The organism is Alicycliphilus denitrificans K601 (assembly GCF_000204645.1).
GTDB classification, from domain to species: domain Bacteria; phylum Pseudomonadota; class Gammaproteobacteria; order Burkholderiales; family Burkholderiaceae_C; genus Alicycliphilus; species Alicycliphilus denitrificans.
The window spans coordinates 3,999,498-4,055,971 of record NC_015422.1 but is presented as its reverse complement, the minus strand read 5'-3'; the positions used below and the strand labels follow the sequence as shown (position 1 = coordinate 4,055,971).

The 56,474-nt window shown below is 67.4% G+C and carries 48 protein-coding genes, 1 tRNA gene and 4 pseudogenes (1 of these 53 only partly in view); 23 read left to right on the top strand and 30 right to left on the bottom strand.

Annotated elements, in window-relative coordinates; translation table 11 throughout:
* Positions 1-319 carry the end of an ABC transporter ATP-binding protein gene (locus ALIDE2_RS19310; protein WP_013520419.1) on the top strand. 746 nt of this gene lie to the left of the window's left edge, so only the last 319 of its 1,065 coding nucleotides appear in the window; the start codon falls outside the window, past its left edge; it ends in the stop codon at positions 317-319.
* Positions 320-321: 2 nt separating this feature from the next.
* Here the strand turns inward: ALIDE2_RS19310 and ALIDE2_RS19305 are convergent, their stop codons facing one another.
* The 12 genes from ALIDE2_RS19305 to ALIDE2_RS24690 all read right to left on the bottom strand — a co-directional run bounded on the left by ALIDE2_RS19305 (position 322) and on the right by ALIDE2_RS24690 (position 14,781).
* Entirely contained in the window at positions 322-1,062 is a 741-nt protein-coding gene (locus tag ALIDE2_RS19305) for a lysophospholipid acyltransferase family protein (protein WP_013722953.1), read from the bottom strand.
* Positions 1,063-1,072: 10 nt separating this feature from the next.
* On the bottom strand, positions 1,073-2,368 hold the full coding sequence (locus ALIDE2_RS19300; protein WP_013722952.1) for a dihydroorotase: 1,296 nt from the start codon (positions 2,366-2,368) through the stop codon (positions 1,073-1,075).
* Between the two features lie 67 nt (positions 2,369-2,435).
* On the bottom strand, positions 2,436-3,398 hold the full coding sequence (locus ALIDE2_RS19295; protein WP_013520422.1) for an aspartate carbamoyltransferase catalytic subunit: 963 nt from the start codon (positions 3,396-3,398) through the stop codon (positions 2,436-2,438).
* A gap of 2 nt (positions 3,399-3,400) precedes the next feature.
* Positions 3,401-3,937: a bifunctional pyr operon transcriptional regulator/uracil phosphoribosyltransferase PyrR gene (gene pyrR / locus ALIDE2_RS19290; RefSeq protein WP_013520423.1), complete on the bottom strand. Its 537-nt coding sequence runs from the start codon at positions 3,935-3,937 to the stop codon at positions 3,401-3,403.
* A complete protein-coding gene (ruvX, locus tag ALIDE2_RS19285; protein ID WP_013722951.1) occupies positions 3,934-4,353 on the bottom strand; it encodes a Holliday junction resolvase RuvX in 420 nt (139 codons plus the stop codon). Before ruvX ends, pyrR begins: the two co-directional genes overlap by 4 nt.
* Entirely contained in the window at positions 4,350-4,982 is a 633-nt protein-coding gene (locus ALIDE2_RS19280; protein WP_013722950.1) for a YqgE/AlgH family protein, read from the bottom strand. The genes ruvX and ALIDE2_RS19280 overlap by 4 nt, the downstream gene beginning before the upstream one ends.
* Positions 4,983-5,070: 88 nt before the next feature.
* Complete coding sequence (locus tag ALIDE2_RS19275) at positions 5,071-10,914, bottom strand: hybrid sensor histidine kinase/response regulator (protein WP_013722949.1); 5,844 nt, start codon at positions 10,912-10,914, stop codon at positions 5,071-5,073.
* Between the two features lie 43 nt (positions 10,915-10,957).
* A complete protein-coding gene (locus ALIDE2_RS19270; protein WP_013520427.1) occupies positions 10,958-13,222 on the bottom strand; it encodes a methyl-accepting chemotaxis protein in 2,265 nt (754 codons plus the stop codon).
* Positions 13,223-13,242: 20 nt separating this feature from the next.
* Positions 13,243-13,770, bottom strand: a complete 528-nt coding sequence (locus tag ALIDE2_RS19265) for a chemotaxis protein CheW (RefSeq protein ID WP_013520428.1) — start codon at positions 13,768-13,770, stop codon at positions 13,243-13,245.
* Positions 13,771-13,786: 16 nt separating this feature from the next.
* Positions 13,787-14,152, bottom strand: coding sequence for a response regulator (locus ALIDE2_RS19260; protein ID WP_013520429.1), 366 nt, complete (start codon positions 14,150-14,152; stop codon positions 13,787-13,789).
* Positions 14,152-14,556 carry a response regulator gene (locus ALIDE2_RS19255; RefSeq protein ID WP_013520430.1) on the bottom strand — a complete coding sequence of 135 codons (405 nt, stop codon included), beginning with the start codon at positions 14,554-14,556 and terminating at the stop codon, positions 14,152-14,154. Before ALIDE2_RS19255 ends, ALIDE2_RS19260 begins: the two co-directional genes overlap by 1 nt.
* A gap of 51 nt (positions 14,557-14,607) precedes the next feature.
* Complete coding sequence (locus ALIDE2_RS24690) at positions 14,608-14,781, bottom strand: rubredoxin (protein ID WP_013722948.1); 174 nt, start codon at positions 14,779-14,781, stop codon at positions 14,608-14,610.
* A 139-nt stretch (positions 14,782-14,920) separates the two neighbouring features.
* On the opposite strand from ALIDE2_RS24690, the gene thiD reads away from it, so the two are divergent.
* Both thiD and hemL read left to right on the top strand, forming a co-directional pair.
* Positions 14,921-15,823 carry a bifunctional hydroxymethylpyrimidine kinase/phosphomethylpyrimidine kinase gene (thiD, locus tag ALIDE2_RS19250; RefSeq protein WP_013722947.1) on the top strand — a complete coding sequence of 301 codons (903 nt, stop codon included), beginning with the start codon at positions 14,921-14,923 and terminating at the stop codon, positions 15,821-15,823.
* A complete protein-coding gene (gene hemL, locus ALIDE2_RS19245) occupies positions 15,807-17,111 on the top strand; it encodes a glutamate-1-semialdehyde 2,1-aminomutase (RefSeq protein ID WP_013722946.1) in 1,305 nt (434 codons plus the stop codon). The genes thiD and hemL overlap by 17 nt, the downstream gene beginning before the upstream one ends.
* 103 nt (positions 17,112-17,214) lie before the next feature.
* On the opposite strand, the gene purH is transcribed toward hemL, so the two are convergent.
* The 3 genes from purH to dusB all read right to left on the bottom strand — a co-directional run bounded on the left by purH (position 17,215) and on the right by dusB (position 20,167).
* Entirely contained in the window at positions 17,215-18,819 is a 1,605-nt protein-coding gene (purH, locus tag ALIDE2_RS19240; protein WP_193353149.1) for a bifunctional phosphoribosylaminoimidazolecarboxamide formyltransferase/IMP cyclohydrolase, read from the bottom strand.
* Between the two features lie 75 nt (positions 18,820-18,894).
* Positions 18,895-19,131: a Fis family transcriptional regulator gene (locus tag ALIDE2_RS19235; RefSeq protein WP_013520435.1), complete on the bottom strand. Its 237-nt coding sequence runs from the start codon at positions 19,129-19,131 to the stop codon at positions 18,895-18,897.
* Positions 19,109-20,167, bottom strand: a complete 1,059-nt coding sequence (gene dusB / locus ALIDE2_RS19230; protein WP_013722944.1) for a tRNA dihydrouridine synthase DusB — start codon at positions 20,165-20,167, stop codon at positions 19,109-19,111. The genes ALIDE2_RS19235 and dusB overlap by 23 nt, the downstream gene beginning before the upstream one ends.
* A 148-nt stretch (positions 20,168-20,315) precedes the next feature.
* On the opposite strand from dusB, the gene ALIDE2_RS19225 reads away from it, so the two are divergent.
* Positions 20,316-20,825 (top strand): YqaA family protein, encoded by a 510-nt coding sequence (locus tag ALIDE2_RS19225; protein ID WP_013722943.1) that lies wholly within the window; start codon positions 20,316-20,318, stop codon positions 20,823-20,825.
* Here ALIDE2_RS19225 and ALIDE2_RS25300 read toward each other — a convergent pair.
* On the bottom strand, positions 20,791-21,027 hold the full coding sequence (locus ALIDE2_RS25300; RefSeq protein ID WP_081471103.1) for a hypothetical protein: 237 nt from the start codon (positions 21,025-21,027) through the stop codon (positions 20,791-20,793). The genes ALIDE2_RS19225 and ALIDE2_RS25300 overlap by 35 nt on opposite strands.
* On the opposite strand from ALIDE2_RS25300, the pseudogene ALIDE2_RS25505 reads away from it, so the two are divergent.
* Positions 20,956-21,127: pseudogene (locus ALIDE2_RS25505) on the top strand (amidohydrolase); the annotation flags it as partial. The gene ALIDE2_RS25300 and the pseudogene ALIDE2_RS25505 overlap by 72 nt on opposite strands.
* Before the next feature lie 51 nt (positions 21,128-21,178).
* Here ALIDE2_RS25505 and ALIDE2_RS19215 read toward each other — a convergent pair.
* From ALIDE2_RS19215 to ALIDE2_RS19190, 6 genes are all read right to left on the bottom strand, one after another.
* On the bottom strand, positions 21,179-22,189 hold the full coding sequence (locus ALIDE2_RS19215; protein ID WP_013722942.1) for a YeiH family protein: 1,011 nt from the start codon (positions 22,187-22,189) through the stop codon (positions 21,179-21,181).
* A 45-nt stretch (positions 22,190-22,234) separates the two neighbouring features.
* Positions 22,235-24,715 carry an efflux RND transporter permease subunit gene (locus ALIDE2_RS19210; RefSeq protein ID WP_013722941.1) on the bottom strand — a complete coding sequence of 827 codons (2,481 nt, stop codon included), beginning with the start codon at positions 24,713-24,715 and terminating at the stop codon, positions 22,235-22,237.
* A 25-nt stretch (positions 24,716-24,740) separates the two neighbouring features.
* Positions 24,741-25,814: a WD40/YVTN/BNR-like repeat-containing protein gene (locus ALIDE2_RS19205; RefSeq protein WP_013722940.1), complete on the bottom strand. Its 1,074-nt coding sequence runs from the start codon at positions 25,812-25,814 to the stop codon at positions 24,741-24,743.
* A 226-nt stretch (positions 25,815-26,040) separates the two neighbouring features.
* Positions 26,041-27,390, bottom strand: coding sequence for a DUF1329 domain-containing protein (locus ALIDE2_RS19200; protein ID WP_013722939.1), 1,350 nt, complete (start codon positions 27,388-27,390; stop codon positions 26,041-26,043).
* 11 nt (positions 27,391-27,401) lie between these two features.
* The gene (locus tag ALIDE2_RS19195) at positions 27,402-29,138 is read right to left on the bottom strand and encodes a DUF1302 domain-containing protein (protein WP_013722938.1); all 1,737 of its coding nucleotides are present in this window, start codon (positions 29,136-29,138) and stop codon (positions 27,402-27,404) included.
* Between the two features lie 222 nt (positions 29,139-29,360).
* Complete coding sequence (locus tag ALIDE2_RS19190; protein ID WP_013722937.1) at positions 29,361-32,096, bottom strand: helix-turn-helix transcriptional regulator; 2,736 nt, start codon at positions 32,094-32,096, stop codon at positions 29,361-29,363.
* Positions 32,097-32,256: 160 nt separating this feature from the next.
* On the opposite strand from ALIDE2_RS19190, the gene ALIDE2_RS19185 reads away from it, so the two are divergent.
* The 9 genes from ALIDE2_RS19185 (at position 32,257) to ALIDE2_RS19145 (ending at position 40,516) form a co-directional block, all read left to right on the top strand.
* Positions 32,257-32,565 (top strand): Rieske (2Fe-2S) protein, encoded by a 309-nt coding sequence (locus ALIDE2_RS19185; protein ID WP_013722936.1) that lies wholly within the window; start codon positions 32,257-32,259, stop codon positions 32,563-32,565.
* Positions 32,566-32,601: 36 nt separating this feature from the next.
* Complete coding sequence (locus ALIDE2_RS19180) at positions 32,602-33,621, top strand: universal stress protein (RefSeq protein WP_013722935.1); 1,020 nt, start codon at positions 32,602-32,604, stop codon at positions 33,619-33,621.
* Between the two features lie 26 nt (positions 33,622-33,647).
* Entirely contained in the window at positions 33,648-34,628 is a 981-nt protein-coding gene (locus ALIDE2_RS19175; RefSeq protein WP_013722934.1) for a quinone oxidoreductase family protein, read from the top strand.
* A gap of 13 nt (positions 34,629-34,641) precedes the next feature.
* Positions 34,642-35,499, top strand: coding sequence for a TauD/TfdA dioxygenase family protein (locus ALIDE2_RS19170; protein ID WP_013722933.1), 858 nt, complete (start codon positions 34,642-34,644; stop codon positions 35,497-35,499).
* Between the two features lie 82 nt (positions 35,500-35,581).
* Positions 35,582-36,643, top strand: coding sequence for a beta-keto acid cleavage family enzyme (locus tag ALIDE2_RS19165; RefSeq protein ID WP_013722932.1), 1,062 nt, complete (start codon positions 35,582-35,584; stop codon positions 36,641-36,643).
* A 104-nt stretch (positions 36,644-36,747) separates the two neighbouring features.
* Entirely contained in the window at positions 36,748-38,052 is a 1,305-nt protein-coding gene (locus tag ALIDE2_RS19160; RefSeq protein WP_013722931.1) for an MFS transporter, read from the top strand.
* Positions 38,053-38,076: 24 nt separating this feature from the next.
* A complete protein-coding gene (locus ALIDE2_RS19155; protein WP_013722930.1) occupies positions 38,077-38,631 on the top strand; it encodes an RBBP9/YdeN family alpha/beta hydrolase in 555 nt (184 codons plus the stop codon).
* A complete protein-coding gene (locus ALIDE2_RS19150; RefSeq protein WP_013722929.1) occupies positions 38,631-39,884 on the top strand; it encodes an MFS transporter in 1,254 nt (417 codons plus the stop codon). Before ALIDE2_RS19155 ends, ALIDE2_RS19150 begins: the two co-directional genes overlap by 1 nt.
* 8 nt (positions 39,885-39,892) lie before the next feature.
* Positions 39,893-40,516 carry a DsbA family oxidoreductase gene (locus tag ALIDE2_RS19145; protein ID WP_158307697.1) on the top strand — a complete coding sequence of 208 codons (624 nt, stop codon included), beginning with the start codon at positions 39,893-39,895 and terminating at the stop codon, positions 40,514-40,516.
* A gap of 290 nt (positions 40,517-40,806) precedes the next feature.
* Here ALIDE2_RS19145 and ALIDE2_RS19140 read toward each other — a convergent pair whose 3' ends face one another.
* On the bottom strand, positions 40,807-42,606 hold the full coding sequence (locus tag ALIDE2_RS19140; RefSeq protein WP_013722927.1) for an acyl-CoA dehydrogenase: 1,800 nt from the start codon (positions 42,604-42,606) through the stop codon (positions 40,807-40,809).
* A 24-nt stretch (positions 42,607-42,630) separates the two neighbouring features.
* Entirely contained in the window at positions 42,631-42,849 is a 219-nt protein-coding gene (locus tag ALIDE2_RS19135; protein WP_081471101.1) for an AMP-binding enzyme, read from the bottom strand.
* A gap of 104 nt (positions 42,850-42,953) precedes the next feature.
* Between ALIDE2_RS19135 and istA the strand changes: the two genes are divergently transcribed.
* Both istA and istB read left to right on the top strand, forming a co-directional pair.
* Entirely contained in the window at positions 42,954-44,480 is a 1,527-nt protein-coding gene (gene istA, locus ALIDE2_RS19130; protein ID WP_013722479.1) for an IS21 family transposase, read from the top strand.
* A pseudogene (istB, locus tag ALIDE2_RS19125) lies at positions 44,473-45,066 on the top strand (IS21-like element helper ATPase IstB); the annotation flags it as partial. The gene istA and the pseudogene istB, both read left to right, overlap by 8 nt.
* Positions 45,067-45,112: 46 nt before the next feature.
* On the opposite strand, the gene tnpC reads toward istB, so the two are convergent.
* The 6 genes and pseudogenes from tnpC to ychF all read right to left on the bottom strand — a co-directional run bounded on the left by tnpC (position 45,113) and on the right by ychF (position 49,654).
* A complete protein-coding gene (gene tnpC, locus ALIDE2_RS19120; RefSeq protein WP_013516299.1) occupies positions 45,113-46,627 on the bottom strand; it encodes an IS66 family transposase in 1,515 nt (504 codons plus the stop codon).
* 82 nt (positions 46,628-46,709) lie between these two features.
* Positions 46,710-47,042: an IS66 family insertion sequence element accessory protein TnpB gene (gene tnpB / locus ALIDE2_RS19115; RefSeq protein ID WP_013516300.1), complete on the bottom strand. Its 333-nt coding sequence runs from the start codon at positions 47,040-47,042 to the stop codon at positions 46,710-46,712.
* On the bottom strand, positions 47,039-47,467 hold the full coding sequence (gene tnpA / locus ALIDE2_RS19110; protein WP_013516301.1) for an IS66-like element accessory protein TnpA: 429 nt from the start codon (positions 47,465-47,467) through the stop codon (positions 47,039-47,041). The genes tnpB and tnpA overlap by 4 nt, the downstream gene beginning before the upstream one ends.
* Before the next feature lie 75 nt (positions 47,468-47,542).
* Positions 47,543-48,063: pseudogene (locus tag ALIDE2_RS25500) on the bottom strand (transposase); the annotation flags it as partial.
* 65 nt (positions 48,064-48,128) lie between these two features.
* Entirely contained in the window at positions 48,129-48,341 is a 213-nt protein-coding gene (locus ALIDE2_RS19095; RefSeq protein ID WP_013722925.1) for an Arm DNA-binding domain-containing protein, read from the bottom strand.
* A gap of 218 nt (positions 48,342-48,559) precedes the next feature.
* A complete protein-coding gene (gene ychF, locus ALIDE2_RS19090; RefSeq protein ID WP_013722924.1) occupies positions 48,560-49,654 on the bottom strand; it encodes a redox-regulated ATPase YchF in 1,095 nt (364 codons plus the stop codon).
* 141 nt (positions 49,655-49,795) lie between these two features.
* Here ychF and ALIDE2_RS19085 point away from each other — a divergent pair, with 141 nt between their 5' ends.
* From ALIDE2_RS19085 to miaB, 7 genes and pseudogenes are all read left to right on the top strand, one after another.
* Positions 49,796-50,926 (top strand): FAD-dependent monooxygenase, encoded by a 1,131-nt coding sequence (locus tag ALIDE2_RS19085; RefSeq protein WP_013722923.1) that lies wholly within the window; start codon positions 49,796-49,798, stop codon positions 50,924-50,926.
* A gap of 43 nt (positions 50,927-50,969) precedes the next feature.
* Positions 50,970-51,689 (top strand): DsbC family protein, encoded by a 720-nt coding sequence (locus tag ALIDE2_RS19080; RefSeq protein ID WP_013520447.1) that lies wholly within the window; start codon positions 50,970-50,972, stop codon positions 51,687-51,689.
* 144 nt (positions 51,690-51,833) lie between these two features.
* Complete coding sequence (locus ALIDE2_RS19075; protein ID WP_013722922.1) at positions 51,834-53,615, top strand: M61 family metallopeptidase; 1,782 nt, start codon at positions 51,834-51,836, stop codon at positions 53,613-53,615.
* A gap of 57 nt (positions 53,616-53,672) precedes the next feature.
* Positions 53,673-54,451: pseudogene (locus ALIDE2_RS19070) on the top strand (enoyl-CoA hydratase).
* A 26-nt stretch (positions 54,452-54,477) separates the two neighbouring features.
* Positions 54,478-54,554: transfer RNA gene (locus ALIDE2_RS19065), tRNA-Met, on the top strand.
* Positions 54,555-54,634: 80 nt separating this feature from the next.
* Entirely contained in the window at positions 54,635-55,036 is a 402-nt protein-coding gene (locus ALIDE2_RS19060; RefSeq protein WP_013520450.1) for a hypothetical protein, read from the top strand.
* A 67-nt stretch (positions 55,037-55,103) separates the two neighbouring features.
* Positions 55,104-56,453 carry a tRNA (N6-isopentenyl adenosine(37)-C2)-methylthiotransferase MiaB gene (gene miaB, locus ALIDE2_RS19055; RefSeq protein WP_013520451.1) on the top strand — a complete coding sequence of 450 codons (1,350 nt, stop codon included), beginning with the start codon at positions 55,104-55,106 and terminating at the stop codon, positions 56,451-56,453.
* The last annotated feature ends 21 nt before the right edge of the window (positions 56,454-56,474 follow it).

The window sequence follows — 56,474 nt, the reverse complement described above, 5'->3', positions numbered from 1 at the left end:
GCAGGGCAGCCACGTGGTGGCCCGCACGGCCCTGGGCGACCTCACGGACATCGACGGCTGCCTGCTGCCCTCGAGCTACCCGCGCGGCGAGTGCGATGTGCTGCTGCGCGCCGACGACGTGGTGCACGACGACGCCGCGCCCGTGCGCGCGCGCATCGTGCGCAAGGCCTTTCGCGGCTCGGAGTTCCTCTACACGCTGGAGCTGGAAGGCGGCCTCACCGTGATGGCCCACGTGCCCAGCCACCACGACCACGCCATGGGCGACTGGATCGGCATCCGCCCGCAGGTGGACCATGTGGTGACCTTCCCGCGCGGGTGAGTTCAGCGCCGCCTGAGCTCGTCCACCGCCGCGTGCAGCGCCTGGCCCCAAGCGCGCCGGTCGCGCCCCTGCGCGCGCTCGGGCGTGCCGAAGTGCACCACGGCGGTGATGCCCGGGGCCGATAGCGTCCGCCAAATGGAGCCCAGAAGGCTTTCGTCGCCGACGAAGCTGGGGGCGAAGCTCGTGGCGCCGCTCTGGCCATCGACGAAGCGCAGGCCCACGGGCTGCACGGGCACGTCGGCGGCCAGCGCGGCCTGCAGCAGGTTGGCATGGAAGGGCAGCAGCTCGCGCCCGTCGCCCGTCGTGCCTTCGGGGAACACGGCCAGCACCTCGCCGCGCAGCAGGGCCTCGTGCATGCTGGCCACCATGCGCAGCGCGTCGCGGCGCGATTCGCGCTGGATGTAGAGCGTGCCCGCGGCCGTGGCCAACGTGCCCACGATGGGCCAGTCCTGCACGTCGGACTTGCTGATGAAGCGGCAATAGCGCGCCGCGTGCATCACGGGGATGTCGAGCCACGAGAGGTGGTTGGCCACGAGCAGCACCGGCCCCGTGCGCGGCGGCCGGCCGTGCAGCTCCAGCGTGACGCCTGCGCAGCGCAGCAGGCCCAGGGCCCAGGCCTGCACACGCGCCTGCTGCTGCTCCTCGGCCAGGCGCGGGAAGCGCAGCGCCACGACCCACAGGCCCAGCAGGGCGTGCAGCAGCATGCGCGGCACGCGCCAGCAGGCGCGCAGGACTCGCAGCATGGATCGGCGTTCAGCCGCGCTCGAAGGCGACCTGGCCGCCAACCAGGGTGCAGCGCACGCGGCCCGGCAGCTCGTAGGACGAGAACGGCGTGTGCTTGCCCTGGCTGGCCAGCGCGTCGGCCTGCACGGTCCAGTGCGCGTCGGGATCGACCACGCACAGGTCGCCCACGCCGCCCTCGACGATGCGGCCCACGCTGGCCTGCAGCGTGCCCAGGGCGCTGCCCAGCACGCGCGCCGGCTCGCTGGTCACCGTGGCCAGCGCGCGCGCCAGCGGCACGCCGCCGTCACGCGACCATTTCAGGGCGATGGACAGCAGCAGCTCCAGCCCGGTGGCGCCGGGCTCGGCCTCTGCGAAGGGCAGGGCCTTGGCGTCCTCGTCCACGGGCGTGTGGTCGGAGACGAGGGCGTCGATGGTGCCGTCCGCCAGGGCCGCCGCCAGCGCATCACGGTCGCGCTGCTGGCGCAGCGGCGGGGTGAGGCGCGCGCGACTGTCGAAGTAGCCGATGTCCACGTCGGTGAGCATGAGGGAGTTGATGCTCACGTCGCAGCTGACCGCGAGTCCCTCGGCCTTGGCCTGGCGCACCAGCTCCACCCCCGCGCTGCTGGAGAGGCGGCACAGGTGCACGCGTCCGCCCGCGGCCTTGAGCAGCTCGAAGATGGTGTGCAGGGCGATGGTCTCGGCCGCCACCGGAATGCCCGACAGGCCCATGCGGGTGGCCAGCGGGCCGCTGGCGGCCACGCCCTTGCCCAGGTGCAGTTCCTGCGGGCGCAGCCACACGGTGTAGCCGTAGGTGGCGGCGTACTGCAGCGCGCGCTGCAGCACCTGGGTGCTGGCCAGCGCCACGTCGGCCTGGCTGAAGCCCACGCAGCCCGATTCGGTGAGCTCGGCCATCTCGGTCAGCACCTCGCCGGCCAGGCCGCGCGTGAGCGCGCCCAGCGGGAACAGGCGCGCCTGGTGCAGCTTCTCGGCGCGGAACTTGAGCATCTCGACGAGGCCCTGCTCGTCGAGCACCGGGTCGGTGTCGGGCGGGCAGACCAGGCTGGTCACGCCGCCCGCGACGGCGGCGGCCATTTCGGATTCCAGCATGCGCTCGTGCTCGTGGCCGGGCTCGCGCAGGCGCGCCGCCAGGTCCACCAGACCGGGCAGCACGAGGCAGCCGCCGGCGTCGATCACGCGGCTGGGCGTGAAGTCCTTGGGCTCACGGTCCACCGCGATGATGCGGCCCGCTGCCAGGGCCACGTTGCATACCTTGTCGAGCCCGCTGGCCGGGTCGATCACCCGACCGTTCTGGATGAGTATCTTCATTTTTTCAAGTCAAATTAGCCTCTAGCGCCCGCCCATCAAGCGCTATAAGCTATGAAAATAGCAGCATTCAAGCCTCGTTCCCCGCCACGATGGACATGACCGCCATGCGCACAGCGATGCCGAAGGTGACCTGCGGCAGGATCACGGCCTGCGGGCCGTCCACCACGGCGGAGTCGATCTCCACGCCGCGGTTGATCGGGCCCGGGTGCATGACGATGGCGTCGGGCTTGGCGTGCAGCAGCTTCTCGGGCGTGAGGCCGAAGCTCTTGAAGTATTCCTGGCTCGACGGCAGCAGCGCGCCGCTCATGCGCTCGTTCTGCAGGCGCAGCATGATGACCACGTCGCAGTCCTTGATGCCCTCCTCCAGGTTGTGGAACACGCGCACGCCCATCTGCGCCATGTCGGCCGGCACCAGCGTGCGCGGGCCCACCACGCGCACCTCGGCCGCGCCCAGCGTGGTCAGGCCGTGGATGTCCGAGCGCGCCACGCGCGAGTGCAGCACATCGCCCACGATGGCCACCGTGAGGTTGGAGAAGTCCTTCTTGTAGTGGCGGATGGTGTACATATCCAGCAGGCCCTGCGTGGGGTGCGAGTGGCGGCCGTCGCCGGCGTTGACCACGTGCACGTGCGGGCCCACGTGCTGGGCGATGAGGTAGGGCGCGCCCGACTCGCTGTGGCGCACGACGAAGATGTCGGCCGCCATGGCGGTCAGGTTGTCGATGGTGTCCAGCAGGGTCTCGCCCTTGGCCGTCGAGGAGCGCGCGATGTCCAGGTTGAACACGTCGGCCGACAGGCGCTTGGCCGCGATGTCGAAGGTGGTGCGCGTGCGCGTGCTGTTCTCGAAGAACAGGTTGAACACGCTCTTGCCGCGCAGCAGCGGCACCTTCTTGACCTCGCGGTCGTTGACGCTGGTGAAGTTGGCGGCCGTGTCCAGGATGTGCGTGACGATCTCCCTGGGCAGGCCCTCGATCGAGAGCAGGTGGATCAGCTCGCCGTTCTTGTTGAGTTGGGGGTTGCGCTTGTACAGCACCGTCAGACCTCTTTGACGTCGAAATGGAATGCGCCGCCCTCGGCGCGGGCCAGCGACAGCAGCTGCGTGTGCGGCAGCAGCACGCGCGCCGCGGCGAAGTCGGCCTGTATGGGCAGTTCGCGCCCGCCACGGTCCACGAGCACCGCCAGGCGCACGCAGGCCGGGCGGCCGTAGTCGAACAGCTCGTTGATCACGGCGCGGATCGTGCGGCCGGTGTAGAGCACGTCGTCGAGCAGCAGGATGTCGGCCCCGTTCACGTCGAACGGCAGCGCCGTCTGCGCGCTGCTAGCCAGGCCGCGCTGGGCGAAGTCGTCGCGGTGCATGGCCGACGACAGCACGCCCGCTTGGCCGGCCAGGCCCAGGTCGCGCTGCAGCCGCTCTGCCAGCCAGGCGCCGCCCGAGGCGATGCCCGCCAGGTGGGTATGGGGCCCGCGCAGCGCGCGCACGCCGCGCAGCAGCTCGGCGTAGAGCGCCTCGGCGTCCAGCGCCAGATGGCCCTGGCGTACGGCGCCCGGCGCCGCGGAGGGAGCAGAACTCATGGCAGATTCCTCAAAAACTGTTCCAGGATGATGCAGGCCGACGCCGCATCGGCATCGGCATCGCCCGCGCCGGCGGCCAGGGCCTCGGTGGTGCTGTAGCGCTCGTCCACCTCGAAGACCTGCAGGCCGAAGCGCCCGCGCAGCTGGCGCGAGAACTTCAGGGCCCGGGCCGTGTTCTCGTGCGGCGCCCCGTCCGGGTGGCAGGGCACGCCCACCACCAGGGCATCGGGCTGCCATTCGCGGATGCGCTCGGCCACCGCGGCGAAGCGCGCATCACCCTCGGCGCGGATCGTGCCCTGCGGCGTGGCCGTGCGCAGCATGCGCGTGCCCACGGCGACGCCCGTGCGCTTGAGCCCGAAATCGAAGGCGAGAAAGGATTGGAAATGCGCGGGAACGGCGGCGGCGGGGCATGTCATGCGTGCCCCGCGTCGCGCGACAGCATCCACGACTGCAGGCCCAGCAGCCCCAGGGCGCGCTCGTAGCGCTCGTCCACGGGGGTGTCGAAGATGATGGAGGCATCGGCATCCACCGTGAGCCAGCTGTTCTCGGCCAGCTCGGATTCGAGCTGGCCCTCGCCCCAGGCCGAGTAGCCCAGGGTCACGAGCACGCGCCGCGGGCCCGCGCCGTGCGACAGCGCCTCCAGCACGTCCTTGGAGGTGGTCATCTCCAGGCCGCCGGGAATGCTCATCGTGGAGGCGTAGGGGGATTCGTCCCCTCCCCCTCCCTCGCCCTCGCCTTCGCGGGGCGCACCCTCGGGCGTGCCGCGCACGGGGTCGTGCAGCACGAAGCCGCGCTCGGTCTGCACGGGCCCGCCCAGGAACACGGGCTGGCGCGTGAGGTCCTCGCGCCCCAGGGTCAGGTCCACCTTCTCGAACAGCCCTGCCAGGCTGATGTCCGTGGGCTTGTTGATGATCAGGCCCAGGGCGCCGCGCTCGTTGTGCTCGCACAGGTAGACCACGCTGCGCGCAAAGGACGCATCCTCCATGCCCGGCATGGCGATCAGGAAATGGTGCGTCAGATTCATGGGCGCGGGCGGGGCAGGCATGCCGCGATTTTACGGCCAAGCCGGCAAGTCAAATGGCCCGGCGGGCGGCAAGCCGGCCGGGCCAGGCGCGTACCTCTGACACCTGTTGTCAGGCGTTTTCCATGGGCGCCGCCAGCCGGGCGTAGTGGCGCACCAGGCTCATGAGCTCCTCGTCGGAATAGGGTTTTCCCAGATAGTGGTTCACACCCAACTGGGCCGCGTGGTCGCGGTGCTTCTGCGCGATGCGCGAGGTGATCATGATGATGGGCAGGTCGCGCAGCGCCGCATCGCCGCGGATGTTGCGCGCCAGGTCGAACCCGTCCATGCGCGGCATCTCGATGTCGGACAGCACCACGGCCGGGCGCTCCTGCTGCAGCCGCTCGAGCGCCTGCAGCCCGTCGGCCGCCAGGGCCACGCGGTAGCCCTCGCGCTGCAGCAGGCGCTGGGTGACGCGGCGCACCGTGATGGAGTCGTCCACCACCAGGACCAGCGGCACCTGGTGGTCCTGCGCCGCGGGCGCCTGCGCCGGCACGCCCGCCTCGGGCTGGACGGCGGCAGGCGCGCGCATGGCGGCGCGCGCCTGGTCGCCATACACCGTTGCCAGGGCCACGGGGTTGTAGATCAGCACCACGGCGCCCGAGGCGAGCACGGACATGCCCGTCAGCCCCGGCAGGCGCGACAGCTGCGGCCCCAGGTTCTTGACCACCACTTCCTGGTTGCCCAGCACCTCGTCGACGTGCACGGCGATGCGCTGCGCGGCGCTGCGCAGGATGAGCACGGGCCGATACTTGCCCGCCGCCTCGGTGCTGCATGCGGACGATTGCAGCAGCGCGCCGGCCCAATAGAAGGGCAGGTTCTCCTGCCCGTCGGAGAACGCGTGCGTGGCGTAGGCGGCTTCCAGCTCGGCGGCGGAGCCGCGGCGCACGATCTCCACCAGGCTGGCCGGAACGCCCAGCGTCAGCCCGCCGGCACGCAGCATGACCACCTGCGTGACGGCGGTCGTGAGCGGCAGCACCATGCGGAAGGCACTGCCCTTGCCGGCCTCGGTCCAGGTCTCGATGCGACCCCCGAGGGCGTGGACCTCGGAGCGCACCACGTCCATGCCGATGCCGCGGCCAGACAGGCCCGTGACCTCAGTGGCCGTGGAGAGGCCCGGCAGGAAGATCAGGTTGGCCGCTTCGGCATCGGAGAGCTGCGCGTCCGCGGGGGCCAGCCCCTGGGCCACGGCCTTGGCGCGGATGCGGGCGATGTCCAGGCCGGCGCCGTCGTCGCGGAACTCGACCGACACATCGTTGCCCTCGTGGCGCAGGGCAATGGTGATGGTGCCCACCGCGGGCTTGCCCGCGGCCGTGCGCACCTCGGGGGCCTCGATCCCGTGGCCCGCGCAGTTGCGCAGCAGGTGCTCGAAGGCCGGCGTCATGCGGTCGAGCACGCCGCGGTCCATTTCGATGGAGCCGCCGGAAATGTCGAGCTTGATCTGCTTGCCGGTTTCCTTGCTCACCTGGCGCACCACGGCGTAGAGGCGCTCGGAGATGCCCTCGAACTCCACCATGCGGGTGTGCAGCAGGTCGCGCTGCAGTTCGCGCGCCTGGCGCCCCTGGGCCACCAGGTCGTCCTCGGCGCCCTCCAGGGCGCGCTGCATGTTGCGCTGTACCGTGGCCACGTCGTTCACCGACTCGGCCATCATGCGCGTGAGCTCCTGGACGCGCGTGAAACGGTCGAACTCCAGCGGGTCGAAGCCCGCCGCCGAATCCTTGGACAGCGCCAGGCGCGACTGCATCTGGGACTCGGCCTGCACCTCGATATCGCGCAGCTGCTGGCGCAGGCGCTCCAGGTTGTCCGTCAGGTCGCCAAGCGAGGCCCGCATCTGCGACATGCGCGCATCCAGGCGCGAGCGCGCGATCACCACCTCGCCCGCCTGGTTCACCAGGCGGTCGAGCAGCTGCGCGCGCACGCGCACCGACTGCCCGCCCGCCACGCGCGGGGGCATGGGCGAGGAGCCCGCAGGGGCAGCCCAGGCAAGCGGCGCGGCCACCGGCGCCCTGCCCTGGCCCGGCGCGGCGGCGGCCGGCGCCGCGGCCGTGGAGGCAGCGGGCGCCGCCGGCGGCGGCTCCACGGTCACGGGCCCGGGCAGCGGCTGCGCGCCGATGGTGCGCAAGGCGTCGAAACCGGCCTGCAGGGCGTCGAAGCTCGACAGCAGGGGCTCGATGTCGGCCGCGGTGACGCCATCGGCGCCGATCTGCTCCACGGCCGTTTCCATGCGGTGGGCCAGCTCGCCCAGCCGCATGGCGCCGGCCAGGCGCGCGCTGCCCTTCAAGGTGTGCAGGGCACGCAGCAGTTCGTTGCGTGCGCCCAGGTTCTCCGGGCGCGCCGACCATTGGCGCAGCGCGGTTCCCAGCGCGGGCAGCAGCTCCAGCGCCTCTTCCTCGAAGATGGGGAAAAGGTCGGGGTCGATGATGTCGAGCGCATCGATGTCGTCGTCGATATCCACCGAGGCCGCCACGGCGCGGGCGATGGCCTCGTCGACCTGCAGCTCGCGTTCGAGGATGCTGCCCAGCGCGCCCTGCTCCGCCGCAGTCCCTGCGTCCGCCTCCTCGCCCGCGGATTCCTCCAGGGGCACCCTGCCGCTGCTGCTCACCTCGATCAGCAGCAGCGCCTGCAGGCGCTCCAGCACCAGGGCATTGGGCTCCTTGAGGAAGCCCGCCGCGAACTGGTGCAGCAGCCGGCGGATGTCGTCGGCCGCCGCATTGAAGACCTGGGCGTGCTCGGGCAGGCCGTGCGGCAGCAATTGCACGTGCTGCAGGGCGTGCTCCAGCGTGCGCGCCATGCCCGACAGGGCGGTGAAGCCCACGGTCGCCGAACTGCCGGCCAGCGAGTGCGCCAGCGCCACGGCCGTGTCCGGCAGCGGCTGATGCAGTTCCAGCGACCATTCCTGCAGCGACGTACACAGGCGGCGCGACCATTCGTCGGCCTCGTTGAGATAGACGTTGTACAGCGGGATGCCGATGCGCAGGTGCTCGATGACCTTGACCGCCTCGTCCGCCGGCGACGGCACGTCGGGCTCCACGCTCCCGGCCGCATCAGCCCATGCGGGCGATGGCTCGAAGGCCGGCTCCGCCGCGGGCTCGTCGGGCTCTGCAATGGGCGCAGCCTCGGCCTGTTCGATGTCGAAGGCATGCGCGGGCGGGGCCTGCGGCTGGTCGTCCGCCAAGGCCTCTTCTGCAGCCACCCCGGCAGGCTCCTGCGCGGGCGACTCCTGGACATCGGCGCCGACCTGCATGGCCTGCTCGAAAAGCGCGAAGTCCACCTCTTCGGCCAGATCCGGTGCGGGTGCGGGCGCCTGCGCGTCGCGCCCGGGGTCGTAGGCGTCGATGCAGGTGTCCGCGAAATCCTGTTGCGGCGCGTCTTCGGCGTCGGGCAGCAGCAGGTCGAAACTTGATATGGCTGCGTCTTCGGGTGCCTGGGCAATGGCCTGCGGCCCGGCCGCGGCGGGCGGCTGCTCCCGTGGCAATTCGCCGGGCATGGCGGCGTCGATCGGCGCATCCGGCGCGACGCCAGCCTCCTCCTCGGCGAGCGGCTGCGCCGCGGTGGGTGCGGCCAATGGCACGAGCGTGCCGTCCTGGCGCATGGCATCGGCCGCTGCGCGGAAGGCCTGGACCTGCCAGTGATCGGCCGTGCCGGCAGCAATGTCGTCCGCCCAGCGGGCGAATGCCTGCAGCGCATCGGCGGACAGCTGCAGCAGCGGCGCCTGCATGGGCTTTTGCTCGGCCAGCCAGGCATTGAGCACCTGCTCCATCGACCAGGCGGCTTCGCCGAATTCGCTCAAACCAACCATCCGCGAGCTGCCCTTGAGCGTGTGGAACGCCCGGCGCAGCGTGGTCTGCTCGCTCAGGTCGCCGGGTTCGGCGTGCAGCGCATCGATGGCTGCCTGGCCGGCGGCGACCACTTCGCGCGCCTCTTCGAGGAAGATGTCCAGGAGCTCCTGCCCGTCGTCGGCATCGGACGCCACGGGCGCTGACGCAGCCGCGGGGGTGGGCAGCTCCAGTGCGGGCGCGGCAGGCGGTTCGGGCACTGCGGGCTCGGGCGGCAGTTCCACGGCCTGTACGCCCGCCTCGGCCTCCGGGGACGCCAGATCTGCCAGCGGGGGTTCTGCCTGGCCCTCGGCCCCGGCGGCCTCGGGCGCGCGCACGCGCCCCATGAGGATCCGCAGCTCGCCGAGCTCCTCGTCATAGACGAAGAGCTTGCGCGCCATGGCACGCTGGTAGCTCAGCATGTCCACCAGAAAGCCCAGCGCGCCCATGCTGTTGCCCAGCTTCTCGAAGACCTGCTGGCGCTCGCCCTCGGCAACCGCGTCGATCAGCAGGCGCTCCACCATGTCGCGCATGCGCACCACCGCCAGCGACGCCTGGTCCAGGCCCAGCACTGACAGCACGCCCCGCATCTGCTGCAGGCTGCCGGGCACGGAACGCAGGACCTCTGGGTTCTCCAGCTGGCGGAAATACTGGTCCATGGACTTTTCGGCTTCCGACAGGGTGGCGCGCAACTCGCCCACCACGCTGCCCATGGTCTGGTGGTCGCTGACACGGCGGTACAGCTCCTCCATCCACGGCTCCAGGGGCTGGGATTCCCCGCCCGCAACTACGCCGTCCAGGCGTTCGGCCAAGCGCGTGGCCCGCTGCGCCATGGCGTCCCCGGCGCCGTCGAGCTCTTCGAGCGACGCCTGCAGGTACAGGACGGCGGTGGCGACCTCCATGGCCAGCGCCGCCGACGGGGGCTCGCCCGAGCGCAGCGTGGCGTCCATGGCGCGCGTCAGGGACTGCGCCAGGCTGTCGCTGTCGGGGTGGAGCTTGCGCAGCGAGTCGCACACCAGGCTGAATTGGTCCGCCGCGGGCTTGAGCTTGTTGCGGTCGCCGCCGGCCAGGGCCGACCAGGTTTCCGTGGCCGCGGCGATGCGCTTGCGCGCCTGCGCCAGGACGGCCGGATCGAACCGGCCGAAGCGCGGCTGGTCATAGTCCACCGGCCGGTGGCCCTGCAGGCCGAAGGCCTCGCGCACAGCCTGCAGGGCAGGCATCCTGGCCGCATCCGCGGCGGCCTGGGCGCAAAAAAACAGCAGGTCCTGCACCAGGCGTTCGCCGATGCCGTCGTCGCCCTTGGCCAGGGTCGCATACTGCATCAGCACGCGCGATGCCACGCGCTTGGCATAGACGTCCGGTTTGAGCGCACCCTGCGCCAGGGCCTCGAAAAACCCGGCGCAGATGCCCCAGAACGCGCGCACCTCGGGCTTTGACTGCGCCGCGGCGAACCCCTGGCAGACGGTCCGCATGTCGGCCGCCGCCGCCGGGTCGGCATTCTTGACGATGCGCAGCACGGCAGAGTCCAGGCGCGCCCGCGCCTCGGGTCCATAGGCCAGGGGCTCCGCCACCCCGGCCGCCAGCTCGATCTCGCGCGGGCGGCGCTCCACCGGCCACAGGTCGGCCGGGTGCACGCGGTCGGCCCCCGCGAGCGCCTGGGAATCCCGGTATTGCGGAAACAAGGCCACCGGCGACACCGCCTTGCCGGCCAGCACGCATTCCAGATACTCGATCAGCGCAAAACTGGCGCGCTCTATCGTCGCCGCGGCCTCGTCGCTGCACAGCTCCGGGCGCTGCACGAAGCGCTGCACTGCACTCTCCATGGCGCGCAGCAACAGGGCCGGCGGCGCCATGCCCACCATCTCCAGCGCCCCGCTGGCCTGGTGCAACTGCTGGCGCGCGATCCGCAGCGGTCCCGCGTCGAGGGCCGCCAGGTCCGATTCGCGGGCGATTTCGGCATCGCGCACGAAGCGGCGCATGGCCTTGACGGCGCTATCCAAGGATTTGCGCAGCTCGTCGAGCACCCATGCCAGCGGCCCGAGGTCTTGCTCGTTCTGGGCCCCGTCGGCGCCTGGTGTGATTACGGCGTCAAGAGATGACATGGATTAGTCCCCGGCTGCTGCCGAGCCAGTTCGTTGATGGAAGTCAGGCGATCTTGAACCGGGCCACCGACCGCCGCAGCTCCTCGGCCATGTGGGACAGCTCGCGCACCTGCTGGGCTGTCGTGCGGGTCCCTTCTCCGGTCTGTTCCGTCACCGCGAAGATGTGCTGGATGTTGTCGGCCACGCCGTTGGCCAGCTCCGCCTCGCGCGATGTCGAGACGGAAATCTGCTCGATCAGCTCGGCCAGACGGCGCGACACGCGGTCGATCTCGGTCAGGGCGGTGCCGGCGCCGTCGGACAGGCGAGCCCCCTCCACCACGCCCTGCGTGGAGCGCTCCATGGCAGCCACGGCGTCCTGGGTATCGGTCTGGATGGCCTTCACCAGCGCGGAGATCTGGCGCGTGGCATCGGCGGAGCGCTCGGCCAGGCGCTGCACTTCCTCGGCCACCACCGAGAAGCCGCGGCCCGCCTCACCGGCGGACGCGGCCTGGATGGCGGCGTTCAGGGCCAGCACGTTGGTCTGCTCGGTGATGTCGGAAATCAGCTCGGTGATTTCGCCGATCTCCTGCGACGACTCGCCCAGGCGCTTGATGCGCTTGGAGGTGTCCTGGATCTGGTCGCGGATGGCGTTCATGCCGCCGATGGCGTTTTGCACCGCCTGCAGGCCCTGGTCCGCCGCCAGCAGCGACTGGCGGGCCACCGAGGCCGATTCCTGCGCCTGGGAGGACACTTCGTTGATGCGCGCGGCCATGTCCAGCACCGAGCGGCCGGTCTCGCGGATCTCGCGCAGCTGCTCTGACGACGTCGCCAGCAGCTCCGTGGACGTGTTGTCCACCTGTTCGGTCGTCTGCGCCACCCGGGCCGCGGTGTTCTGCACGCTGCCCACGAGCACGCGCAGCTCCTCCACCGTGTAGTTCACCGAGTCGGCGATGGCGCCCGTGATGTCCTCCGTCACCGTAGCTTCCTGGGTCAGGTCCCCCTCGGCGACCGACTGCAGCTCGTTCATGAGGCGCAGGATGGCGGCCTGGTTGGCATCGTTGACGCGCTTGGCCTCCTGCTCCTGGCGCCGGGCGTCGCGCTGCAGCGCCTCGGCGGCGTTCTGGCGGTTGCGGCTGTCGAGCAGCTGCACGCGGGCGATGCCCACACCGCACAGCAGCACGAAGAGGCCCGCGACCACCAGGGCCGCGAACTGTCCCGCGCCCACGCCCGACTGCGCGGACAGCTTGCCCTGCAGGCCCTCCAGCTGGCGGCGCAGCGGCTCGCTGTCGGCGACGATGGCCGCCTGGGCCTCACGCGCCGACACCAGCCCCTGCAGGTTGCCCAGAATGGCGCCGGCCTGGGTGCGGGTCTGGTCGAAGAGCTTGATCAGCGCCTGCAGCTGCTCTCGGACCTGCGCGTCGCGCGTAGTGGTCAGCCGCAGCTCGGCGCTGCCGTCGAGCATGCCCTGGGCGATCTCCTTGAAGGAATTCAGATCCTTGCCCAGCAGGAACACAGCCTCGGGGCTTCCCCCCTGGGAGCTCTGGAATTCGTTGGCGGACTTGCCGATGCGCTGCGTCAGCATCACGAGCTGGCCCGCGGCGGAGATGTCGGCCGCGGGAGCGTTGTGCTGCAGCTTCAGCGACGCGATGGTTTCAGCGATCTCCAGCAGGTCGGACGACTGGCTGTTGATGGTGCGCAGCGCATCGCCCACCTGGGTCAGGATCTTCTTCTGCCCCATCACCGCGCCAGCATTGCGCTCGGCACGCTCGACCAGGGGCATGATGGCGTCGAGGTCGGGCCCGAAGGCCTCGCCCAGCGCCTGCACGTCCAGCTCGCCGTCGCCGTTGCGCAGCGCACGCGCGTTGCGCACCAGCACGCCGGAGCTCTCCGCCACGTCGGCAAAGGCCTGCGGGCTGCCCGCCAGGGCCTGCGTTACCGACTTCGCCAGGCGCTGCGACTGCATCAGCGACTGGCCGGTGGCCGTCAGCTGCTGCGCAGAGCGGTTGGCCTGCCGCAGCACCCAGCCGGCGACCAGCGCCAGCGCCAGCAGGCCGATGCCGAGCAGCAGCAGCAAGCGGCGCTGGTGCGCGGTCGCGGTGGCGCTACCCAGCAGGGGCAAGGCCACTAGGTCGTCCTCGGACGCCCCTTCCTCGTAGTACTGCGAGACCCCGCCCACGCCCTGCGCACTGCCCATGCCGTCCGCCTGGTATTCCTGCGACAGCGGGCCGGCGATCATGGAGTCCGCCGCCATGTAGGACGGGTTCAGGTCGGCATCCGGTTCGGCGGGCTTGCGGTGGAATAGTTTTCCAAAGGGATTGACGACGGACATGGTGCAGCCTTACAGAAAAATCAAGCGCTGATGCTGAGAAACGCGGGGTGCCGGGACAGTGCCTGCAGGTCGAGCTCCTGCCAGCGCATACCCTGCTCATCGACATAGGCGCTGCCGAAATACACCGGCGACCCTTGCGCGGACGGCTCGGACGCGACGAACGCCTGCACGCCGCGCAGGCCCGCCAGCCGGTCCACGAGCAGCGCGGCGTTCACCTCCAGGGCGCCATTGAGGGCCAGCACGCTGGACTCGAGCAGCGCCTGCTCGGAACGCGGCTGTACGGCGCCCAGCAGCCCCGCCAGGTCCACCACGCCCGTGAGCGTGCCGCGCAGGCTGGTCACCCCCATGAACCAGGACTGGGTATAGGGGACGGACTGCGCGCCGCCCCACGGGAAGATCTCTCCCAACTGCGCCAGCGGCAGGAGGAAATGCCCTCCGGCGGACTCCACCGCCAGCCAGGACGAAACGGACACGCCCTCGTCCCTTGCCTCCTGCAGGCGCACGGCAAGCCGCGCCTGGAAATCCTTCAGGGCTTCGCGATTGGCCATGGCAGACGCGGCATCCTCAGTTCAGCGCATCGATCTTGGCCTGCAGCTCCGCAGGATCGACCGGCTTGGTGATGTAGCCGCGCGCGCCCTGGCGCATGCCCCAGACGCGGTCCGTCTCCTGGCTCTTGCTCGTGCACATGATGATGGGCACGTCAGCGTACTCCGGGTTGCGGGTGATGGTGCGCGTCAGCTGGAAGCCGTTCTGGCCGGGCATGACGACATCCATGAGGATCAGGTCGGGCTTTTCCTCGGTCAGGCGGCGAAAGGCTTCCTCGGCGTTCTCGGCCGTGCGTACCTGCATGCCTTTTTTCTGCAGCAAGTCGGTCAGGTACATCAACTCCGTTTTCGAGTCGTCCACAACCAGGACTTTCCGGATCGGCATCACATGGCTCCTTGTTGCGCATTTCCGAATTGCTGTACGGCCTGCAGCAACTGGTCTTTGGTGAATGGCTTGGTGAGGTATTCCTGGCAGCCGACCATGCGGCCGCGTGCCTTGTCGAAGACGCCGTCCTTGGACGACAGCATGACCACCGGCGTATCGGCGAAACGGGCGTTGCGCTTGATGATGGCGCAGGTCTGATAGCCGTCGAGCTTGGGCATCAGGATGTCGCAGAAGATCAGCTGGGGCCGGTAATCGTTGACCTTGGCCAGGGCGTCGAAGCCGTCGTCCGCGAGCAGCACCTCGTGGCCGCCCTGCTTGAGGAAGATCTCGGCGCTGCGCCGGATGGTGTTGCTATCGTCCACCACGAGGACCTTGAAAGTGGAACCGGTTGTCGTCGTAGCCAATTTCTCACTGCTCCTGAGGGAACGAAAAACAACGCAGGCCGCGGCCGCGCCTCATATTTCGACCATCTCGAAGTCCTCTTTGCGTGCCCCGCATTCGGGGTATGTCCAGCTCTCGGGGACATCCGCCCAGCGGGTGTCGGGCGCAATGCCGTGTTCGGGCGAGCCCACGGCCTCGTCACATACCCAACCGCAAATCAAGCACATCCAAGTTCGTGGGTCGGTCACGCCACAGCTTAAGGGGCCTTCACATAGAATGCAACGATTGTATCTAGTCATGACTGCGGAGCGCAGCTTTCGTGCCACCGGTTACGCTGGCGCCCTTCCATGAAACCACACAACTCCTTCATCACCGGGTACCCCAGACATGGCCGCGGATGATGACGACACCGTCGCGCCGGCCATCTGCGTCATGGTTTTCAACGCCAACGACCCCAGCGGCGCGGGGGGGCTTGCGGGCGACGTCGCGGCCGTGGCCTCGGTCGGCGGGCATCCCGTTCCCGTGGTGACCGGCGCCTATGCGCGCGACAGCGCCGAGATCTTCGACCACTACCCATTCGACGACGACATGGTCTCCGAGCAGGCACGCGCCGTGCTCGAGGACATGGCCGTGCAGGCCATCAAGGTCGGCTTCGTGGGCAGCCCGGAGAACCTGAGCGCCATCGCCGGGATAGCGACCGACTATGCCGACATACCCGTGATCGCCTACATGCCCGACCTGTCGTGGTGGCGCGACGATCTCATCGACCAGTACCACGACGCCTTCCGCGAACTGCTGCTGCCCCAGGCCTCGGTGCTGGTGGGCAACCACAGCACGCTGTGGCGCTGGCTGCTGCCCGACTGGAGCAGCGAGCGGGCGCCGTCGCCGCGCGACCTGGCCATGGCGGCGTCGGAGAGTGGCGTTCCCTACCTGCTGGTGACGGGCATTCCGGCGGCCGACCAGCACATCGACAACGTGCTGGCCTCGGCCCAGTCGGTGCTCGGCAGCGGCCGCTTCGAGCGCTTCGAGGCCAGCTTCATCGGCGCGGGCGATACCTTGTCGGCGACGCTCGCGGCCCTCGTGGCCAGCGGCTGCGACCTGGGCGAGGCCACGAAAGAGGCGCTCACCTACCTCGACGGCGCGCTGGAGCACGGCTTTCGCCCCGGCATGGGCCATGTGCTGCCCGACCGCATGTTCTGGGCCCAGCCCGACGATGAAGACGACAATGACGACGAGCCCTCCAGCGGTCCGCAGGGCTTCGACATGCCACCTCATGACACACAGCACTGACAGCAACCAGACCCTCTTCGAACGCGCCAAGGCGCTGATCCCGGGCGGCGTGAACTCGCCCGTGCGCGCCTTCAGGGCCGTGGGCGGCACCCCCCGCTTCATCCAGCGCGCCCAGGGCGCCTACATGTGGGATGCCAACGGCCGGCGCTACATCGACTACATCGGCTCCTGGGGCCCCATGATCCTGGGCCACGGCCACCCTGCCGTCCTGGAGGCCGTGCAAAAGGCCGCGCTGGAGGGCTTTTCCTTCGGCGCCCCCACCGAGCGCGAGGTGGAGCTGGCCGAGGAGATCATCCGCCACGTGCCGTCGATGGAGATGATCCGCCTGGTCAGCTCGGGCACCGAGGCGGGCATGAGCGCCATCCGCCTGGCGCGCGGCGCCACGGGCCGGGCCAAGATCATCAAGTTCAACGGCTGTTACCACGGCCATGCGGATTCGCTGCTGGTCAAGGCCGGCTCGGGCCTGGCCACCTTCGGCCACGCGACCAGCGCCGGCGTGCCGCCCGAGGTGGTGCAGCACACGCTGGTGCTCGAATACAACGACGTGGCGCAGCTCGAGGAGGCCTTCGCGCTGCACGGCAAGGATGTGGCCTGCGTGATCATGGAGCCCATCGCGGGCAACATGAACTTCGTGCGCGCCGGCGTGCCCTTCATGCGCCGCGCGCGCGAGCTGTGCACGCAGCACGGCGCGCTGCTGGTCATCGACGAGGTGATGACGGGCTTTCGCGTGGCGCTCGGCGGCGCGCAAAGCCTGTACGCGCAGCAGATTCCCGGCTTCAGGCCCGATCTCACGGTGCTCGGCAAGGTCATCGGCGGCGGCATGCCGCTCGCGGCCTTCGGGGGCCCACGCGCCATCATGGAGCAGCTCGCGCCGCTGGGGCCGGTCTACCAGGCGGGCACGCTCTCGGGCAACCCGGTGGCCACGGCCTGCGGCCTGGCAACGCTGCGCGAGATTGCTCGGCCCGGCTTCTACGAGGCGCTGGCCGCGCGCACGCGCGCGCTGACCGATGGCCTGACGGGCGCCGCCCAGGCCGCGGGCGTGGACTTCTGCGCCGACAGCGAGGGCGGCATGTTCGGCTTCTTCCTGCTGCCCCGGCTGCCGCAGAACTACCCCGAGGTGCTCACGACCGACGGCGCGCGCTTCAACCGGCTGTTCCACGGCCTGCTCGATGGCGGCGTGTACATCGCGCCGGCGCTGTACGAGGCGGGCTTCGTGAGCGCGGCCCACTCGGCGCAGGACGTTGCCGACACCGTGGCGCTGGCGCGCGAGGTGTTCGGCAAACTATGAAAACCATTGCTTCCAGCGCTTGATGGGCGGGCGCTAGAGGCCGATTCAATGCCCCAACAAGAAAGGCCCCCGCGGGGGCCTTTCTCTTTGGTGCCGTGGCGCGTCAGTGGCGGAAGTGGCGCACGCCCGTGAACACCATGGCCACGCCGCGCTCGTTGGCCGCGTCGATGACCTCCTGGTCGCGCATGGAGCCGCCGGGCTGGGCCACGCAGGTGGCGCCCGCATCGACCACCACGTCCAGGCCGTCGCGGAAGGGGAAGAAGGCGTCGCTCGCGACCACGGTATTCTTCAGCGACAGGCCCGCGGCCTGGGCCTTGATGCTGGCGATGCGCGCGGAGTCCAGGCGGCTCATCTGGCCCGCGCCCACGCCCATGGTCATGCCGCCCTTGCAAAACACGATGGCGTTGCTCTTGACGTACTTGGCGACCTTCCAGGCGAACATCAGGTCCTGCATCTCTTCCTGCGTGGGCTGCTTGATGGTCACGACCTTCACGTCGGGCAGCTCCAGCTCGTGGTTGTCGGCCGTCTGCAGCAGCAGGCCCGAACCCACGCGCTTGGCGTCCATGGCGTTGCGGCCCTGCTTCCAGGCCGTGTCGCCGCCGGGCGGCAACGCGATCTTCATCAGGCGCACGTTGGCCTTGGCCTTGAACACGTCGAGCGCCTCGGGCGTGAAGTCGGGCGCCATGAGCACCTCGACGAACTGCTTGGAGATCTGCTGCGCGGCCGCGCCGTCCACCGCGCGGTTGAGCGCGATGATGCCGCCGAAGGCGCTCGTCGGGTCGGTCTGGAAGGCCTTGCCGTAGGCCTCCAGCGCGTTCGTGCCCACGGCCACGCCGCAGGGATTGGCGTGCTTGACGATCACGCATGCGGGCAGCTTGAAGCTCTTGACGCATTCCCAGGCGGCGTCGGCGTCGGCGATGTTGTTGTACGACAGCTCCTTGCCCTGCAGTTGCACGCCCGCGGCGATGGAGCCGGGCGCGGGGTGCAGGTCGCGGTACCAGGCGGCCTGCTGGTGGCTGTTCTCGCCGTAGCGCAAGTCCTGCACCTTGACGAAGTGGCCATTGCTCTGGCCGGGGAACAGGCTGCGCTCGGGCACGTAGGCCTCGGAGAGCTTTTCCTCCTCGAACTTCACCGACGAGAGGTAGTCGCTGATCGCGCCGTCGTACTGCGCGATGCGGTTGAACGCGGCCACCGACAGGGCGAAGCGCAGCTTGTCGGAAAGCCTGCCGCCGGCCTTCAGCTCGGCCAGCACGGCCTCGTACTGGTCCGCGCTCGTCACCACGCCCACGTCCTGCCAGTTCTTGGCGGCGCTGCGCACCATGGCGGGGCCGCCGATGTCGATGTTCTCGATGGCGTCGGCCAGCGTGCAGCCGGCCTTGGCCACCGTGGCCTCGAACGGGTAGAGGTTCACGACCAGCAGGTCGATGGTGTCGATGCCGTGCTCCTTCAAAGCTGCCATGTGCGCGGGCACGTCGCGGCGCGCGAGCAGCCCGCCGTGCACCTTGGGGTGCAGGGTCTTGACGCGTCCGTCGAGCATCTCGGGGAACTGCGTGACCTCGGCCACCTCGGTGACGGGCAGGCCCTCCTTGGCCAGCAGCTGGGCGGTGCCGCCCGTGGAGAGCAGGCGGATGCCCAGCGCGTGCAGCGTGCGCGCGAATTCGACGATGCCGGTCTTGTCGGAGACGGAGATGAGTGCGTTCATGGCGATTGGTATGGTTTAGATTGAGATCGGGCCCTAGCGCTTTCTGGACAAGCGCTTGGAGCTATGTTTTCCGAAGCATCGTCAGAGCAGCTTGTGCTCCACGAGCTTCTTGCGCAAGGTATTGCGGTTCAGCCCCAGCCATTCGGCGGCGCGGGACTGGTTGTTGTCGGCGTGGCTCATCACCACTTCCAGCAGGGGCTTCTCCACCAGGCGCACGACCATGTCGTACACGCCGTCCGGCGCCTCGCCGTCCAGGTCGCGAAAGTAGCTCTGCAGGCTTTCGCGCACGCATTGCTCAATGCTGTTGTTCCTGCTCATGCATCCGTTCCCTCTGCTGCGGGTCCGCGTCGTCGCGCGCCGGCGGCAACCGGTCCATTCGCTCGCCCAGGGCGTCGAAGAAACCGGCCACCGCCTGCCACTGCGCCGCGCAGTCCTCGATGGTGTTGATATGTTGTCTGAAGGCCTCGCCGCCCGGCAGGTCGCGCACGTACCAGGCGATGTGCTTGCGCGCGCTGCGCACGCCGCTGGCCTGCCCGTACAGACCGTAGTGGTCCTGCAGGTGTTCGAGCAGCAGGCGCCGCACCTCGGCCACCAGCGGCGGCGCCAGATGCTCGCCCGTGGCGAGGTAGTGGCCGATCTCGCGGAAGATCCACGGCCGGCCCTGGGCCGCGCGGCCGATCATGACCGCGTCGGCCCCCGTGTGGGCGAGCACCGCGCGCGCCTTCTCGGGGCTGGTGATGTCGCCATTGGCCACCACGGGCACTGCCACCTGCGCCTTCACGGCGGCGATGGTGTCGTACTCGGCCTGACCCTTGTATCCCTGCTCGCGCGTGCGCCCGTGCACGGTGAGCATCTGCACGCCCACGCCCTCGAACGCGCGCGCCAGCTGCACGGCATTCTTGTGCCGCTGGCACCAGCCCGTGCGCATCTTGAGCGTGACGGGCACGCCGCGCGGCGCGCATGCGGCCACCACGGCCTCGGCGATCTGCACGGCCAGCGCCTCGTTCTGCATCAGCGCCGAGCCCGCCCATTTGTTGCACACCTTCTTGGCCGGGCAGCCCATGTTGATGTCGATGATCTGGGCTCCGCGGTCGATGTTGTAGACCGCCGCCTCGGCCATCATGGCCGCGTCGGTGCCGGCGATCTGCACGGCGATCGGGCCCGGCTCGCCCTCGTGGTTGGCGCGGCGGCTGGTCTTGAGGCTGGCCCACAGGTCCTTGCGCGAGGTGACCATCTCGCTGACCGCATAGCCCGCGCCCAGGCGCTTGCACAGCTGGCGAAACGGCCGGTCCGTCACCCCCGCCATGGGGGCGACGAACAAACGGTTCGCCAGAGGGATGTGGCCGATGTGCATGGAAAGCCGGGGGTGTGCGCGGGAGAAGGGCGGGCGAAGGGAAGGATTTTACCTGCTCAAAATTTCAGCAAATGAAAACGCGGCGCGTCCGGCCGGCGGCCACCGGCATCGGAGCCCCTACACTTGCAGCCCTGCTATGGAAACCTGGATGCAACAACTGCTGGACCTGCTGGCCTTGCCGCAGTTCGGTCTCAGCACGGTGTTTCTGGTGGCCTTCGTCTCGGCCACGCTGCTGCCGATGGGGTCCGAGCCCGCGGTGTTCGGCCTGGTCAAGCTCAACCCCGACCTGTTCTGGCCGGCCGTGCTCGTGGCCACGGCCGGCAACGCGCTGGGCGGCGCCGTAAGCTGGTGGATGGGGCTGGGCGCCCACCGGGCCTGGGACGCGGCGCGCCGCCGCCGTCGCGCCGGCCAGCCCGCAGCCCCCGACGCCAAGCCCCCGCGCGCGCTCAGCCGCACCGAGCGCCGCGCCCGGGTGTGGCTGCGCAGATGGGGCGCCAAGACCTGCCTGCTCTCCTGGCTGCCCGTGGTGGGTGACCCGCTGTGCGCCGTGGCCGGGTGGCTGCGCCTGCCGTTCTGGCCCTGCCTGATGTACATGGCCATCGGCAAGTTCTTCCGCTACCTGGTCATGACCGCCGGCCTGCTGTACCTGGTGGGCTGAGCCGGCTACGCGGCAGCCGCGCCGGCTCCACGCGCTCGAAGATGTCGCGCACGGCGATGCTGGACGTGGGCAGCAGCGCCGGTTGGCGGCAGAACACGGCATCGAGCCCGCCGCCGATCAGGAACGGCAGCAGACGCGCGCCGAGGCGCGGTACTCCGTTCGCGCCGCGCGCAACCACGAGGCCGCCGAGATGTACGAGCACGTGCAGAACGTGGCCCGCGGCACCGCGCTGATGACTGATGACCGGCTGCCGGGTCGAGATCGTGTTCGGCAAGGCCAAGGCCGAGCTGCTGCGGCGCCGCCAGGGCAAGCCCTGCGAGTGCCCCATTCCAGCCGACGTGCCGCTGCCGTTTCTAGGTTTGATGCTGCAGCATGAGCCCGCCCAGGATCAGGCAGGCCAGGAACACGGTGTCCACGACGAGCATCAGCACCGGGCGCCAGCCGAGCGCGGCGAGCTGCTGGAACGAGGTCTTGACGCCGAGCGCGGCGATCGCCACCACCAGGCACCAGCGCGACAGGCCGGAGAAGGCGTGCACCACCGGGCCGGGTATCCAGCCCATGCTGTTGATCAGGATCAGCACCCCGAAGCCCGCCAGGAACAGCGGCAGCACCGGCGGCTTGGCCCCCTGCCCGCCGCCCTGGCTGCGAAACAGCAGGGACAGCACCACCACCACCGGAAGCAGCATGGCGACGCGCAGCAGCTTGACGAAGGTCGCGGCATCGCCCACTTCGGGGGAAATGAGGTAGCCGGCCGCCACCACCTGCGCGACGTCGTGGATCGTGCCGCCAATGAAGACCGCTGAGGCGCTGGGGCCGAGTTCGAGGAACCTGGCGATGCTCGGATAAGCGATCATCGCCACCGTCGACAGGGCGGTGACGCCGACCACGGTGAACAGCGTGAAGCGCTGGTTTTCCTCGTTTTTCGGCAGCACGGCCGAAATCGCCAGCGCCGCCGAAGCGCCACAGATGGCCACGGCGCCGCCGGTGAGCACCCCTTCGGCCACCGGCCGCTGCAGCAGCCTGCCCAGCGCCACGCCGAACAGAATGGTCAGGAAGACGCCGGCGATCACCATGTAGATGGAGACGCTGCCGATCGAGGCGATCTGCTCGAAGGTGATCCTCACGCCGAGCAGGGCAACGCCGAAGCGCAGGATCTGGCGCGACGAGAACTCGATGCCCGCCTTGACCTTTTCGCCCTGGGCCGCGAAGTTGAACGCCATCCCGAAGAACAGGGCGTACAGCAGCTGCGGCCCGCCCTGCTGGTCGGCCACGAAAGTGGCCGCCATGGCGATGGTGATGGCGGTGAGGATGCCCGGCCAGAGGGCTTTCCAGTGGGGTATGCGCTGCGCAAGGAATGAGGACATTTTTCTTGTTCTTGCCTATGGGATTACGGCTTCAGGCGGGACGCGTCAGCGCCGCGCCATGCCCAGGAACGGCAGGCTGAAGCGCGCGCTCTTGGCCGGGCTGCCCAGCAGGAAGTGGGACAGCGCGGGAATCAGCACCAGCGCCCCGACCATGTTCCACACGAACATGAAGGTCAGCAGGATGCCCATGTCCGCCTGGAACTTGATCGGCGACCAGACCCAGGTGACCACCCCCGCGGCCAGGGTCACGCCGACCAGGGCGACGACCTTGCCGGTGAACTGGATGGAGCGCTTGTAGGCCACCGCCAGCGAGGCCCCCGCGCGCTGCTGGGCGAGCTGGATGCTGAGCAGGTAGAGCGCATAGTCCACGCCGATGCCCACCCCGAGCGCGATCACCGGCAGGGTGGCGACCTTGACGCCGATGCCGAGCATGACCATCAGGGCTTCGCACAGGATCGAGGTCAGCACCAGCGGCACCACCGCCACCACCACCGCGCGCCAGCTGCGGAAAGTCACGAAGCACAGCACGATCACCGCGGCATAGACGTACAGCAGCATCGTCCGGTTGGCCTGGTGCACGACGATGTTCGTGGCCGCCTCGATGCCGGCATTGCCGGCAGCGAGCAGGAACTGGCGCTCCGGGGTCGAGTGTTCGCCGGCGAAGCGTGCCGACTCGTCCACCACGCGGCTCAGCGTTTCGGCGCGGTGGTCGCTCAGGTAGGCGATGACCGGCATCACCGAGCAGTCGTTGTTGAACAGGTCTGGGTTGTTCACCGATGCCTGCTGCGCCCCGTAGTTCAGGATGTCCTGGTTGCGCGCCAGCGTGAGCCACTTCGGGCTGCCTTCGTTCGAGCCCGCGGTGATCTGGCGCACGGCATTGCCCAGGAACACGGTGGTCTGCACACCGGGCAGCTGCTGCAGATTCCACGCCAGGCGATCCGCCTCGACCAGGGTCTGGTAGTTCAGGCAGCCTTCCGCCGGCGTCTTCACGATGACCGCGAACTGGTCGCTGGACAGCGAGTAATTGCCGGAGATGTAGGCGTTGTCGCGGTTGTAGCGCGAATCGGCACGCAGTTCCGGGGCGCCGGCCTCCAGGTCGCCGATCTTCAGGTGCAGGCTGACGGCGAAGCCGGCCACCGCCATCACCGCCGACGCCAGCACGGCGCCCAGCGCCCAGCGCCGCTCGGTGAAGCGTTCCAGCCAGATCCAGAACCTGGCGGCCTCGCCCTGGCCGGACGGGGTCTGCTCCGCCTGCAGGCTGCGCGCGGCGGCCTTCGGGCTGACGCCGGTGTAGGAAAGCAGCACCGGCAGCAGGATCAGGTTGGTGAAGATGAGCACGGCCACCCCGATGCTGGCGGTCAGCGCGAGGTCCTTGATCACCGGGATGTCGATCACCATGAGCACGGCAAAACCCACGGCGTCGGCCAGCAGGGCCGTCATGCCGGCCAGGAACAGGCGGCGGAAGGTGTACCGGGCGGCGATCAGGCGATGCGTGCCGCGGCCGATGTCCTGCATGATGCCGTTCATCTTCTGCGCCCCGTGCGAAACCCCGATGGCGAAGATCAGGAAGGGCACCAGGATGGAAAACGGATCGAGCTCGAAGCCGAGCAGCGCCACCAGGCCCAGCTGCCAGATCACCGCGATCACCGAGCAGGCGATGACCAGCGTGGTGCTGCGCAGGCAGCGGGTGTAGCCGAAGATGATGCCGATGGCGATGAGCGCGGCGACGGCGAAATACACCATCACCTGGGTCATGCCGTCGATCAGGTCGCCGACCAGCTTGGCGAAGCCGATCATGTGGATGCGGATGCGCGGCGCTCCGTCGGCGGGCTTGGCCCCTTGCGCACCGGCGGTCTCGAAGCGGTCGCGGATGTTTTGCTCGAGGGAGTGCGACAGGGCGCGGTAGTCGATCTTCTCGCCGGTCGATGCGTCCTGGTCGAGCAGGGGCACGAAGATCATGCTCGACTTGTAGTCGTTGCCGACGAAGCGCCCCACGATGCCCGAACGGGCGATGTTCAGCCGCAGCTGCTCGGTCGCCTTGGGTGAGCCGTCGTAGGACTCGGGCATCACCGGGCCGCCCTGGAAACCCTCTTCCGTGACCTCGGTCCAGCGCACGGCCGGAGTCCACAGGGACTTGAGCCAGGCCCGGTCGACGCCGGGCATCAGGAACAGCTCGTCGTTGATCTTGCGCAGGGTCTCCTGATACTTCGGATCGAAGATGTCGCCGTCCACGTTCTCGACGACGATGCGCAGCACGTTCCCCAGCCCGCGCAGCTCCTTGCGGTTGTCGAGATAGTTCTTGATGTAGTCCTGGCTCTGCGGAATCATCTTCTCGAAGCTGGCATTCAAGGTCAGCTTGGAAAAGGCGCCGAACAGCAGCACCAGGGTAATCAGGGCACAAACGACCAGTACCGCCGACCGGTTGTTGAAGATGATGCGCTCGAGCCGGGTGCCGGAATTGCGGTTGAACTCATCGAGCGTCTTGACGACCGGCATGCGGTCCGTCAGATCGGTTGGGGCGGCCATTGCTGCAGTCTCCTGTGATCTTGTCTTAGTTGGGCTTTTGCGCGCGTATGCCACGCACCCCGCCGACCAGAACTTCATCGCCATCGCCGCACAACACCGCCGATGCCGGAACCGGTTGCGCCAGCTTGAGCGTGCTGAAATGCTCAGCGCCGCTGTCGCCCTTCAGGATGCGGCCGGACTGGCTGGCCAATACCAGGCTGCCATCGCGGCACACCGCGCCGGCGGTCACGCCGTCCTGCAGGCCGGTTTCGACCTTGGTCCAGTGGGCGCCGGCATCGGTACTGCGGAAGGCATTGCCGCGCAGGCCGAAGACGACCACCGCCGGGCCACTCCCGAGCACGCCGAAGAACGTCCCGCGGTACGCCGTGTCCAGCGCCTCGAAGCGCTTCCCGGCGGCATCGAGCTTGAGCACCAGCCCCTGCTCGCCGACGATGAACCACCCCGCCGCCATCTGGCGCACGGCGTACAGGTGCAGGCGATTCGGGTTCACCGTGCGATGGAACCATGGCTCCCACGACTGGCCGCCATCCTGGGTCCTGAATATCAGATTGAAGGCCCCCACGGCGAAGCCCGTTTTCTCGTCCGCGAACCAGACATCGAGGAACGGGTTTTCCGCCCCCTGTCCGGCGATGCGATTCACTTCGTCCAGCAGCTTCGCGGACTCATCCGCCGGCCCCAGCGCCCCACTGGCAGCCAGCTGCGCGTAGTAGGCGGGCATGCGCTGCCCGGCCATCCGGCCGTCGAGCTGCTTGACCCAGGTCTTCCCCGCGTCCTGGCTGTGCAGGATGACCCCGTCGTGACCGACGGCCCACCCTTTTTGCGCGCTCGGGAAATGCACCGCCACCAGATCGGAGCTCACCGGAACCGCAGCCTGCTGCCACGTCTTGCCCGCATCGTCGGAAAAAAGAATGTGTCCGCGCTGGCCCACGGCGACGATCCGATCGCCGGCCCTGGCGAGCGCATTGATGGGGCTCTTGGCCGCCAGCGCGCTGGCCTGCGCCGGGGTATCCAGAACGTCCTGGAACGGGGCGGCCAGACCGGCCAGCGGCATCCACAGCGATGCGGCCAGCAGCACGGGGAGAATCTTGGGAATAGTCATTGGCCTACCTTGCACGTCGGAGGAAGCGGACAAAACCACTTCCCCCGGTTCGACTCAGAGGGTGTGAATGAATCCGGCGTGTTCGAGCGGGCCGCACAAACATGCCCCACCAAGGCGCAAAGCGCAGCCATAGCTCGGGCTATGGCGAGTACTTGCAACGCGGAGGGGGTGCGTTTTTGCGGTACGAGCGGGCATGACGGATTCGTTCACACCCTCTCAGACGTGATTACCGAATACCGCTGCCAGCCAGCGCATCCGGAGACCAATCGCGGTCCGGCGCCGGTTTCGCCGGGCGCACGCCGCCAGTCTCGGCGGTGTAGCCGCTCAGCGAGTAGGAGCCGGCGATCAGGTCATAGAAGCCGTGCATGTCGGTGAACGGCGCGGGCACTTCGTAGCTCGGCGTCAGGTAGGAAAAGCCGGTGCGGAACAGCTGGCCGCGCGCGTCGTAGGACTCGGAGGCGACCGCCGCCCAGGAATCCTCGTCGAGATAGAAGGTCCGCTTGCTGTAGACGTGGCGCTTGCCCTCGCGCAGCGTTGCCTCCACCACCCAGACACGGTGCTGCTCCCAACGCACGACATCCGGATTCAGGAACTTCGGCTTGAGCAACTCGTCCTTGGTGGAGTTGTAGGCCATCCGGTAATCGTTGTACGGAATGAAGGCCTCCTTCTTGCCCACCAGCTTGAAGTCGAAGCGGTCCATCGAGCCCAGGAACAGGAAGACGTCGTCGAAGGTCGAAGTGCCGCCCGTACCCGGGTTCGGCGTATCGTGCGACAGGTCGGGCGCCACCTTGACGCGGCGCTGGCCCGGCAGATACAGCCATGCGCGGCGATCCTTTTCGGCGTAATCGAGCGGGTCGATCAGCATCATGGCCTCGCCGGCGCGCCGCGCCGGGCCGGTATAGTTGATGCGCTGCTTGAAATAGACGCCCGAATCGGGCTTGGAAGTGTCCCAGTACGGGAATTCCTGGGCGATGGTGCCCTCGGTGGATACCGAGGGGCGGCCCGAGGCGTCGATATTCCAATTGCGGTATTTCACCGAATAGGCAACCCCCTGGAAGCGCACCAGGTGGTTCCACATGGCCTCGAAGCCGGTCTTCGGGATCGGGAACGGGAAGCCGGCGTGGCAGCCCTCCATCGAGCGGCCGCCATTCGTCGTCTTGGCATTCACCGCGCACTTGGCGGTGTTTTCCTCGACGAATTTCGGCATCGCCACGGTGCGATGGGTCTTGTAGACGTCGATCCGGTAGTCCGGGTATTTCTTCATCAGGGCCTTGGTCCCTTCGGTCAGCTTGTCGGCGTATTTGTCAGCCGTCTTGCCGTCGATCGAGAACAGCGGCTTTTCACCCGCAAAAGGGTCCGGGCGCAGGCCATCGCCCGGTTTGAAGCCCGTCGGCACCGTCGTCAGCCCGCCGGTGTAAGCCGGGATCGAGCCATCCTTGTTCGCGCCCTTCTCGGCACCCACCGCCGTCAGCGTGGTACCGAGCTTCTTGGCTTCGTCGGCCGAAACACCGGCCAGGGCACTGCCACCGACAGCCGAGGCGACGGCCAGAACGATAATCGTCTTATTGACTTGCATTGTCTGTCTCCTTAAAAGCTGGCCTTGAACGTCAGACTCAGGAATCCGCGATCGGAAAGCACCGACGTAAATCCGTTCACCGTAGTCACGGTATTGCCTGCCGCATTCACGCGGTATTTACCAACGTAGTCGATGTACTTCAGGTCGACGCGGTACTTCTGGTAAATATCCGCACCCAGACCGATGCTGTAGTTGCCCAGGCCCTGGTTGCCGCCGAAGGTCGTCGGCGAATTACCCTTCAGGCCAATCGAATAGGTAATCGGCATGGAAAGATCGACGCCGGGCATGACCTGGAACCAGGTTGGCGTGAAAGCGGCGCCGATGCCGACATAATTCTTGGTTGCGCAACCGTCCCACTTGTCGCCGCCAACCGCGCCCGCCGCATTTCGGCAACCGTCGTAACCAACCCCATTGAACAGATTTTCACCGCTGCGCACCTTGGCCAGATGCGCCCAGGTCAACTCGGTGGCCCAGCTCGCGGCGTCGAACAAAGGCGTCTTGGAAATCGTGCCCATCAGGTTCACCAGGCCATGCATGGTGTCGCCGCGCGGCCCGAAAGTCTGCCCACTGGCGGGCACCCCGAATGCCGAGGCATTACCCAGCGTCTGCGCGCTCAGGGGCGTATTGCGTCGATAGGACAATTCCGCACCGACACTCACGCCGCCAATATTCTTCGCCAGACTGACGCCGAACAGGTCGATTTTGTCGGGATAAATCAGGCGATAATGGCTGTCGTTCGCCAGAGGAAAGCCTGCGGCAGCCTTCAGTTCCGTCACCAGGGGCTGGGGCATCTTGTCGGCAAAGCGACGGTAATAGAAGCCCAGCGTGCCATCGAGCGGCTCCGGCGACCACTTCGCGCTCACGCCGAATTCGCCATTGTTCTTGGGGGTCACCGGCGCCGCCCTTGTATAGCCAAGAGGTCCGAGTACCGGGTGCACGGCCTGGACGATGCTGTCCGGGCCATTGAAGGCGAAGTCGGCCGGCCCAAGATAAGTACCCCCTTCGGGATAGCGATAGGGCTCCCATTCCAGGAAATACTGGGCAGCCACCGAAAGGGTATCGGTCAATTGCGCCTGCCCGGAAATCTGATTCAATGGACGAAACAGTTCCTTGGCCTCGACGCCCGGGGTCGCAAAGCCTTTCTGCAGATCGAGGGGCATTTGCGAATAAGACACGCCGTGCATAGCGCCGCCCAGCAGCAAGGCCTCGCCCCAGAATACCGTGTGACGGCCGACCTTCAGCTTGACCGGAACGTCTCCAGCATCGAAGTTCGTGAAAACGAAGGCATCGAGAATCTCACCGGAGGGTCCGGCATAATAGCGCTTGGTGTAATTGCTATATTGGCTGTTGTTATAGCTGGATGGAGAAGACAACGCCGGATTGCGCGTCACGCTCTTGCCGTCATAGGCATTGTCGTACCAGCCTGCCGCACTGATCCGCAACCCCATGTTTTTCTTGTAAACCATGTCGAGTTCGGTCAGCAGATCGAGTCGATTGGCAACCAGGTCACCCTTGTCGAAACTGTAGGTGCCTTCGTCGAACTTGTAGTTGTTGCCGATCCTGCTGTCACGCGCCGCGACGCGCTGGGCGGCGTTATAGCGAACCGTATTGTCCCAGCGGACCGCCAGATCCGGATTGCCCAGATCGAGTTCAAAAGCCGCCGCATTTCCCGCCATCAAGACCGCCGCCGCGGCCATTACCGTCGGGCGCTGGCGCACCCATGCCGGTGTTTGTCTCCTGCTTTTCATTGTCGTCCTTTCCTCGATTTATCTTTGGCCACAACAGCCAGACCGAGGCTTTTCTAGCCTCAGGCATCGAATTATCTGGAACGGGGAAAATTGCCACCCCCCCACAATCGGGGGGCAACGGGGAGACGAGAGGGGGTGTCGAGCGAACGCCGCGGGCGGCACCTCATCCGGCAGGCCTGCGGTCAGCGGGCGGCTGACCGGTACGACCGGCACCGGGCCCGGCTACTCCAGCCCGACCAGCAGGCCCAGCAGTTGCGCCCGGCGCACCACATGCTTGCGGGTGCCGGCATCGAGCTTGCCGAACAGGTTCTTGAGATGCCACTTGACCGTCTCTTCGCCGACCTCCATGGCCTGGGCGATTTCCTTGTTCGACAAATTGCGCGCCAGATGCTCGAGCACCTCGCGCTCCTTGGGCGTCAGCACCATGCTCGGCACTGCGCGCGGCGCACCTGCCGCGCGCTCGGGCAAAGGACGTGCAGTACGCGCGATCTGGATCCTGTGCCCCGCTCCGTCTTCCTCGGCCGTGCGGCGCACCCAATCGGCGAGGGCCGGGTGGGCATCGACGAAGGTTCTCGACAGACTGAAGGTCAGCGCCAGGTTCATGGCTTCGAGCAGCAGCGGCTTGCCGTTGCGGCCCGCGCGCTCCAGCGCCAGCGCGCGCAAGGCCATGATCTCGATCCGCGAACGCCCCAGCTTGGCCGATTCGACCAGGGGGAGCGCATTCGCCAGCGCCTCCGCCGCGGCAGACCAGTCCTGGGCCGCGATCAAGGTGTTGGCATGCGCCAGGCGCCGCGGCACTTCCAGCGAGGCACGCCATATCGGCCCTTCGGAAACGTCATGCCCGGCGACGATGTCATCGATGCGCTGCACCAGGGCCCGGCAGGTTTCGGAGCGAAAGCGCCCGGCATGCATCCGTATCTGCTCCCCCAGGCTCGCCACGCACAGCCGGGGCAGGTTGCGCGCCACGCCGACGGCATACAGCACTTCCAGCAGATCGAGCGCGCGATGCTCCACCCCCTTGGCGGCGGCGATTCTGGCCGCGGTTCGATAGCCGAGCAGCACCGTTTCCGGTATCCCCACCCGCTCCAGCACGTCGAGACGATTGGCGAGCAACTCCGCCGCCTCGTCGATACGGTCGCGCTCATAGACCGCCGCCGCCAGGAGGGCGGCAGTCATGCAGGAAAAGGGGGCGCGCCGGCCCAGTTCGGCATCCGCGCTGCCGAGCGCCGGCTGCAGCATCTCTTCGCCGAGCACCCCCTGGCCCTCCCACAGGTAGCTGAGGCCGGTGATGAAGCTTCCCCAGCGCACACCGTAGCTGTAGCGCTTGCCGAAGTCGCCATGGGGAACGGTCTGCAGATAACGCCGGGCCCGCGCCGGATCGCCGGCCAGAATCGCCATCGCCGCCTGCCGGTTGGCATGCATCTGGAGAAGCCGTGGATCCTGGCCCGGCGGGGGCGCCCCCATCCAGGGCTGGAACAAGGCCAGGCAGCGATCGGGCTGATCGGCGTAGTACGCCGCGCCGCTGGCGATCAGCGCGCATTCATAGCGCAGCGAGGGGTCGGCATCCTGGTCTTCCAGGATGTCGCGCACCAGGGACTCGGCCTCAGCATGCCGCTCGCTGAGCGCCAGCGCCCAGGCAGCCGCCAGGCGCAATCTGGGGCGCTCCAGCAATTGCGCCTCCGGCAGCAGGTCGAGCCAGCGCAGCACCGATTCCTGGTGTCCCTGTGTCACCGCCTCGTACAGGCATTGCTCGGCCAGATCGTAGGCGATTTCGTGCTGGCCGGCCTCATGGGCGTGGCGCGCGGCCTCGTGGATCATCCCGTGCTCGGCGAGCCAGTGCATGGCACGCCGATGGAGTTCCAGACGCTCATCGGCAGGCAAATTCACCAGCCGGCCGCGCAGGGCATCGCGCACCAGGTTGTGCAGGCGGCCCCATTCGCTGCCGTCGCTCACGACGAACACCGGCGTCTCACGCACCAGGCGCACGAGGATGTCCCTGGCTGTCTCCAGGCCCGTCAAGGCGCGGCAGAGATCGGGATGGACCAGATCGACGCAGGAAATGCGGACCAGGAAATCGACATCTTTCGCGGCAAGATTAGCCAGCAGGCCGCCAACGAAACCTTCGCCATTGCCGCCATTTTTGCCGGCCATCGAGGTCATCGCGACATGCAGATCGCCTCCCTTCTCCACGGCGGCGAGCATGATCTGCAGGCCGAGCGGCCACCCTTCGGTCTGTTCGTGCAGGCGCGCCGCGCTGTCGGCGTCGATCTTCTCGCCGCAGCGCTCGCGCACCAGGGCCATCGTCTCGTCCAGGCGGAAGCGCAAATCATCCGCACCCAACGACAGGGCCTGCCCGTAATCCACCAGATCCGCAATGGTCGCATCCACTCCGCCACGGGCACCCACCACCACGTGCAGATTGGGCGGCGTGTTGTGCATCAAATACGATAGCGCGGCAAAGTTTCCCGGCGCCAGGCGTTCAGCCTCGTCGACAACCAGCACCATGTCCAGCGACGTTTGGGCGACCTCCGCCAGCCAGGCCGTGATCCCCTCGAACTCTCCCGGCTTGGTCCCCTGCGTTTCCAGCAGCAGCCGCCCGAATGCCGGGCGCACGCAGCCCGAGCGAACCGCCATCACCAGGCAGTGCAGGAAGCGCTGCAGGTCATCCCCGGCATCGGCCGTGACCCAGGCCACCGCCGCCCCCCGGGCCAGGTACTCGCGCCGCCACTGGCCCAGCAGGGAGGTCTTGCCGAATCCGGGAGGCGCCTGCACGACGATCACCGAGCGCTCGCGAAACTGCTCATCGGCCAGGCTCAGGCGCGAGCGCACCAGTTGATGCCGAGGCGCCCGCGGCGGCATCGTCTTGAGCACCAGCTCCGAGTAGGTCGTCGCGCTATCGATGTTTAATAAAGTCATCAGCTGAAGCCCCAGAGAATCGCAACGAATGCCCCCCTTCATTGGCAGGGCACCTCGTCAGCCCAGGCATGCCATGGGTTGTACGATAAATCAAAACCCCCCGCTGCGAGCAGCTCCACCCCCCCTTTTTAGAGGGGGTGCTCCGCGACCATCATTCACCTACGATCTATCCACGGCCCATAGCCATGGATGAAAGCGTCAGATGAATTTCGTGGAAACATGCTCGCTGCAGGAAATAACGCCAGGCACGTCGCGTCCGATACGCATCGGCACCACGGATATTGCCCTTTTCAACGTGGAAGGGACGATTTACGCCCTGGAAAACTCCTGCCCGCATGCTGGCGCCGCCTTGAGCAATGGAAATCTGTGCGGCAAGGTGGTTACCTGCCGGTCGCACGGCTGGCGCTTCGATGTCACCAACGGCCAGTTGCTGGTCGCCCCGCAAATCGCGGCCAAAACCTTTCCCGTCATGATTACCGACGGCAAAGTCATGGTGCAGCTTGAAGCATGAATATCTTCCTTACAGCCAATTGACCGAGGAGTCGCCATGTATCGCCACCTGCTGGTCCCCATCGACAACACCGACCTGTCGATAGTCACGATTGGGCGTGCCGTCGAGTTCGCACGCGCCCTGGGTGCGCGCATCACCTTTTTCCACGCGGCATCGGACCCCTCCTCGTCCTTGCGCGGCGAGGCCGAAATCGTGCGCCTGACCTCGCCCGAGGACTATGCCTACAACTTCGAAGGGCGGGCCCGCGAACTGCTGACCAAGGCCGAATCCGCCGCCCGCGCCCAAGGCGTTCCCTGCGCCTCGGCAACCATCATCAGCGATTCGCCCTACACGGCCATCATCAAGGCGGCCCGCTCGGAAGGGTGCGACCTGATCTTCATGGCCTCGCATGGCCGGCGCACCACCCTGGGCATGATGCTCGGGTCGCAAACGCTGAAGGTCCTGATCAATTCCGAGATTCCGGTCCTGGTTTCGGCCATGGCCGCCCCCCCGGCTCCGGCACAGGCCATCGCCACCATCCGCGACGAGCACCGCTCCCTGGCCGCGGTCCTGCACGCCTGGCTGCACATCCTGAAGCCCGCGGCGGACGGCGCCGCGGCTCCCGACCCGGTACTGATGCAAGCCATGGTGCATTACATCCGGGAATTCCCGGTGGCCCTGCATCACCCCAAGGAAGAGGAATATCTTTTCCGCAAACTGCGCGAAAGGACCTCCGCGCTCAATCCCGAACTGGATGAACTGGAACGCCAGCATATCCGGGACGAACAGATGGTCCGCGACCTGACCGCCATCGTCCAGCAGTATGCGGATGGCGATAAATCCGCCCAGGATCTCGAAAAAGCGGTTTCCGCCTACGCCAAATTCATATGGGAACACATGGGCCGCGAAGAAGGCGTGATTCTTCCAGAGGCGCAGCATTATCTCACCGAGGCCGATTGGGACGAAATCAACGCGGCATTTTCACAAAACCGCGACCCCCGATTTGGCGGGGAAACCGATGCCGAATTCAAGCATTTATTCTCGCGCATCGTGAATCTGGCGAAAACCGATCGTTAAACAAGAACTGAAGCAAAGGGGATCAAATGGAACAGGCAATTCGTTTCTACAAGACCGGCGCACCGGAAGTCCTGACCCTGGAGAATGCGAACGTCGGCGAACCCGGCCCGGGCGAGGTCCGCCTGCGCCATGTGGCAGTTGGCCTGAACTTCGCGGACACCTACTTCCGCAACGGCACCTACCCGATTCCCCTGCCGGCCGGCATGGGCGTGGAAGCCGCGGGCGTGGTCGAGGCCGTCGGCGAAGGCGTAACCAACGTGACGGTGGGCGACAAGGTGACCTACACCGGCTTCATCAACACCCTGGGCGCCTACAGCACCGCGCGCATCATCGCCGCGGCCCCGCTGATCAAGCTGCCGGAAGGCATCGCCTGCGAAACGGCCGCCGCGATGACCATGCGCGGCCTGACCTCGGCCTACCTGATGCGCCGCATCTACGACTTCAAGGCGGGCGACACGCTGCTGCTGCATGCCGCCGCCGGCGGCGTCGGCCTGATCGTGTCGCAGTGGGCCAGGCTGCTCGGCATTCGCGTCATCGGCACGGTGTCCACGGAGGAGAAGGCCGCCATCGCCCGCGCCCACGGCTGCGATGAAACCATCAACTACAGCCATGAAGACGTGGCCAAGCGTGCCCGCGAACTGACCGGCGGCGTCGGGGTAAACGTGGTCTTCGACAGCGTCGGCCGCAGCACTTTCAACGCCTCGCTGGATTCGCTCAAGCGCCGCGGCCTGATGGTCTGCGTCGGCACCGCCTCCGGCACCATCCCGCCGTTCGACCCGCAGCTGCTGGCCATGAAAGGCTCGCTCTACCTGACGCGCCCCGCGCTTGCCGACTACATCGCCGACCCGGCGGAAAAGGCGGCGCTGGCGGGCGAGATCTTCGGTCACGTGGCCGCCGGCCGCATCAAGATCGAAATCAACCAACGTTATGCGCTGCGGGACGCAGTGCAGGCGCACCACGATCTGGAAGCCCGCAAGACGACCGGGTCATCGATTTTCGTCATATGAGGAGGCAGCACCAATGAAAGTGGAACAACTGACCTGCGCCGTCGGCGCGGAACTTCTCGACGTCAACCTCGGCGATGCCGTGCGCGACGACGGGCTGTTCAAGGAGATCTACGCCGCACTGCTCAAGCACCGGGTACTTTTTCTGCGTGACCAGACGCTGGACAAGCTGTCGCGCGTGGACCACATGGCCTTCGCCCAGAAGCTCGGCAAGCTCGAAGACCATCCGATGGCGCCGAGCCACCCGGAGGCGCCGGGCCTGGTCCAGATCTACAAGAACCCGGACAGCCCGATAGACCGTTACGAGAATGCCTGGCACGCCGACGGCACCTGGCGCGAAACGCCCGCCCTGGGCTGCGTGCTGCGCTGCATCGAGTGCCCGCCGGTGGGCGGCGACACGATGTGGGCGAACATGGTCCTGGCCTATGAAAAGCTGCCGGAATACATCAAGCAGGAGATCTCCGGCCTGATCGCCAACCACAGCTTCAATTCCTCCTTCGCCGCCGCCATGCCGCAGGAAAAGCGCCTGGCCATGAAGGCGCAGTACCCGGACGCCGAGCATCCCGTCGTCCGCACCCACCCCGAAACCGGCGAGAAGGTCCTGTTCGTGAATGCTTTCACGACCCATTTCGTGAATTACCACACCAAGGATCGCGTCCGCTACGGCCAGGACTACAACAAGAACGGCAGCGATCTGATGCAGTACCTGATCAGCCAGGCCTACAACCCCGAATACCAGGTGCGCTGGCGCTGGAAGCCCTACAGCGTCGCGATTTGGGACAACCGTTCCACCCAGCACTACGCGGTCATGGATTACCCGCCGTGCCACCGCAAGATGGAGCGCGCCGCCATCGTCGGCGACAAGCCCTTCTAGCCATCGAGATGGGTTGGCCTTGCACGGCCGACCCGAGAGCACACAGCCCCAAACCCGCCCAATACCCTTCAAGGAGTAACACATGAACTTCATCGACGGTTCCCTGCACGTTGAAAACATGCAAGACCTGGTCATCACCTGCGCCCCGTACGGCCCCGAGTGGATGCCCTCCGACTTCCCGGAGGACATTCCGGTTTCCATGGAAGCCCAGATCCAGAAAGCAGTCGATTGCTACAACGCCGGCGCCTCCGTACTGCACCTTCACGTGCGCGAAGAAAACGGCCATGGCTCCAAGCGCCTGTCCAAGTTCAACGAACTGCTGGCCGGCATCCGCGCCCGCTGCCCGGACATGATCCTGCAAGTGGGCGGCTCGATCTCCTTCGCCCCGGAAACGGAAGGCGAGACCGCGAAGTGGCTGTCCGACGACACCCGCCACATGCTGGCCGAACTGACCCCCAGGCCCGACCAGGTAACCATCGCCATCAACTCCAATCAGATGAACGTGGTCGAGCAGATGGTCCCGGCGGACGTTCGCGGCACCTCGCTCGACGTCGGCACCCCGGGCTACCATGCCTACCGCGAAATGACCATTCCGGCCGGGCCGGCCTGGGTCGAGGAACACATCAAGCGCCTGAGCGCCAACAAGATCCAGACCCACTTCCAGCTGGCCACCATCTCCCAGCTGGAAACCGTCGAACGCATGATGCGCCGCGGCGTGTGCAACGTGCCGCTGATCCTGACCTGGGTGGCCATCGGCGGCGGCTTCGACGCCCCGAACATCTACAACCTGGCGAACTTCGTGCGCGCCTGCCCCGACGGCTCCGTGCTGACCATGGAGACCTCGATGCTCAACACCCTGCCGCTGAACATGATGGGCATGGCCATGGGCCTGCACGTGCGCTGCGGCATCGAGGACAACATCTGGACCCAGGATCGTTCGCGCAAGATGAGCACGGTCGAGCAGATCGAGCAGCTGGTCCGCATCTCCCGCGAGCTCGGCCGCCCGATCGCCGACGGCAAGAAGGCCCGCGAGATCTACAAGATCGGCACCTTCTACGGCAGCGCCGACGAAACCCTGGCCAAGAACGGCTTCGCGCCGAACCGCAAGCCGGGCCAGAAGGGCTTCACGCAGTACGTGGCCTGAATAACGTAGTCAGACAGGTCGGGCCGCCACGCACGGTCCGGCCCGCATAAATGCCGGTCGGACGAGGTTTCTCCCCGCATGCGGCAATAAAAAAGGAGACAGCCTTGGCCGTTTACATAGCGACCTCGTCGAACGAGGATGCCGCGCCGACCGTTCCACGCGCCTATGCGTGGGTCGTTTTCGCACTGACCTTCGGGCTGCTCCTGTCGGACTACATGTCCCGACAGGTCCTGAACGCGGTCTTCCCGGTCCTCAAGGCCGAATGGAGCCTGACCGACACCCAGCTCGGCTCGCTGAGCAGCATCGTCGCGCTGCTCGTGGGCATACTCACCTTCCCGCTGTCCGTCGTCGCGGACCGCTGGGGCCGCGTGCGCAGCGTCACTCTGATGGCGGGCCTGTGGAGCCTGGCGACCCTTGGCTGCGCCCTGGCCGCCAGCTACAACCAGATGTTCGCGGCCCGCTTCTTCGTCGGCGTCGGCGAGGCGGCCTATGGCAGCGTGGGCATTGCACTGATCCTGAGCATTTTCCCCGCCCACATGCGTTCCACCCTGACCAGCGCCTTCATGGCCGGCGGTCCGGTGGGGTCCGTCGTCGGCATGGCCCTCGGCGGCATCGTCGCCGCCCATTTCGGCTGGCGCTGGTCGTTTGGCACCATGGCCGCGTTCGGCATGTTCCTGGTCGTCTTCTATGCCGTGATCGTCCGCGAGAGCAAGCTCCGCCCCGAGAGAAAGCCGGCGGCCGGCGCCGGCCCCACCGCGGCCGCCCAGCCCCTGAAGCTGCGCGCCATCTTCTCCGGGCTGTTCGCCTCGCGCTCGGTGGTTTCCGCCTATGTCGGCAGCGGCCTGCAGCTGTTCATCATGGCGGCGATGCTCGCCTGGCTGCCCAGCTTCCTGAACCGGTACTACGGCCTGCCCACCGACAAGGCCGGGGTTGCCGCGGCTGCCTTCATCCTGGTCGGCGCCATCGGCATGACCGTTTGCGGCATCGTCACCGACCGCATCAGCCGCTCCGCCCCGTCGAGAAAGTGGAACGTGGCCATCGTCTACTCGCTGCTGTCGGCAGGCTTCCTGCTGGCCGGCTTCATGATGCCCACGGGCACCGGACAGCTGGTCATGCTCGCCCTCGGCATGGCGATGGTCGCCGGCACCACCGGACCGGCCGGCGCCATGGTCGCGAATCTGACGCACCCGTCGATCCACGCCACGGCCTTCGCCACGCTGACCCTGGCGAACAATCTGCTCGGCCTCGCCCCCGGCCCCTTCGTCACCGGCCTGATCGCCGACCGGGTCGGCCTGATGGGCGCCATGCAACTGGTGCCGCTGATCGCCCTGGCCGCCACCGCCGCCTTCATCTTCGGCAAGCGCCATTACGCCGACGACCTGCGGCATATCCGCGGCCTGTCGACCTGAATCTCAACTCCCCCCAAAAACTACATGAGCCAATCCCCGACCATCCTCATCGTTCCCGGCCTGCGCGACCATGTCGAAGAACATTGGCAGACCATTCTGGAGCGCAAGCTGCCCAAGGCGTGCTCGGTCGCTCCGCTCGAGCACGACAAGCTCAGCTGCGCCGCCCGCGTCGAGGCCTTGCAGCAGACCATCGCCAAAATCGAGGGCCCGGTGATCATCGTCGCGCACAGTGCCGGGGTGATGATCACCGTGCATTGGGCGCAGAAATACCAGCGTCCGGTCCAGGGCGCCGTGCTCGCGGCGCCAGCCGATCTGGAGACCCCTCTTCCGGCCGGCTATCCGGCCCTGGACACGCTGCGCGACAACGGCTGGCTGCCCATCCCGCGCAGCCGCCTGCCTTTCCCGAGCATCGTCGCGGCCAGCACCAATGACCCGCTGTCCACTTACGAGCGCGCCAGCCAATACGCCAGCGATTGGGGCAGCGAGCTGGTCGACGCCGGCGCCGTGGGCCACATCAACCCGGCATCCGGCTTCGGCGCATGGCCGCTGGCGGAAGAACTGATCCGCCGCCTCGGCTGATGACGTTTCGAGGCCCGGCGAGAGCTGCGCCGCCGCCGGCAGCACTGGTCCTGCTGCTGGCCGTCATGGGGCTGCTGAACTCCCTGTGCTCGGACATGTGGATTCCCGCCTTGCCGGCGCTGCAGGCGGGCATGGGCGTGAACGGCTGGCAGGCGCAGCAGACGATTTCGCTGTTCTTCATCGCCAGCGCCTTCATGTCCCTCTGGTGCGGCGCCATCGCCGACGCCCATGGGCGCCGGCGGACGATTCTGGCGGCGATCTTCATCCTTGCCCTGTCGGCCGGCGCAAGCGCGCTCGCCACCAGCATCGAGGCCCTGTGGGCGCTGCGCATCGCCCAGGGGCTGGCGGCCAGCGCGGGCATGGTGATCAGCCGGGCCATCCTGCTCGATCTGTACCACGGCGCCGAGGCGCAGCACCTGCTGGGCCGCATCACGCTGCTCCAGATCGCCAGCCTGATCGCGACCCCGGTGCTCGGCGCCTGGCTGGCCACGCATCTCGGCTGGCGCTCGGTATTCATAGCCCTTGGCGTGGTTGCCGCGGCCATGCTCCTGGTCTACTGGCGCTGGCTGCCGGAAACCCTGCCCGCCGAACGGCGCCAGAGTCTGAGCCCCGGCGCGCTCGTCGGCAGCTACCTGCTCGCCCTGCGCACGCCCCGCTTCGTGCGCCTGTCGATCGCCCATGTCGCCAACTGGACGAGCATGGCCATCTACGTCGTGTCGGCACCGGCCATCGTCATCCACCTGCTCGGCAGGCAGGCGACCGACATCTACCTGATCTACGCCCCGATCACCCTCGGCCTGAGCGGCGGCTTTCTGGCTTTGCCGAAACTGCTGCGCAGCTTCGGCGGCACCCGGCTGCTGGCCATGGCCTACGGCATCCTGGGCGCGTCCATCGTCCTGAACTTGGCCATTGCCGGACTGCTGCCCGCCGGCGGGGTCAGCGTCCTGCCCCTTTTCATCTATTCGTTCGGCCTGGCCGTCGCCCTGCCCATACTGGTCAGCGAGGCCATCGAGCCGCTGCGGCAGAACGCGGGGGTCGCCAGTTCGCTCCAGACCTTCCTGCAGTTCGCCATGATCGCGCTGGCCTCCAGCGCCATCGCGCCCTGGCTGTGGGATTCGCTGTTTGCGCTGGCCCTCGGCACCGGGGCACTCACGCTCATCGGCGGGGTGGCGGTGCTGCTGGACCGCAACGCCCGGCGCCAGCCGCCCGCTACGCCACTTCCCATCGCTTCGCGCCACCCGAAATCACCATGAACCCCGGCTTGACCATTGACGTTTATTTCGACCTGATCTGCCCCTGGTGCCTGGTTGGCAAACGGCACCTGGCCAATGCCCTGCAACAACTGCGGGCCAGCCGGCCCGATCTGCAGCCCCGGGTGCACTGGCACTCGTTCCCGCTGCTGCCGGACACACCGCTCGACGGGCTGCCCTATCAGGAGTTCTACGAGCGCCGCCTAGGCGGAGCACAGGCCGTCGCCGCCCGGCGTGCGCAGGTCCGGGAAGCCGGGCGTTCTGCCGGCGTGGAATTCGCCTTTGAAAAAATCACCGTCATGCCGAACACCCTGGCCGCGCACCGGCTGGTCAACCGCGTCGCCCAGGCCAGCGACGATGCCCTGACGGAGCGCCTGATCGACAGGCTGTTCCAGGGCTATTTCATGGACGACCGGGATATCGGGGATAAGGCCGTGCTCATCGCGATTGCCGAAGAATGCGGTGCTGCGTTCGATGCCCGTCAGCTGTCCCAGGCCCTCGGGCAGGGTCGTCCACTCCCCTCAAACCACCACGTATCCGGCGTTCCCTACTATGTCTTCAACCATCGCCTGGCCCTGTCCGGCGCGCATCCTCCAGATGTGCTGCTGAGGGCGATGCTGCATTCGCTGGAATGAAACAACCCCCTGTGGCGCTGCGCGCTTTCCCCCTTCTCTGGCATCGCTGCGCGATGCGGGAAGGGGGACGCCACCCATGCGGCGGGGCGGCCCTTGCACGGTGGCCCTCGCTTGGGGTGCGCCAGTTTCATGCGATGCGGGTAGTGCGCAACGCTGTGGGAAATTGAATTCACAGACAAAAAAAAGAGGGGAACGTCCCCTCCAAGGCGAGAGCTGCGAAGAGAGAGTTTCGCAGCGTCCGCAGAGTGACCCCTGCCAGCACCCTTGCGAGTGCCGGCACCATCACCACCTCAATCGAACAATTCGGTGCCGATGCCCTCGATGGCGGCATCCCCGGCCATCACCGTTGCCGCCCAGGCTTCGACCTGGGGCAGGATCTGGTCGGCATAGAAGCCGGCCGTGGCGATCTTGTTCCGGTAGAACTGCACATCCCCCTGCCCCTGCTCCTGCAGGCGGGCCGCCGCGGCCAGGGCCGCCTTGCCCATCATCCAGGCACCGCAGACGCTCGTGGCCATGTGCAGATAGGGCACGGCCGCGGTCAGCACGCCGGAGATGCCGCTCTTGGCGTTCGCCAGCAGCCATTCGGTGCTCTCGATCCAGGCCGGCAGCGCGGTGCCCAGACGCTGGCCCATGGCCTGCAGTTCCGGGCGTTCCGATTCCGACAGCGCCCGCACCGTGGCCGCCACTTCGCCAAACACCACCTGGGCGGTGGCACCCTGGTCGCGCGCCAGCTTGCGCAAGATCAGGTCGTTGGCCTGGATGCAGGTGGTGCCCTCGTAGATGGTGGTGATGCGCGCGTCGCGCCAGTGCTGCGCGGCGCCGGTTTCCTCGATGAAGCCCATGCCGCCATGCACCTGGATGCCCAGGGAGGTGACGTCTATGCCCATCTCGGTGCTGCCGCCCTTGACGATGGGGATCATGAATTCCGCCAGGAACAGGTCACGCTGCTTCTGCCCGGCATCCGCCCCGGCGTGCGCCCGGTCCAGCAGGCCGGCCGTGTAATAGGCCACGGCGCGGCAGGCTTCGACGCGCGACTTCATCAGCATCAGCATGCGGCGCACGTCCGGGTGGCGGTCGATGGTGACCAGCGCCTCGCCGGTCACCGCATCGCGGCCCTGCTTGCGCTCGCGGGCATACGCCAGCGCCTGCTGGTAGGCGCGCTCGGCGAGGGCGATGCCCTGCAGGCCGACGCCGAGGCGGGCCTCGTTCATCATGATGAACATGTATTCGAGGCCGCGATTGGCTTCGCCCAGCAGATAGCCCACCGCGCCGCCGTTGTCGCCGAAGGCCAGCACGCAGGTCGGGCTGGCGTGGATGCCCAGCTTGTGCTCGATGGAGACGCAGTGGGCATCGTTGCGCGCGCCGAGCGAACCGTCGGCATTCACGAGGAACTTGGGCACCAGGAACAGCGAGATGCCGCGCACGCCGGCCGGCGCGTCGGGCAGGCGGGCGAGCACGAGGTGGACGATGTTGTCCGTCATGTCGTGGTCGCCGTAGGTGATGAAGATTTTCTGGCCGAAGACGCGATAGCTGCCGTCGGCCTGCGGCTCGGCGCGCGAGCGGATCAGGGCCAGGTCGGAGCCGGCATTCGGCTCCGTCAGGTTCATGGTGCCGGTCCATGCGCCGGTGATCATCTTTTCCAGATACACCGCCTTCAGCTCGTCGCTGGCGCAGGTCAGCAAGGCCGCGACGGCGCCGCCGGTGAGCATGGAGCACAGCGAGAACGACAGGTTGGCCGAGGCCGCCATTTCCTTCACGGCGATGCCGAAGGTTTCCGGCAGCCCCTGGCCGCCGAATGCGGCCGGCGAACCCAGGCCATTCCAGCCCCCGTCGCAGAACGCCTTGTAGGCCTCCTTCCAGCCTGCCGGGGTCACGACGCCGTTCGCTTCCAGCTTGCAACCCTCGGTATCGCCGAGGCGATTCAGGGGCGCGAGAACCTCGCCGGTGAACCGGGCTGCCTCCTCGAGGATGGCATCGGCCATGTCGGGCGTGGCTTCCTCGAAGCCCGGCAGGCTGCTGATCTCGGCCAGTCCCACGATTTCGTCCATGACGAAACGCATGTCCTTGACGGGTGCCTTGTAGTCGCTCATGTTGTTCCTTTGGGTGGCCGGTGTTCAGGCCGCCAGCTCTTCGCGGATGGCCTTCTTGTTGATCTTGCCGACGCTGGTGCGCGCCAGCGCCTGCACGAAGCGCACCTGCTCGGGGATCGCATAGCGCGAGATATGCCCGTCGTCGGCGAACTTCTTGACGATGCCCTTGATGTCATCCGGCGTGGCCTCCCGGCCGTCCTTGAGGACGACCAGCGCCATCGGGCGCTCACCCTGTTGATTCATTTCCAAATCTGGGCCATTTCGGGACGCGTTCACGTTGAAATCTGAGCCACGTTGCCGCTCTATCGTGCTGAATTTTTCAGCACGGGGGAGCAGGAGTGATCAACGTGAGCACATTGAGCAAGTTGCGCCGCCTCGTGCTGAGGCAGGACGTGTCGGTGCGCGAGGCCAGCCGCAGGCTGGGCATCTCGCGCAATACAGCCACCAAGTGGCTCAAAGACGGGCAGATGGCCGAACCCCGATACCCGCAGCGGGTGTCAGGCCCCAGCATCCTGGAACCGTACAAGGAACAGTTGGGCCAATGGCTCAAGGCCGATAGCCATCGCAGCAAACGCGATCGGCGCGGGATCAAGGCGATGTTTGAAGCGCTGCGGGCGCAGGGCTACAGCGGCAGTTGGGGGCCGGTGTACGCCTTTGCCCAGCGCTGGCAGCAAGAGCAAGGCAACGCGTCACGCGGCGCGGGGTTCGTGCCGCTGAGCTTCGAGTTGGGCGAGGCATTCCAGTTCGACTGGAGCTGCGAGTACCTCTTCATCGGCGGTCTGCGCCGCCGCCTGGAGGTGGCACACACCAAGCTGGCGGCCAGTCGCGCCTTCTGTCTGGTGGCCTACTACAGCCAGGCGCACGAGATGCTGTTCGATGCCCACGCACGGGCGTTCGCCCTCTTCGGTGGCGTGCCCCGCCGGGGCATCTACGACAACATGAAGACCGCGGTCGACAAGGTCGGCCAGGGCAAGCAGCGCAGCGTCAATGCGCGTTTCGAGGCCATGACCGGGCACTACCTGTTCGAGCCGGAGTTCTGTAACCGGGCCGCCGGCTGGGAGAAGGGCGTCGTCGAGAAGAACGTCCAGGACCGGCGCAAGGACATCTGGCGTGAGGCCAGTGAGCGGCGCTGGGGATCGCTTGACGAGATCAACGACTGGCTGGAGCAAGCCTGTGTGAAGGCCTGGGGCGAGATGAGTCACCCAGAGTGGGGGCACCTCACGGTGGCCGACGTCTGGCAGGACGAACGTGCACGCCTCATGCCCAACCCCCGGGCGTTTGATGGCTATGTGGAGCAGCCGGTGCGGGTCTCTGCCACTTCGTTGATCCACTTCCAGCGCAACCGCTACAGCGTGCCATGCGAGTGGATCCACGCGGTGGTCAGTCTGCGGGCCTACGCAGATGGCCTGCTGGTGGTCGGTCCCGATGGGCGACAGGTGCGCCTGCAGCGCAGCTTCGAGCGGGACCAGACGCTCTACGACTGGATGCACTACATCGCGCTGATCGAGCGCAAGCCCGGCGCGCTGCGCAACGGCGCGCCCTTCAAGACCATGCCCGAACCCCTGCAGGAGTTGCAGCGCCAGTTGCTGCGCCACAGCGGTGGCGACAGGGTGATGGCGCAGGTGCTCATGGGCGTGAGCCTGCATGGGCTCGAAGCCGTGCTTGTGGCGGTGGAGCTGGCACTGCAGTCGGGGCGGGTGAGTGCCGAGCACGTGCTCAACGTGCTCTCGCGCTTGCAGGAGCAGCGCATGCCTGAGCCACCGGTGGCCACCATGCTCACGCTCAACACGCCGCCACTGGCCAACCTGCAGCGCTACGACGCGCTGCGCAACGCCCAGCCTCAAGAGGCCTCACCGGAGTCCGAGCATGCATGACCTCATGGATGCCTTCAAGGCTCTGGGCTTGCACGGCATGGCCAGTGCCTGGCCGGAGGTGCTGGGCACTGCACGCATGAAGTCGCTGGATCACGAGGCCGTGCTGCACCAGCTCATCAAGGCAGAGACCGCGCAGCGCGAGGTGCGCTCCATGGCTTACCAGATGCGCGTGGCGCGCTTCCCATCGCACCGCGATCTCGCCGGCTTTGACTTCGCCCACGCGCAGCTCGATGAGGCGCTGGTGCGCCAATTGCACACCCTTCGCTTCGTGGAGTCGGCGCACAACGTGGTGCTGGTTGGTGGCCCCGGCACAGGCAAGACCCACCTGGCCACCAGCCTGGGGATCGAGGCGATCCGCATGCATGGCAAGCGGGTGCGCTTCTTCTCCACGGTGGAACTGGTCAACGCCCTGGAGCTGGAGAAGGCGCAGAGCAAGGCCGGGCAGTTGGCACACCGGCTGATGTACGTCGATCTGGTGATCCTGGATGAACTGGGCTATCTGCCGTTCACGCAGTCGGGCGGCGCCATGCTGTTCCACCTGCTCTCCAAGCTGTACGAGCGAACGAGCGTGGTGATCACCGTAAGCGCACGGCAAACCCATGTTGACCGCCGCTGGCGGCCATGGCTGATGATCAGATATCGATGGGTTGCCAGCGATGCGGCAGCAGTTCTTCAATCCGGCTGGCCTTGTGCGTGGGCAGCCGGGTCAGCACATCCTTGAGATAGGCATATGGGTCGTGCCCGTTCATGCGCGCTGACTGGATCAGGCTCATCACGGCGGCCGCCCGCTGGCCCGCGCGCAAGCTGCCGGCGAACAACCAGTTCGAGCGCCCCAGGGCCACAGGCCTGATCTGGTTTTCGATCCAATTGTTGTCCGGCGGCAGCTGCGGGTCATCGACGAAGCGCGTGAGCGCTGCCCAGCGCTTGAGGCTGTAGTCCAGCGCCTTGGCCGTCGCCGAGTTGCCCGCCACCTGCTGGCGTTGCAGCACCATCCACTGGTGCAACGCGTCCAGAATGGGCCGACTGTGCTGCTGGCGCACCTGCAACCGCTCTGGTGCCGCCAGGGGCTGAACTTGCCGTTCGATCTCATAGACCCGGGCGAACTGCATCAGGGCCAATTCGGCGATCTGGCTCTTGCCCGCTGCGTGCAGGTCGAAGAACTTGCGCCGGGCGTGTGCCAGGCAACCGGCTTCGGTCACGCCCTGGCTAAAGCTGGCCTTGTAGCCGGCATAGTCGTCACAGATCAGGCTGCCGCGCCAGTCCCCCAGAAAGGCGCGGGCGTGTTCTCCGGCGCGGGACTCGCAGAAGTCATAGACCACGGCCCGCGTGGCTTCAAACGCTCCCGGGGCATAGGCCCACAGGTAGGCCCGGTGCGTTTTACCGCTGCCCGGCTTGAGCATGGCCACCGGGGTCTCATCACCGTGCAACACCCGGTGGCCGAGCACCTCGGCCTTCAGGGCATCGACCAGCGGTTGCAGCCGCGCACCGCAGGTGCCTACCCACTGCGCCAGGGTGGATCTTGGAATCGCCAGGCCGGCGCGACCAAAGATGTTCTCCTGCCGGTACAAGGGCTGGTGATCCTGGTACTTGGCCACCAGCACTTGGGCCAGCAGGCCGGCAGTCGGGATGCCTTTATCGATCACATGGGCCTCGACCGGCGCCTGGGTGATAGTTTCGCACTGGGTGCACGCCCACTTGCCACGGATGTAGCGCTCCACGGTAAACACGCCGGGCACGTAGTCCAGCTTCTCGGCCACGTCTTCGCCGATGCGCTGCATCCGGCAGCCACAGGCGCAGGTGGTCGACTCAGGCTCGTGGCGGATTTCGCGGCGCGGCAGGTGGGCCGGCAGCGGCTGGCGTTTGGGCTGTTGCTTGGCTTCGGGCGCAGCCGCAGGCGGCTGGAGTTGCTCAATCTCGACAGCGACCGCCGCCAGGTCGGCATCGATCTCGTCTTCCAGCAGGCTCTTCTGATCGGCGCTGTGCCGCTCGGATTGGGCGGCGAACTTCAGCCGCTTGAGCAGCGCGCACTCATAGGTGAGCTTCTCGTTGAGCGCGCGCTGGTGACGCAGTTCGGCCAGCAGGCGCTGGGTCACTTCGCGCAGTTGCTCTGCGTCCAGTTCGCTCAGGGCTTGCTCGTCGATCACCATGGCTGGCAGTGTGCCCGCTCACCCTGGGTCCAGCCATTGACGCATCTCCCGATTGCCACGGCCACGCCCTTGCGCCGACGATTCAGACCACGCTGATGGCACCTTGCGAGCCCACACGCTGCCAGGGCAGGCCCAGCACCAGGGCGTTGAGCTGGGCGTGTTCCAACGCCACGTTCGGACTGCCCGCAGGTGCCCAGACAAACTTGCCCTGGTGCAGCCGGCGCGCGGCCAGCCACAGCCCCACACCGTCATGTACCAGGACCTTCAGGCGATTGGCTCTCTGGTTGGCGAAGACGTAGGCATGGTGCGGGTGGGCCGCGCCGAAGGTGGCGATCACCCGCGCCAGGGCCGTGTCCGTGCCCGCGCGCATGTCCAGCGGGGTGGTGGCCAGCCAGGCCTCATCGATACGGATCACCGCAACAACTCCCGCAGCATCTGGGCGCACTCGGCGGCGCCAGACAAGGGCCAGTGCACGGTCACGGACATGCCGGGGCGCTGGCATTCGATGCGGATGCCGTCCGCTGGCGTTGGCAAGGACGCGGATGGCAGCTCACCAGCAGACGCCGGCGGTACTGCGCTCAGGTCGATGGGGATAAAGGCCGGGGGTGGGGAAGCAACGACTGCAGTGCTGACGCCAGCTTCAAGACGGTGAAATCCCTGCGCCCATTCCTTGAGCCAGCGGTGTAGCACGTTGGCGTTCATGCCATGTTGCAGGGCCACCGCCGCGACCGATGCGCCTGGCTGTCGGCAGGCAGCCACCAGCTCGGCCTTGAATTGCGGGGTGTAGGTGCGGTGCGTGCGCCGCTGCGCATAGCGCGGGGTCTGAGGGTCTTTGAGCATCGTGTCCACGCCAATGTTGCGTGCACACGATCTTGCTCAGCCTTACCACCTCATTCAAGATGGGTTCGCCAGCCGCATACGATAGATGCGCTTGTGGTTCACCCCCGGAAACTGCTGGCGCAGCATGTCGTGGATGCGCCGGTAGCCGAATCGGCGGCGCACCAAGGCCGTTTGCCGAATCTGTTCACCCAGGGTGGCGTTGAGCTCGCTGGGCTGCGGTGGGTGGCGGTAGCTGTCTCGGGATAGCCCCACAAGGCGGCAGGCGTGCCGCTCCGAGAGGTGATGCTGCTCAATCATCTGCCGGATGGCATCGCGGCGCGCCTGTGGGGCTAGCGCTTTACCCCGAAGACGCTCTTGAGGGCGTGGATGTCCAGGTGGGCTTCGGCCAGCAGTTTCTTGAGCTTTGCGTTCTCGCTCTCAAGCTCGCGCAGGCGCTGGGCCTCTGAGACCTGCATGCCGCCGAACTTGGCACGCCATTTGTAAAACGTGGCCTGGCTGAAGCCGCCGCTGCGGCACAACTCGGGGATGCCCATGCCGGCTTCGGCCTGTCGCAAGAAGCCAATGATTTGTTCGTCGCCGAACCTGCTCTTCTTCATGTCCGTCATTCTCCTGGGTTGACGGGCTTCTCTCGTTTACTGTGGTACGGCTGGTGGGGGGCAGGTCACGCCGCCTCGCACTTCTCTCTGGCCTCGCCGAGCGTCACGCTGGGGTAGTCGCCAAGTGCGAACCATGATGCCTTGTCATTGAGCTTGAAGCGATAGCGCCAAGCCTTGATGCCGTTGGGTTTGATCTCTAGGTACAGCCCCTTGTAGTCATTGAGGCGGTAGATGCCTTCTCTAGGCTTGGCGGCTCGGCACTGGGCGTCTGTCAGCATCGTGAAGCTCTCCTGTTCGTCCTCAGGGCTTCATCGTATACACCTTCATCGACCTGGTGCAAGAACCATATACACGCCTGTATTCACTTGCGCAGCGCTATCAAGTGTCGTTGCATGCAACGAGCTGAAATGAAAAAGCCCCGTATCCACGGGGCTTTGCGTCGATTTCAACGATGCACCTGCAAGCAGGTGCAATCGCCTGAAATGGCTTGATCGAATCAGACGTTGAACAAGAAGTTCATCACATCCCCATCCCTGACCACGTATTCCTTGCCCTCCGCACGCATCTTGCCCGCGTCCTTGGCGCCCTGCTCGCCCTTGTACTGGATGAAGTCGTCGAACGCGATAGTCTGCGCGCGGATGAAACCGCGCTCGAAGTCACCGTGGATCACGCCGGCCGCCTGGGGCGCGGTGTCACCCTTGTGGATGGTCCAGGCGCGCACTTCCTTCACGCCGGCGGTGAAGTAGGTCTGCAGGCCCAGCAGGTCGTAGCCGGCGCGGATCAGGCGGTTCAGGCCGGGCTCCTCCAGGCCCATTTCCTGCAGGAACATGTCGCGGTCCTCGTCGCCCATCTCGGCCATCTCGGCCTCGATCTTGGCGCAGATGGCCACCACGGGAGCATTCTGCGCGGCGGCGTAGTCCTTGAGCTTGTCGAGCAGCGGGTTGTTCTCGAAGCCGTCCTCGGCCACGTTGCCCACGAACATCGCGGGCTTGGCCGTGATCAGGCAGAACTGCTTGAGCAGAGGCGCGTCCTCCTTGCCTACCGGCACGCTGCGCGCGGGCTTGCCCTGGTCGAGCGCGGCCTGCAGCGGCGTGAGCAGCGAGACGAGCTTGGCCGCCTCCTTGTCGTTGCCGCTCTTGGCGGCCTTGCTGTAGCGGTTCAGCGCCTTCTCGACGGTGGCCAGGTCCGCCAGGCACAGCTCGGTCTGGATCACCTCGATGTCGGCAATGGGGTCCACCCGGCCGGCCACGTGAACGACGTTCGGGTCCTCGAAACAGCGCACCACGTTGACGATGGCGTCCGTCTCGCGGATGTGCGCCAGGAACTGGTTGCCCAGGCCCTCGCCCTTGCTCGCGCCGGCCACCAGGCCCGCGATGTCCACGAACTCGACGATGGCGGGCACGGTGCGCTCGGGCTTGACGATCTCGGCCAGCTGCGCCAGGCGCGGATCGGGCACCTCCACCACGCCGGTGTTGGGCTCGATGGTGCAGAAGGGGTAGTTCTCGGCGGCGATGCCGGCCTTGGTGAGGGCGTTGAAGAGAGTGGACTTGCCCACGTTGGGCAGGCCCACGATGCCGCATTGCAGGCTCATGGCAGGGCTTTCGTTGGTTGGCGAGACAAACCTGTCATTTTAAGAGACACGGCAGGCCGTTCCCTGCCGGGGCCATCGCTGCGCGCGGCGCGCCGACCACCGCGGCGCAAGGGCCTGCGGCAGCGTCCCTACAATCCGGGGATGGCGCAGACTTTTGACGTATGTATCCGCGGTGCGGGCGTGGTGGGCCGCACCCTGGCACTTTTGCTGGCGCGCGAGCGCATGCGCGTGGCCCTCGTCGCACCGCCGGCGGGCACGCAGCCAGCGGCGGCCGACGTGCGCGCCTACGCGCTCAATGCCGCCTCGCGCGCGCTACTGGAGTCCGTGCGCGGCTGGCCCGATGCGCAGCACGCCACTGCCGTGCTGCAGATGCAGGTGCAGGCCGACCAGGACGGCATGGTGCGCTTCGACGCCGCGCAGCAAGGCTGCGACGCGCTGACCTGGATCGTGGACGTGCCGGCCCTGGAGGCGCGCCTGGCGGACGCAGTGCGCTTTCAGCCGCTGGTGGAGCAGGTGACCGAGCCCGTGGCCGCGCCGCTCACCGTGGTCTGCGAGGGCCGCGCCAGCAGCACGCGCGTGGAGTTCGGCGTGGAGTTCGACGTCACCCCCTACGCACAGCACGCGATCGCCACGCGCCTGGCGTGCGAGCGGCCGCATGGCCAGGTGGCGCGCCAATGGTTCGCGCCCGACGGCAGCATCCTGGCGTTCCTGCCGCTCGATGGCGCACAGGGGAACTCCGTGGCCGTCGTGTGGTCCGTCCCGCAGGAGCAGGCCGCGCACTGGCTGCAGGCCGGTGAGGAGGACTTCACGCAGCGCCTGCGGGAGATCAGCCGCGACAACCTGGGCGCGCTGCGGCAGACGGCCCCGCGTGCCAGCTGGCCGCTGCAACAGGCGCGCGCACGACACTGGTGCGGCGCCCTGCCGGGCCGAGGCGGCATGAGCTGGGCGCTGGCCGGCGATGCGGCACACAACGTGCACCCGCTGGCGGGCCAGGGTCTGAACCTGGGGCTGGGCGACGCGCGCACGCTGGCGCGCGTGCTGCACGAGCGCGCCGCTTGGCGCGGCGTGGGCGACCTGCGCGTGCTGCGCAGCTACGAACGCGAACGCAAGGCCGCGCTGCTGCCCATGGGCATGGCCATGGATGGCCTGCAGCAGCTGTTCACGCGGCGCGAGGGCGCGCTGGCCGCGCTGCGCAACTGGGGCATGAAGGGCTTCGAGCACAGCGGGCCGCTCAAGGCCTGGGTAGCACGAAGGGCCATGGGGACCGATTGATGGTGCCCGCCCGCACATAGAGATGAAAGAACGGAACGACGCAATGAAACTTCTCCCCTCCCTGCTGGCCGCCGCCACCCTGTGCCTGGGCCTGAACGCATCGGCGCAAGAGGCGGCGATCCGCAAGACCCTGGCCGAGCGCATCCCGCAGCTGCAGCAGATCGACGAGGTGCGCACCACGCCGATGAAGGGGCTTTACGAGGTGCGCATCGGCACGGACCTGTTCTACACCGATGCCCAGGGCAACTACCTGATCCAGGGCGAGCTGATCGACACCAAGGCGCGGCGCAACCTGACCGAGGACCGCCTGAACAAGCTGACGGCCGTGGACTTCAAGGCACTGCCGCTGCAGGACGCGTTCACCATCGTGCACGGCAAGGGCGAGCGCAAGCTGGCCGTGTTCGAGGACCCCAACTGCGGCTACTGCAAGCGCTTCGAGCGCGACATGCAGAACGTGGACAACGTGACCATTTACCTGTTCCTCTACCCCATCCTGAGCCCCGACTCGGCCGAGAAGTCGCGCAACATCTGGTGCGCCAAGGACCGCGCCGCCGCCTGGCAGGACCACATGCTGCGCGACAAGACCCCAACCGCCGCCAGCTGCGACACGGCAGCGCTGCAGCGCAACCTGGCCTTCGGACGCAAGCACAAGATCACCGGCACGCCCACGCTGATCTTTGCCGACGGCTCGCGCGTGCCCGGCGCCATCGGCGCGCAGGACGTGGAAAAGCGCCTGGCCTCGGCAGCCGCCGCCGACAAGTAGGCAGCCGGCCGCGCGCCGGCCTCTACTCCCGATACATGAGCTGCCAGCGCTTGCCACGCCTTCGTTTCAGGTCTTTTCCATGCTGAAAACAACGTATAGCAAGTACTGGCAGCTATTTTTTTGATACCGCTGCCCGCACCGCCCATGCCCCCCTCCCTGCCCGCCATCCACTACCGCATCGACCCCGGCGAGTGCCGCGCCCACCTGTACCGGGTTACGCTCACCGTGGCCGCGCCCGCCGGGCGGCAGGAGCTTTCGCTGCCCGTCTGGATCCCGGGCAGCTACCTGGTGCGCGAGTTCTCCAAGAACCTGCAGTCGCTGCGCGCCTGCCAGGGCGGTGCCGAGGTGCCGCTCGCGCAGCTGGACAAGCACCGCTGGGTGGCGCAGTGCAGGCCCGATGAGCCTCTGGTGCTGAGCTACGCCGTAGCGGCCTACGACAACTCGGTGCGCACGGCCTGGCTGGACGCCACGCGCGGCTTCTTCAACGCCACCAGCCTGTGCCTGCGCGTGCACGGCCAGGAGGATGCGCCGCACGGCCTCGAAGTGGTGCGGTCGCCGGAGCTGGCCGGCTGGTCGCTGGCCACGGGGCTCGCGCCCACGCAAGTGGACGCTTCGGGCTTCGGCAGCTACACCGCGCGCGACTACGACGAACTGGCCGACTGCCCCGTGGAGATGGGCCCGCTGTGGACCGCCAGCTTCAGCGCCTGCGGCGTGCCGCACCGACTGGTGGTGGCGGGCGCCGCGCCCTCCTTCGACGGCGAGCGCCTGGTGCGCGACATGCAGCGCATCTGCGAGGAGGCCATCCGCTTCTGGCACGGCGCGGGGCAGCCGCCGTTCGACGGCTATCTCTTCATGCTCAACGCGGTAAACGACGGCTACGGCGGCCTGGAGCACCGCAACTCCACGGCCCTGATCTGCAGCCGGCGCGACCTGCCGCGCCTGGGCCAGAGCGACATGGATCTGCGCGCGTCCGAGGGCTACACCACGCTGCTCGGGCTCGTCAGCCACGAATACTTCCACGCCTGGAACGTCAAGCGCCTGCGCCCGGCCGAGTTCGCGCGCTACGACTACGCGCGCGAAAACTACACCGAACTGCTGTGGTTCTTCGAGGGCTTCACCAGCTACTACGACGACCTGCTGCTGCGACGCGCCGGCCTGATTGACCACGCCGGCTACCTCAAGCTGCTGACCAAGGCCATCAACCAGGTGCTGCAGACGCCGGGGCGCCTGGTGCAGTCGGTGGCGCAGGCGAGCTTCGACGCCTGGATCAAGTACTACCGTCAGGACGAGAACACGCCCAATGCCACGGTGAGCTACTACACCAAGGGCGCGCTCGTCGCCCTGTGCCTGGACCTTGCGCTGCGCCGCGAAGGCCGCGCCACACTCGACGACGCGATGCGCGCGCTGTGGCAGCGCACCGGCGGCGGCCCCATGGCCGAGGCCGACGTGCTCGCCGTGCTGCAAGAGCTCTCGGGCCGCGACTGGTCCGGCGAAATCACGCAGTGGGCGCACGGCACCACCGATCTGCCGCTGGCCGAGCTGCTGGCCGCGCATGGCATCACCCTGCAGGCAGACCCCGCGCAGACCGCCCAGCGCCTGGGCCTGCGCGTGGCCGAGAACGGCGGCATCCAGGTCAAGACCGTGCTGCGCGGCGGCGCGGCCGAGGCCGCCGGCTTCATGGCCGGCGACGAATGGCTGGCGCTGGAGGCGCAGGGCCAGGCCTGGCGCCTGCTCAAGCTCGACGAGCTTCTGCTCTACGCCGGCAGCGCCACCGAGGTAACCGCCCTGGTCGCCCGCGACCGGCGCCTGCTGCGCCTGCCGCTCGCCCTTCCGGCCGCCGGCGCTGCGGCCGACACCGTGCGCCTGGACGTGCAGGACGCCGCCGCGGCGCAGCGCTGGCTGGGCGCCGCCGCAAGCCCGGCGTAGCGGCGTTGGGTATATTCAAACTTCGAGCCATCCACCCACTACACACAGGAGATCACCTTGGCCTACGAATGCATCGAAGTCCGCACCGAGGCGGACAAGGTCGGCATCATCACGCTGAACCGTCCCAAGCAGCTCAACGCGCTGAACGACCAGCTCATGGACGAGCTGGGCGCGGCCTCAAGGCGTTCGACGCCGACGAGAAGATCGGCTGCATCGTCCTCACGGGCAGCGAGAAGGCCTTCGCCGCCGGCGCAGACATCGGCGCCATGGCCAAGTACAGCTTCGCCGACGCCTACAAGGGCGACTACATCACGCGCAACTGGGAAGCCATCCGCTCGATCCGCAAGCCCGTGATCGCGGCCGTGGCCGGCTACGCCCTGGGCGGCGGCTGCGAGCTGGCGATGATGTGCGACTTCATCATCGCCGCCGACAACGCCCGCTTCGGCCAGCCCGAGATCAAGCTCGGCGTGATCCCCGGCGCCGGCGGCACGCAGCGCCTGCCGCGCGCCGTGGGCAAGGCCAAGGCCATGGACATGACCCTCACCGCCCGCATGATGGACGCCGCCGAGGCCGAGCGCGCGGGCCTCGTCAGCCGCGTCGTGCCCCAGGACAAGCTCATGGAGGAAGCCCTGGGCGCCGCCATCGTCATCAGCGGCTTCTCGCAGATCGCCGTGATGGCCGCCAAGGAATCGGTCAACCGCGCCTTCGAGGGCACGCTGTCCGACGGCGTGATGTTCGAGCGCCGCCTGTTCCACTCCCTGTTCGCCACCCAGGACCAGAAGGAAGGCATGGACGCCTTCGTGAACAAGCGCGCCCCGAACTTCACGCACCAGTAATTTTTTGATTTATAATTTGGGGCTCCGGTGGTATAGCTCAGTTGGTTAGAGCGCAGCATTCATAATGCTGATGTCCCAGGTTCAAGTCCCGGTACCACCACCAGACAACAAGAAACCCGCAGCGTCTCAAGCGCTGTGGGTTTTTTCTTGTGCTCTCTCGTCAACAGCCCCTGGATACACACCATGACACGCTGCACCCCATTGTCCGCCCTGGCGCTTGCCGCCGCGCTCGCCCTGCCCCTCGCGGCAGGGGCGCAACAGGCCCCCACGCCCGCCGGCCAGCGCCCCTTCCCCCCGGCCGCGCTGCGCGGCAGCCTCAAGATCGTGAACACGGCCGAGGCCGAGCTCAACGGCAAGGCCATCCGCCTCGCGCCCGGCCTGCGCATCTTCAACCCGCAGAACGCGCTGGTGTTCGCCCACAGCCTCGCCGGCCAAAGCGTGAAGGTGAACTACGTGACCGAGGCCAGCACGGGCATGCTGCTCACGGCCTGGATACTGACCGAGGCCGAGGCCCGCCAGCCCCGCAAGGGCGACGACGCCATCATCACCAACATCCGCACCGAGCCGGCCGCCACGCCGCGCTGATCCGCCCGCCACCCCGCCGGCCTCGCCCCGCACGGGCCGCGGCGCATCGCCTTTTTACGAGACCGCCATGTCCAAGAAAGTCTTCATCAAAACCTTCGGCTGCCAGATGAACGAGTACGACTCGGCCAAGATGGCCGACGTGCTGGGCGCCGCGCAGGACTACCAGAGCACCGACAACCCCGAGGAGGCCGACCTCATCCTCTTCAACACCTGCTCGGTGCGCGAGAAGGCGCAGGAGAAGGTGTTCTCCGACCTCGGCCGCGTCAAGCACCTCAAGGAAAAGGGCGTGCTCATCGGCGTGGGCGGCTGCGTGGCCAGCCAGGAGGGCGAGGAGATCATCAAGCGCGCGCCCTTCGTGGACGTGGTCTTCGGCCCGCAGACCCTGCACCGCCTGCCCGAGCTGCTGAGCGCCCGCGAGAAGCAGCACAAACCGCAGGTGGACATCAGCTTCCCCGAGATCGAGAAGTTCGACCACCTGCCGCCCGCGCGCGTCGAGGGCGCCAGCGCTTTCGTCTCCATCATGGAAGGCTGCAGCAAGTACTGCAGCTACTGCGTGGTGCCCTACACGCGCGGCGAGGAAGTGAGCCGCCCCTTCGAGGACGTGCTGGTGGAGGTGGCGGGCCTGGCTGATCAGGGTGTGAAGGAAGTCACGCTGCTGGGCCAGAACGTCAACGCCTACCTGGGCACCATGGGCGACACGGCCGAGAAAGCCGACTTCGCCCTGCTGCTCGAATACGTGGCCGAGATCCCGGGCATAGAACGCATCCGCTACACCACCAGCCACCCCAACGAATTCACGCCGCGCCTGATCGAGGCCTACGCCAGGATCCCGAAGCTGGTGAGCCACCTGCACCTGCCCGTGCAGCACGGCAGCGACCGCATCCTGATGGCCATGAAGCGCGGCTACACGGCCATGGAATACAAGAGCACGGTGAGGAAGCTCAAGGCCATACGCCCCGGCATGGCCATGAGCAGCGACTTCATCGTAGGCTTCCCCGGCGAGACCGAGGAAGACTTCCAGAAGATGATGAAGCTGATCCACGACGTGCGCTTCGACAACTCCTTCAGCTTCATCTTCAGCCCCCGCCCCGGCACGCCCGCCGCCAACCTGCACGACGACACGCCGCACGACGTGAAGCTGCGCCGCCTGCAGGAGCTGCAGGCCGTCATCAACCGCAACATCCTGGAGATCAGCCAGGAGCGCGTGGGCACGGTGCAGCGCCTGCTGGTTGAGGGCGTGAGCAAACGCGACGCCGGCGAGCTCATGGGCCGCACCGAGTGCAACCGCGTGGTCAACTTCCCCGGCCGCGAGCGCCTCATCGGCCAGATGATCGACGTGCGCATCACCGAGGCGCGCACCTACACGCTGCGTGGCGAGGTGGCGACGTCCGAAAGCGCAGAGCTGCTTTCAGTTTGATAGCTGTCAGCGCTTTCCAGT

Bases quoted from the DNA above. Each gene is read 5' to 3' on its own strand.
- ALIDE2_RS19305 (WP_013722953.1), bottom strand. From the start codon at position 1,062: ATGCTGCGAGTCCTGCGCGCCTGCTGGCGCGTGCCGCGCATGCTGCTG.
- ALIDE2_RS19300 (WP_013722952.1), bottom strand. From the start codon at position 2,368: ATGAAGATACTCATCCAGAACGGTCGGGTGATCGACCCGGCCAGCGGG.
- pyrR (WP_013520423.1), bottom strand. From the start codon at position 3,937: ATGAGTTCTGCTCCCTCCGCGGCGCCGGGCGCCGTACGCCAGGGCCAT.
- ruvX (WP_013722951.1), bottom strand. From the start codon at position 4,353: ATGACATGCCCCGCCGCCGCCGTTCCCGCGCATTTCCAATCCTTTCTC.
- ALIDE2_RS19280 (WP_013722950.1), bottom strand. From the start codon at position 4,982: ATGCCTGCCCCGCCCGCGCCCATGAATCTGACGCACCATTTCCTGATC.
- ALIDE2_RS19275 (WP_013722949.1), bottom strand. From the start codon at position 10,914: ATGTCATCTCTTGACGCCGTAATCACACCAGGCGCCGACGGGGCCCAG.
- ALIDE2_RS19270 (WP_013520427.1), bottom strand. From the start codon at position 13,222: ATGTCCGTCGTCAATCCCTTTGGAAAACTATTCCACCGCAAGCCCGCC.
- ALIDE2_RS19265 (WP_013520428.1), bottom strand. From the start codon at position 13,770: ATGGCCAATCGCGAAGCCCTGAAGGATTTCCAGGCGCGGCTTGCCGTG.
- ALIDE2_RS19260 (WP_013520429.1), bottom strand. From the start codon at position 14,152: ATGCCGATCCGGAAAGTCCTGGTTGTGGACGACTCGAAAACGGAGTTG.
- thiD (WP_013722947.1), top strand. From the start codon at position 14,921: ATGGCCGCGGATGATGACGACACCGTCGCGCCGGCCATCTGCGTCATG.
- hemL (WP_013722946.1), top strand. From the start codon at position 15,807: ATGACACACAGCACTGACAGCAACCAGACCCTCTTCGAACGCGCCAAG.
- ALIDE2_RS19235 (WP_013520435.1), bottom strand. From the start codon at position 19,131: ATGAGCAGGAACAACAGCATTGAGCAATGCGTGCGCGAAAGCCTGCAG.
- dusB (WP_013722944.1), bottom strand. From the start codon at position 20,167: ATGCACATCGGCCACATCCCTCTGGCGAACCGTTTGTTCGTCGCCCCC.
- ALIDE2_RS19225 (WP_013722943.1), top strand. From the start codon at position 20,316: ATGCAACAACTGCTGGACCTGCTGGCCTTGCCGCAGTTCGGTCTCAGC.
- ALIDE2_RS19215 (WP_013722942.1), bottom strand. From the start codon at position 22,189: ATGTCCTCATTCCTTGCGCAGCGCATACCCCACTGGAAAGCCCTCTGG.
- ALIDE2_RS19210 (WP_013722941.1), bottom strand. From the start codon at position 24,715: ATGGCCGCCCCAACCGATCTGACGGACCGCATGCCGGTCGTCAAGACG.
- ALIDE2_RS19205 (WP_013722940.1), bottom strand. From the start codon at position 25,814: ATGACTATTCCCAAGATTCTCCCCGTGCTGCTGGCCGCATCGCTGTGG.
- ALIDE2_RS19200 (WP_013722939.1), bottom strand. From the start codon at position 27,390: ATGCAAGTCAATAAGACGATTATCGTTCTGGCCGTCGCCTCGGCTGTC.
- ALIDE2_RS19195 (WP_013722938.1), bottom strand. From the start codon at position 29,138: ATGAAAAGCAGGAGACAAACACCGGCATGGGTGCGCCAGCGCCCGACG.
- ALIDE2_RS19190 (WP_013722937.1), bottom strand. From the start codon at position 32,096: ATGAAGGGGGGCATTCGTTGCGATTCTCTGGGGCTTCAGCTGATGACT.
- ALIDE2_RS19185 (WP_013722936.1), top strand. From the start codon at position 32,257: ATGAATTTCGTGGAAACATGCTCGCTGCAGGAAATAACGCCAGGCACG.
- ALIDE2_RS19180 (WP_013722935.1), top strand. From the start codon at position 32,602: ATGTATCGCCACCTGCTGGTCCCCATCGACAACACCGACCTGTCGATA.
- ALIDE2_RS19175 (WP_013722934.1), top strand. From the start codon at position 33,648: ATGGAACAGGCAATTCGTTTCTACAAGACCGGCGCACCGGAAGTCCTG.
- ALIDE2_RS19170 (WP_013722933.1), top strand. From the start codon at position 34,642: ATGAAAGTGGAACAACTGACCTGCGCCGTCGGCGCGGAACTTCTCGAC.
- ALIDE2_RS19165 (WP_013722932.1), top strand. From the start codon at position 35,582: ATGAACTTCATCGACGGTTCCCTGCACGTTGAAAACATGCAAGACCTG.
- ALIDE2_RS19155 (WP_013722930.1), top strand. From the start codon at position 38,077: ATGAGCCAATCCCCGACCATCCTCATCGTTCCCGGCCTGCGCGACCAT.
- ALIDE2_RS19150 (WP_013722929.1), top strand. From the start codon at position 38,631: ATGACGTTTCGAGGCCCGGCGAGAGCTGCGCCGCCGCCGGCAGCACTG.
- ALIDE2_RS19140 (WP_013722927.1), bottom strand. From the start codon at position 42,606: ATGAGCGACTACAAGGCACCCGTCAAGGACATGCGTTTCGTCATGGAC.
- ALIDE2_RS19135 (WP_081471101.1), bottom strand. From the start codon at position 42,849: ATGAATCAACAGGGTGAGCGCCCGATGGCGCTGGTCGTCCTCAAGGAC.
- tnpC (WP_013516299.1), bottom strand. From the start codon at position 46,627: ATGGTGATCGACGAGCAAGCCCTGAGCGAACTGGACGCAGAGCAACTG.
- tnpA (WP_013516301.1), bottom strand. From the start codon at position 47,467: ATGCTCAAAGACCCTCAGACCCCGCGCTATGCGCAGCGGCGCACGCAC.
- ALIDE2_RS19095 (WP_013722925.1), bottom strand. From the start codon at position 48,341: ATGCTGACAGACGCCCAGTGCCGAGCCGCCAAGCCTAGAGAAGGCATC.
- ychF (WP_013722924.1), bottom strand. From the start codon at position 49,654: ATGAGCCTGCAATGCGGCATCGTGGGCCTGCCCAACGTGGGCAAGTCC.
- ALIDE2_RS19085 (WP_013722923.1), top strand. From the start codon at position 49,796: ATGGCGCAGACTTTTGACGTATGTATCCGCGGTGCGGGCGTGGTGGGC.
- ALIDE2_RS19080 (WP_013520447.1), top strand. From the start codon at position 50,970: ATGAAACTTCTCCCCTCCCTGCTGGCCGCCGCCACCCTGTGCCTGGGC.
- ALIDE2_RS19075 (WP_013722922.1), top strand. From the start codon at position 51,834: ATGCCCCCCTCCCTGCCCGCCATCCACTACCGCATCGACCCCGGCGAG.
- ALIDE2_RS19060 (WP_013520450.1), top strand. From the start codon at position 54,635: ATGACACGCTGCACCCCATTGTCCGCCCTGGCGCTTGCCGCCGCGCTC.
- miaB (WP_013520451.1), top strand. From the start codon at position 55,104: ATGTCCAAGAAAGTCTTCATCAAAACCTTCGGCTGCCAGATGAACGAG.